Origin of the sequence: Streptomyces sp. NPDC023838, assembly GCF_040639555.1 — a bacterium.
Lineage (GTDB): Bacteria > Actinomycetota > Actinomycetes > Streptomycetales > Streptomycetaceae > Streptomyces.
The window spans coordinates 1-45,929 of record NZ_JBFAAD010000048.1 but is presented as its reverse complement, the minus strand read 5'-3'; the positions used below and the strand labels follow the sequence as shown (position 1 = coordinate 45,929).

43 protein-coding genes and 2 pseudogenes are annotated in these 45,929 nt (G+C 69.2%); 22 read left to right on the top strand and 23 right to left on the bottom strand.

Translation table 11 applies throughout. From position 1 onward, the window contains the following. Positions 1-89: 89 nt before the first annotated feature. The 4 genes and pseudogenes from AB0G17_RS34415 to AB0G17_RS34400 all read right to left on the bottom strand — a co-directional run bounded on the left by AB0G17_RS34415 (position 90) and on the right by AB0G17_RS34400 (position 4,572). Entirely contained in the window at positions 90-308 is a 219-nt protein-coding gene (locus AB0G17_RS34415) for a hypothetical protein (protein ID WP_361391176.1), read from the bottom strand. A 101-nt stretch (positions 309-409) separates the two neighbouring features. After that, on the bottom strand, positions 410-1,261 hold the full coding sequence (locus AB0G17_RS34410) for a class I SAM-dependent methyltransferase (protein ID WP_361391173.1): 852 nt from the start codon (positions 1,259-1,261) through the stop codon (positions 410-412). Positions 1,262-1,527: 266 nt separating this feature from the next. Continuing rightward, positions 1,528-2,402: pseudogene (locus AB0G17_RS34405) on the bottom strand (transposase); the annotation flags it as partial. Positions 2,403-2,904: 502 nt separating this feature from the next. Continuing rightward, on the bottom strand, positions 2,905-4,572 hold the full coding sequence (locus AB0G17_RS34400) for a serine/threonine-protein kinase (protein WP_361391170.1): 1,668 nt from the start codon (positions 4,570-4,572) through the stop codon (positions 2,905-2,907). A gap of 380 nt (positions 4,573-4,952) precedes the next feature. On the opposite strand from AB0G17_RS34400, the pseudogene AB0G17_RS34395 reads away from it, so the two are divergent. Further along, a pseudogene (locus AB0G17_RS34395) lies at positions 4,953-5,072 on the top strand (IS982 family transposase); the annotation flags it as partial. On the opposite strand, the gene AB0G17_RS34390 reads toward AB0G17_RS34395, so the two are convergent. Beyond that, a complete protein-coding gene (locus AB0G17_RS34390; RefSeq protein ID WP_361391167.1) occupies positions 5,069-5,560 on the bottom strand; it encodes a helix-turn-helix domain-containing protein in 492 nt (163 codons plus the stop codon). The pseudogene AB0G17_RS34395 and the gene AB0G17_RS34390 sit on opposite strands and share 4 nt — an antisense overlap. An 87-nt stretch (positions 5,561-5,647) precedes the next feature. Between AB0G17_RS34390 and AB0G17_RS34385 the strand changes: the two genes are divergently transcribed. Together AB0G17_RS34385 and AB0G17_RS34380 are read left to right on the top strand one after the other, a co-directional pair. Beyond that, entirely contained in the window at positions 5,648-6,349 is a 702-nt protein-coding gene (locus AB0G17_RS34385) for an SDR family oxidoreductase (RefSeq protein WP_361391164.1), read from the top strand. Between the two features lie 51 nt (positions 6,350-6,400). Next, positions 6,401-6,826, top strand: a complete 426-nt coding sequence (locus AB0G17_RS34380; RefSeq protein ID WP_361391161.1) for a tautomerase family protein — start codon at positions 6,401-6,403, stop codon at positions 6,824-6,826. An 85-nt stretch (positions 6,827-6,911) separates the two neighbouring features. Here the strand turns inward: AB0G17_RS34380 and AB0G17_RS34375 are convergent, their stop codons facing one another. Continuing rightward, positions 6,912-8,384 (bottom strand): PLP-dependent aminotransferase family protein, encoded by a 1,473-nt coding sequence (locus AB0G17_RS34375; RefSeq protein ID WP_361391158.1) that lies wholly within the window; start codon positions 8,382-8,384, stop codon positions 6,912-6,914. A 47-nt stretch (positions 8,385-8,431) separates the two neighbouring features. On the opposite strand from AB0G17_RS34375, the gene AB0G17_RS34370 reads away from it, so the two are divergent. Together AB0G17_RS34370 and AB0G17_RS34365 are read left to right on the top strand one after the other, a co-directional pair. Then, positions 8,432-8,884 carry a carboxymuconolactone decarboxylase family protein gene (locus AB0G17_RS34370; RefSeq protein ID WP_361391155.1) on the top strand — a complete coding sequence of 151 codons (453 nt, stop codon included), beginning with the start codon at positions 8,432-8,434 and terminating at the stop codon, positions 8,882-8,884. A 179-nt stretch (positions 8,885-9,063) separates the two neighbouring features. Next, the gene (locus AB0G17_RS34365; RefSeq protein WP_361391152.1) at positions 9,064-10,287 is read left to right on the top strand and encodes an MFS transporter; all 1,224 of its coding nucleotides are present in this window, start codon (positions 9,064-9,066) and stop codon (positions 10,285-10,287) included. Between the two features lie 137 nt (positions 10,288-10,424). On the opposite strand, the gene thpD is transcribed toward AB0G17_RS34365, so the two are convergent. From thpD to AB0G17_RS34350, 3 genes are read right to left on the bottom strand one after another with little or no spacing between them, the layout of a single operon-like run. Next, positions 10,425-11,357, bottom strand: coding sequence for an ectoine hydroxylase (gene thpD, locus AB0G17_RS34360; protein ID WP_361391149.1), 933 nt, complete (start codon positions 11,355-11,357; stop codon positions 10,425-10,427). Then, positions 11,354-11,905, bottom strand: coding sequence for a GNAT family N-acetyltransferase (locus AB0G17_RS34355; RefSeq protein ID WP_361391146.1), 552 nt, complete (start codon positions 11,903-11,905; stop codon positions 11,354-11,356). The genes thpD and AB0G17_RS34355 overlap by 4 nt, the downstream gene beginning before the upstream one ends. After that, on the bottom strand, positions 11,902-13,215 hold the full coding sequence (locus AB0G17_RS34350; RefSeq protein WP_361391143.1) for a M20 family metallopeptidase: 1,314 nt from the start codon (positions 13,213-13,215) through the stop codon (positions 11,902-11,904). Before AB0G17_RS34350 ends, AB0G17_RS34355 begins: the two co-directional genes overlap by 4 nt. A gap of 257 nt (positions 13,216-13,472) precedes the next feature. Between AB0G17_RS34350 and AB0G17_RS34345 the strand changes: the two genes are divergently transcribed. Genes AB0G17_RS34345 through AB0G17_RS34320 form a run of 6 tightly spaced genes read left to right on the top strand, consistent with a single transcriptional unit; the run spans position 13,473 to position 18,735 of the window. Next, entirely contained in the window at positions 13,473-14,399 is a 927-nt protein-coding gene (locus tag AB0G17_RS34345; protein WP_361391182.1) for a polysaccharide deacetylase, read from the top strand. Continuing rightward, the gene (locus AB0G17_RS34340; RefSeq protein ID WP_361391140.1) at positions 14,396-15,412 is read left to right on the top strand and encodes a pyridoxal-phosphate dependent enzyme; all 1,017 of its coding nucleotides are present in this window, start codon (positions 14,396-14,398) and stop codon (positions 15,410-15,412) included. Before AB0G17_RS34345 ends, AB0G17_RS34340 begins: the two co-directional genes overlap by 4 nt. Then, complete coding sequence (locus AB0G17_RS34335) at positions 15,409-16,356, top strand: diiron oxygenase (protein WP_361391137.1); 948 nt, start codon at positions 15,409-15,411, stop codon at positions 16,354-16,356. Before AB0G17_RS34340 ends, AB0G17_RS34335 begins: the two co-directional genes overlap by 4 nt. Further along, positions 16,353-16,616: a hypothetical protein gene (locus tag AB0G17_RS34330; RefSeq protein ID WP_361391134.1), complete on the top strand. Its 264-nt coding sequence runs from the start codon at positions 16,353-16,355 to the stop codon at positions 16,614-16,616. Before AB0G17_RS34335 ends, AB0G17_RS34330 begins: the two co-directional genes overlap by 4 nt. A 52-nt stretch (positions 16,617-16,668) precedes the next feature. Continuing rightward, positions 16,669-17,586, top strand: a complete 918-nt coding sequence (locus AB0G17_RS34325) for a methyltransferase domain-containing protein (RefSeq protein WP_361391131.1) — start codon at positions 16,669-16,671, stop codon at positions 17,584-17,586. Positions 17,587-17,610: 24 nt separating this feature from the next. Continuing rightward, entirely contained in the window at positions 17,611-18,735 is a 1,125-nt protein-coding gene (locus AB0G17_RS34320) for a hypothetical protein (protein ID WP_361391128.1), read from the top strand. A gap of 134 nt (positions 18,736-18,869) precedes the next feature. Here AB0G17_RS34320 and AB0G17_RS34315 read toward each other — a convergent pair whose 3' ends face one another. Further along, positions 18,870-19,898 (bottom strand): HAD-IIA family hydrolase, encoded by a 1,029-nt coding sequence (locus AB0G17_RS34315; RefSeq protein WP_361391125.1) that lies wholly within the window; start codon positions 19,896-19,898, stop codon positions 18,870-18,872. 253 nt (positions 19,899-20,151) lie between these two features. Continuing rightward, the gene (locus AB0G17_RS34310) at positions 20,152-20,802 is read right to left on the bottom strand and encodes a hypothetical protein (RefSeq protein ID WP_361391122.1); all 651 of its coding nucleotides are present in this window, start codon (positions 20,800-20,802) and stop codon (positions 20,152-20,154) included. A 320-nt stretch (positions 20,803-21,122) separates the two neighbouring features. On the opposite strand from AB0G17_RS34310, the gene AB0G17_RS34305 reads away from it, so the two are divergent. Then, the gene (locus AB0G17_RS34305) at positions 21,123-21,824 is read left to right on the top strand and encodes a hypothetical protein (RefSeq protein ID WP_361391119.1); all 702 of its coding nucleotides are present in this window, start codon (positions 21,123-21,125) and stop codon (positions 21,822-21,824) included. A gap of 292 nt (positions 21,825-22,116) precedes the next feature. Here AB0G17_RS34305 and AB0G17_RS34300 read toward each other — a convergent pair whose 3' ends face one another. From AB0G17_RS34300 to AB0G17_RS34270, 7 genes are all read right to left on the bottom strand, one after another. Then, on the bottom strand, positions 22,117-22,737 hold the full coding sequence (locus AB0G17_RS34300; RefSeq protein WP_361391116.1) for a DUF2510 domain-containing protein: 621 nt from the start codon (positions 22,735-22,737) through the stop codon (positions 22,117-22,119). Positions 22,738-23,174: 437 nt separating this feature from the next. After that, positions 23,175-23,708 carry a DUF4282 domain-containing protein gene (locus AB0G17_RS34295; protein ID WP_361391113.1) on the bottom strand — a complete coding sequence of 178 codons (534 nt, stop codon included), beginning with the start codon at positions 23,706-23,708 and terminating at the stop codon, positions 23,175-23,177. Positions 23,709-23,892: 184 nt separating this feature from the next. Beyond that, positions 23,893-24,390: a hypothetical protein gene (locus AB0G17_RS34290; RefSeq protein WP_361391109.1), complete on the bottom strand. Its 498-nt coding sequence runs from the start codon at positions 24,388-24,390 to the stop codon at positions 23,893-23,895. A 754-nt stretch (positions 24,391-25,144) separates the two neighbouring features. After that, entirely contained in the window at positions 25,145-26,134 is a 990-nt protein-coding gene (locus AB0G17_RS34285) for a hypothetical protein (RefSeq protein WP_361391106.1), read from the bottom strand. Next, positions 26,131-26,382 (bottom strand): hypothetical protein, encoded by a 252-nt coding sequence (locus tag AB0G17_RS34280; RefSeq protein WP_361391103.1) that lies wholly within the window; start codon positions 26,380-26,382, stop codon positions 26,131-26,133. The genes AB0G17_RS34285 and AB0G17_RS34280 overlap by 4 nt, the downstream gene beginning before the upstream one ends. Before the next feature lie 501 nt (positions 26,383-26,883). Then, on the bottom strand, positions 26,884-27,498 hold the full coding sequence (locus AB0G17_RS34275; protein WP_361391179.1) for a response regulator transcription factor: 615 nt from the start codon (positions 27,496-27,498) through the stop codon (positions 26,884-26,886). Positions 27,499-27,584: 86 nt separating this feature from the next. Beyond that, positions 27,585-28,670, bottom strand: coding sequence for a histidine kinase (locus tag AB0G17_RS34270; RefSeq protein WP_361391100.1), 1,086 nt, complete (start codon positions 28,668-28,670; stop codon positions 27,585-27,587). A gap of 217 nt (positions 28,671-28,887) precedes the next feature. Between AB0G17_RS34270 and AB0G17_RS34265 the strand changes: the two genes are divergently transcribed. The 4 genes from AB0G17_RS34265 (at position 28,888) to AB0G17_RS34250 (ending at position 33,234) form a co-directional block, all read left to right on the top strand. Then, on the top strand, positions 28,888-30,180 hold the full coding sequence (locus tag AB0G17_RS34265; protein WP_361391097.1) for a tannase/feruloyl esterase family alpha/beta hydrolase: 1,293 nt from the start codon (positions 28,888-28,890) through the stop codon (positions 30,178-30,180). Between the two features lie 99 nt (positions 30,181-30,279). After that, positions 30,280-30,600 (top strand): hypothetical protein, encoded by a 321-nt coding sequence (locus AB0G17_RS34260; protein WP_361391094.1) that lies wholly within the window; start codon positions 30,280-30,282, stop codon positions 30,598-30,600. A gap of 88 nt (positions 30,601-30,688) precedes the next feature. Continuing rightward, positions 30,689-32,725, top strand: a complete 2,037-nt coding sequence (locus AB0G17_RS34255) for an APC family permease (RefSeq protein ID WP_361391091.1) — start codon at positions 30,689-30,691, stop codon at positions 32,723-32,725. Positions 32,726-32,829: 104 nt separating this feature from the next. Further along, entirely contained in the window at positions 32,830-33,234 is a 405-nt protein-coding gene (locus AB0G17_RS34250; RefSeq protein ID WP_361391088.1) for a hypothetical protein, read from the top strand. 469 nt (positions 33,235-33,703) lie between these two features. On the opposite strand, the gene AB0G17_RS34245 is transcribed toward AB0G17_RS34250, so the two are convergent. After that, positions 33,704-34,762, bottom strand: coding sequence for a sulfotransferase (locus AB0G17_RS34245; protein WP_361391085.1), 1,059 nt, complete (start codon positions 34,760-34,762; stop codon positions 33,704-33,706). 655 nt (positions 34,763-35,417) lie between these two features. Here AB0G17_RS34245 and AB0G17_RS34240 point away from each other — a divergent pair. Together AB0G17_RS34240 and AB0G17_RS34235 are read left to right on the top strand one after the other, a co-directional pair. Further along, entirely contained in the window at positions 35,418-35,771 is a 354-nt protein-coding gene (locus tag AB0G17_RS34240) for a hypothetical protein (RefSeq protein WP_361391082.1), read from the top strand. Between the two features lie 43 nt (positions 35,772-35,814). After that, positions 35,815-36,156 carry a hypothetical protein gene (locus tag AB0G17_RS34235; protein ID WP_361391079.1) on the top strand — a complete coding sequence of 114 codons (342 nt, stop codon included), beginning with the start codon at positions 35,815-35,817 and terminating at the stop codon, positions 36,154-36,156. A gap of 171 nt (positions 36,157-36,327) precedes the next feature. Here the strand turns inward: AB0G17_RS34235 and AB0G17_RS34230 are convergent, their stop codons facing one another. Further along, entirely contained in the window at positions 36,328-36,741 is a 414-nt protein-coding gene (locus AB0G17_RS34230) for a VOC family protein (protein ID WP_361391076.1), read from the bottom strand. Between the two features lie 413 nt (positions 36,742-37,154). Here AB0G17_RS34230 and AB0G17_RS34225 point away from each other — a divergent pair, with 413 nt between their 5' ends. Further along, complete coding sequence (locus tag AB0G17_RS34225; protein WP_361391073.1) at positions 37,155-37,979, top strand: GNAT family N-acetyltransferase; 825 nt, start codon at positions 37,155-37,157, stop codon at positions 37,977-37,979. Positions 37,980-38,314: 335 nt separating this feature from the next. On the opposite strand, the gene AB0G17_RS34220 is transcribed toward AB0G17_RS34225, so the two are convergent. Both AB0G17_RS34220 and AB0G17_RS34215 read right to left on the bottom strand, forming a co-directional pair. Then, positions 38,315-40,039 carry a caspase family protein gene (locus AB0G17_RS34220; protein WP_361391070.1) on the bottom strand — a complete coding sequence of 575 codons (1,725 nt, stop codon included), beginning with the start codon at positions 40,037-40,039 and terminating at the stop codon, positions 38,315-38,317. Positions 40,040-40,064: 25 nt separating this feature from the next. Then, entirely contained in the window at positions 40,065-40,508 is a 444-nt protein-coding gene (locus AB0G17_RS34215) for a hypothetical protein (protein WP_361391067.1), read from the bottom strand. Between the two features lie 575 nt (positions 40,509-41,083). On the opposite strand from AB0G17_RS34215, the gene AB0G17_RS34210 reads away from it, so the two are divergent. Continuing rightward, positions 41,084-41,740 carry a lipoprotein gene (locus tag AB0G17_RS34210; protein WP_361391064.1) on the top strand — a complete coding sequence of 219 codons (657 nt, stop codon included), beginning with the start codon at positions 41,084-41,086 and terminating at the stop codon, positions 41,738-41,740. Between the two features lie 154 nt (positions 41,741-41,894). Here the strand turns inward: AB0G17_RS34210 and AB0G17_RS34205 are convergent, their stop codons facing one another. Further along, the gene (locus AB0G17_RS34205; RefSeq protein ID WP_361391061.1) at positions 41,895-42,470 is read right to left on the bottom strand and encodes an RICIN domain-containing protein; all 576 of its coding nucleotides are present in this window, start codon (positions 42,468-42,470) and stop codon (positions 41,895-41,897) included. 1,276 nt (positions 42,471-43,746) lie between these two features. Here AB0G17_RS34205 and AB0G17_RS34200 point away from each other — a divergent pair. Together AB0G17_RS34200 and AB0G17_RS34195 are read left to right on the top strand one after the other, a co-directional pair. Then, positions 43,747-44,664 carry a tyrosine-protein phosphatase gene (locus AB0G17_RS34200; RefSeq protein WP_361391058.1) on the top strand — a complete coding sequence of 306 codons (918 nt, stop codon included), beginning with the start codon at positions 43,747-43,749 and terminating at the stop codon, positions 44,662-44,664. Positions 44,665-44,927: 263 nt separating this feature from the next. Continuing rightward, positions 44,928-45,152, top strand: a complete 225-nt coding sequence (locus tag AB0G17_RS34195) for a hypothetical protein (RefSeq protein ID WP_361391055.1) — start codon at positions 44,928-44,930, stop codon at positions 45,150-45,152. Positions 45,153-45,929 lie beyond the last annotated feature (777 nt).

Below are 45,929 nucleotides of genomic sequence, written 5' to 3'. Positions count from 1 at the left end.
TACGAGGGCTCTCGCCCGGCGCGCCGAGAGCACGCACCAGACGCCGCCGGACCGCCCTTCGGGCGACGACGGGAATTTGACGACAGGCCCTAGCGGCGGTCGGCACCTTCCGCGGTAGCTGATCCTCGGGCTCCGGTCACAGCGGTTCCGTGACCGGGGCCCGAGGATGGCTCGCACGGCCGCAGCGGCCACCGCTCCAGCTGCCGCCAGCAGTTCTGGTGCGCGCCGAACCGCAGCTCCAGGGACGGCAGTTGCCAGGAGATGTTCTTGCGCAGCACGTACAGGATGCCCTGCACTGTCGACCACACCACCCTCCAGCCAGGCGGTTTTCGGGCAGGCTGGCCGCGCATGAACCTGGCTCCACTCATCGGCCCCTGGAAATCGATCATCTAGCAAACCGGGAAGCGCTCTACCGGCGGACCGCCGAGATCAGTCCGCCGGGCTGCTCCTCGCGCTGCGGCGGGGTGCTGATCGGGCGGCCGTAGGCGGCAGCGCGCTCGCGCAGGGTGTGGCTGTCGGCCTCCCAGCCGTGCCCGGCAAGCCAGCCCACCGGATCGTCGGGCATCTCCGAGACCCACATGGACGCCGCTGATCCCGGCGCGGCGTCTGCGCCGAAGCGCTCGATCACGCCGCGCGAGCCCAATGTCAGCCCCAGCCGACTGCCTGCCGCCGACTGCGCGCTGATCCGGGCCAGCAGTAGTTCCACCGCGTCCTCGGGCAGATAGATCAGTAGTCCTTCGGCGATCCACGCGGTCGGGACGGCCGGGTCGTGCCCTGCGGCGGCCAGCGCGCTTGGCCAGTCCTCACGCAGATCCACCGCGACGGTGATCCGCTCGCAGCGTGCGACGGCCTGCTCCTGGCGCAGCACCGAAGCCTTGAAGTCCAGTGGCGCGGCGGTGTCGACCTCGAACAGCCGGGTGCCCTCGGGCCAGTCCATCCGGAAGGCCCGGCTGTCCATGCCGGCGCCGAGCAGCACGACCTGCCGGACCCCGGACGCGGAGGCCTGCTGCAACAGGTCGTCGAGGAACTTCGTCCTGATGACGATGGAGAACGACACGCCCAGCCGGCGGCGCCGCGCGGCCTCGTCATCGGGCAGCGGCGGCGAAGAGGGCCACAGGCCGCCGGCGGCGGCGAAGGCCTGTGCCAGTGGGTCGCGGAACAGCGCGTTCTCCCGCTCGGTCTCCAGCGCCCGCACCCTGGCCACCCCCACCGCCGTAGCCCACACTCCCGACGGCTGCACCCACTCCTGCTCATCAGTCACCGCGCCAGCCTAGATGACCGATTCCAACGCGGCCTGATGAGGGGAGTCAGGTTCTTGCGCGGCCGGCCAGTCATGCGCGCACTGACCGCCTACGACCGCTGAAACCACCATGAAACGAAGATCAACAGTCACCCTGTGTACGCGAGCCGCGAAGTGGGCCAGAGCGCCTCAACGAGAGTCGTTTTGCAGCGTGTTGGGGCGTCGCTAGGCGCGTTTCTGCGTGATCCATCGCGACGAGTTTTGATGTCGCTTTCCCTGCGCAGCGGTCCGTCGTGGTCGAGCCAGGCCGCCCGGCGGGTGAGCCGCGGGTGCAGGCGGTCCCACGCTTGCGCGGTCGCCTTCCCGTAGAACCGGGTGTCGGTGGTCGTCACAGCCTGTTCGGTGCTCCAGGTGCTGGGATCACCGAAGACGAACTCGCCGCCGTGCTTGGGCGGTCGGCCGCGGGCGGGGTTCCGGGGTGCCCGCTCCCTTTTGCCTGCGGGCCGGTGGTGGGCTGGTCGCGCAGTTCCCCGCGCCCCTTGGGATCGTAGACGCGCGGTGGTGTCGGCCGCCGCATCACCCGGTCCGAGCGCAGGCGGCCAAGGATCTCGACGGGCAGCCCGGCCAGCAGGTGCGCGATGCGCGGTGCGTCGTACCCGGCGTCACACACCACCAGGATTTCCGGGTCGCCCTCGTGCCACTGCCCGGCGGCGATAAGCCGCTCGACGACCTCGCGCACCTGGCCGGTGGTGACGGCGGCGATGTCGACGCCAGGCTGAAGGCGGATCGCATCCAACACCGCGGTCCAGGAAGTGCGCCCCGTCTCCAGTGCGGCCACGACCGAGTACGGCCAGCCCGGGATCATCTGGTGCTTGGCCTCGCCCCGGCCGTAGGTATGGCAGAAGGAGCGGTCCGGGCAGGTGGCTGCGTCCGGCCGCAGCCACGGCGAGACGTCGACTGCCAGGATCAGGCGGCCGTCCGTCGCCTTCGGCAGCGGAAGCCCGGCATTCGTCCGCCGCAACCGGTCAACGTCCAGGCGTCCCTTGTTCAATCCGCCGTAGAGGGCTCCGTGTCCGCGGCGGTGTTCAGGCGCGAGCGCGAGGTCGACCAGTGCCCTGACCGGCTCGTCCCTGCACAGCAGGGCGTCGGTGAGCTGAGCGACCCAGTGAGACAAGCTCAGGGGACAAGGAAGGTGCGGACAACCCTCGCAAGCCTGCGTGCCTCTTCCACCAGGTGCCCGTCCATGGCCACGTCGGCAGGCATCCGTGCGAACCTTTGCAGTCCTCCCCGGAGTGTGGCGGGAAGCTCCAGACCGTCGGCAAGGTGGAACAAGGCGTCGCGTTGGTCGCTGAGACCTCTGTCGCCGCCCGGGGACGTACCCGCGTAGGTCCCCTGGTAGGCGATCTGGAACAGCAACTGTCCAAGGGCGAACCATGTGAACTGACCCGCTGCGCAATGCTCTCGCACCAAAGTGTCAACGTTCCACATGGCCGAGTTGTACCTACTGAGGAGGGCTGCCGCGCCGCGAAGCGGTGTCACGTCCGCAACGGGGGACGGGGCGCCGAGGGGGGTCCGATGTGGCGGCGTGGTCTAGTAGCTGTTGACGGCTTCGTTCTGGGTGTCCAGGAAGACGAGCTCGCCAGGTCGTGGCTCGAACGGTGGAATCAGTGACCAGGCGTGGTGAATCCGGCCTTGAGAGTGTCGAAGACGGGGCGGTGCCTGTACCACTCCGTGTCCGGCGCCGAGAGGTAGAGGTCGTACTCCCGGCCGCCCGCGCGGCCGAAGCCGAGGTCGATGGCGCGGTACAGGCGTTCCCGCCCCTGGAAGGTGAACTCCCACACCGCGGCCGGCTGTTCCCGGAAGGTCGTCTGCTGCATGCGCAGCCTGCGGTACACGGAGTAGTTGAGCTTCGTGTTGGCTTCGATGTCCCTGAAGTGGGCCATGGGGCTCGAACCCGCGGGGTCCACCATCCCGATCGTGATGCCGACCAGTCCGGACTTGTCGACGTAGGTGACCGTGTCATCCGTCCGCTTGCTGACCTTCCAGCCGTCCGGCACGGGGAAGGAGATGCCGAGCTTCTCCTCGCTGACCTGGTGGAAGCCTTGGGGCGCGGGCGATGGTGGGGACGACGGCGGAGCGGAATGGTGGGCGTTGTCGGCGCCGGTGTCGGGGGTGTCCGTGCCGCGGTCCGATGTGGCGTAGATCGCGCCGGTGATGGCCGTGGCCGCTGCCGTCACGGCAACGGCGGTCGACACGAGGACGCGGCTCTTGCGGCTCCGGCGCCGTTCGCGGCCGCCGCCGGTCGGGGTGGGGCCCGGCGGAGTCGGCTCTCCGTCGGATGCCCGGGCCGGGGCGGCGAGGGAGGTCCGGGCCGTGGCCTCGCCGTCCTGGCCGGCGGACCGGGCCGCGGCGGGTGCTGGGGGCAGTATCGTCGTCGCCCCGGTCGTTCCAGGCGATCCAGTCGATCGACCGGACTGAGCAGTGTGCCCGGACTGAGGGGTGTGCCCGGCAGTGTGCCCCGACTGCGCAGCGCGCAGGAACTGCTCGGTCTGCTCCACCGACGGGCGGTCCTCCGGGTTCTTGGACAGGAGGGCTTCGATCAGCGGTGTCAGTGGCCCGGCCTGTTTCGTGGGCTCCAGTGGATCGACGGCGATGGCGTACGCGGCCTCCATCGCGGTAACCCGATGGAACGGGGGATGGCCCTCGACCGCTTGGTACAGCGTCGCGCCCAGTGACCACAGGTCCGAGGCCGGTCCGGGCTTCTGGCCGCGTATGCGTTCCGGTGCCATGTAGTGGATGGAGCCCACCATCTCGCCGGTCTTGGTGAGGGTCGAGGCGTCGGCGGTCATGGCGATGCCGAAGTCCGTCAGCACGACACGGCCCTCGGCGCCGATCATGACGTTGCCCGGCTTGACGTCGCGGTGCAGCACACCGGCGGTGTGTGCGGCCCGCAGTGCGGCGACCATGCCCAGGCCGATGCGGGCCGCCTCCTCGGGCGGGAGTGCCCCGCTCTCCTTGAGGATGTCACTGAGCGTGAGCGCCCGTACGTACTCCATGACGATGCAGGGCTGCCCACCGTCGTCCACGACATCGTGGACGACCACCACGTTGGGGTGCACGATGCGGGCGGCGCTGCGCGCCTCACGGCGCATGCGCTCGTAGAGCGTGGCGCGCTCGTCGTCGGACAGGTGCGGCTGCACATGCAGCCGCTTGAGAGCGACCTGGCGGCCCAGGATTTCGTCCTGTACACGCCATACCGCGCCCATGCCGCCACGGCCGATCTGCTCGGTGAGCCGGTATCGCCCGGCGATCAGCCGTCCTTCGTCCGACACTTCCTGCCTCCGCCAGCTCCGGCACTTTCGATTCCCCATGTCACCATAGCTGTCGTCTTCAGCGGGCAGGCGGGGCGAATGCGGCGACAGGTGCCCCGGGCACGCGCGTACGGCACGCTGAGGGGGACCGGGTGGGGTGTCCAGTCTGCCGCCGATCTCGTCCGCACCGGCGCGGAGCGCTGCTGCTGGAGTGGATCCGCTGATCGCGGCGTCGTCCGCGTCCCACAGATTGGGACCTTTCAGATAGCGGGCGCCATTGTTGATCAGCGCATCCACCCTGTCGGCGCGGGCGGTGTGTTTGACGTCTCCGTTCGTCGTGGCTGGACGGCCCGGGACGTGAGATGCCCGGTTCGGGGTTGTCCTGAGGAACGGGCCTGCCCGCCTGGCGCGACGATCTGCGACTGATCGACTCCACCCCGCTGCCGTGCGTGGCCTCCCGCGGGACGGTCAAACGCTCCGAACTGGCCGGACACTGCGGATACGGCTACGACTCAAGTCACTGGTCGCCCTGCCACGCGGGGTTCAGCCGGATCTCTATGGCGTCGGACGTCGCCTCCGGCGCCGACGCGGCGGTCACGCGGACTCTCATGGCGCGGCCGGTGTCGGCCTCGACGAACGAGAGGGGTGGGCGGCCCCCCTGGAGGTACTTGTCGCCCCACTGCATCAGTGACAGAAACACTGGCAGCAGGTCCTCGCCGGCCGCGGTCAGCCGGTACTCGTCGCGGGCCCGGCTGCCTGCCTCCTGATAGGGGACACGCGCGACGACCTGTGCGGATTCCAGCTGTTTGAGCGCCCGCGACACCGCGGGTGCGGAGGTTCCGATCCGCGTCACGAAGTCCTCGAACCTGGTCGTGCCGTAGAAGCATTCGCGGATGACCAGGAACACCGTCTTGGTGCTCAGCAGACCCAGCACCCGCTCCGCCGAGCATCCGTCGCCGATCGACCAGACGTCCCGGTCACGCAGTCGTTCCTCGAAATCCATCGCCATATCGGCATTGTAACTAACGCTTGCGTTACCCAGCGCGGTCGTGGTTCCGTCTAGCTAACGACAACGTTACTCAGATGGAGGAATGTGATGGTTGCGGTAGCAGGCAAGGTGGCTGTGGTGACCGGCGGCCGACGGGGACTCGGCGCGGCGCTCGTGGACGAACTGTTGGCGCGCGGCGCCCGAAAGGTGTACTCCACCGCTCGCTCCGCGTACATCGATGGCCGTCCCGAGGTGGTCACAACCCGGCTCGAGGTCCGCTCGGCCGAGTCGGTCGCCGCCTTCGCGCAGGTCGCCGCGGACGCCGAGATCGTGTTCAACAACGCTGGTGTCCTGCTCCCGGCCGCATTGCTGACAGGTGACCTGGAGGACGCCATCGAGACGTTTGACGTCAACGTTTTCGGACCGCTGCGGATCGCGCGGGCGTTCGCGCCGATCCTGGCCGCCACCGGTGGGGGCGCGTTCGTCAACATCCACTCCGTGCTGTCCTGGCTGGCCGGCAGCGGCGCCTATGGGGCGTCGAAAGCCGCGGCGTGGTCGGTCACGAACTCGCTCCGACTCGAACTGGCACCCCAGAACACGCAGGTCGTCGGTGTCCACGCGGGCTTCATCGACACCGACATGGTCGCCGCCATCGAACGGCCGAAGGCCAAACCCGCCGAGGTCGCCGCGCGGATCGTCGACGGCCTTGAGGCCGGGGAGACGGAAGTGCTCGCGGACGACGTCACCGTCAAGGTCAAAGCGGCACTTTCCGGCCCCGTGGAACACCTCACCTTCTCAGCCGCGGGCTGACTCCCCACACCGGCACCCCACCACCCACGACCCCAGGAGTACCGAACAGCCATGCCACTGTGGACGATTCACCACACCCCCGGAATCTTCACCGACCACGACAAGAGCCAGCTCGCTGCCCGCATCACCGACCACTACGAAAAGGTCGGGCTGCCCCGTTTCTACGTGGTGACCCTGTTCCAGGAGGTGCAAGCCGTGGACTTCTACGTCGGCGGGGAACCCACCCCGGCCGGTGTCCGCATCGCCATCGACCACATCGCCCGACGCAACCCCGACCAGGAGACCCGCCGCCGAACGGCCCAGTGGATCCGGGGCATTCTCCAGCCCCACCTCGCCCAACACGCGGGGCTGCACTGGGAGTTCCACGTCGACGAGACCAGCAGGGACCTCTGGATGATCAACGGGATGGTGCCGCCCCCGGAAGGCTCGGCCGCCGAGAAGAGCTGGGCGCAGCAGAACGCGGCGTCCCCCTACTGACCGGTCCACGGCCCAGCGGCGGTCGGGCGCCCTATGGACATCGCGCGGCGGCGGCCCCGGCCCGGGGTCGCCGCCGCGCAACGCCTCACACAGGGTCCGGCAGGGCCAGACACAGGGCTCGCAAGGCACTCTCGAAGGCGTGGTCGGGCGGAGTTCCGTACCCGATGACGAGGCCGTCGCGAGGCGGCATGTCACTGTCGGGGTGGCGGTAGGCGGCCAGGCCGTCAAGGGCGAGTCCCTGGCGGGATGCCGCGCGTACGGCGGCCGACTCCGTGCCCGGCGGGAGGTCGAGGACGGCGTGGAGCCCGGCGGCGATACCACCGATCCCGATGTGGGGCGCCTTCGCCCGCAGGGCGGCGACGAGTTGGTCGCGTCGGCGCCGGTAGTTCAGCCGCATGCGGCGCAGGTGCCGGTCGTACGCGCCGCAGGCGATGAAGTCGGCGAGGGCGAGCTGTTCCAAGGCCCCGGTCCACAGTTCGCGGGGCCCCTTGGCCGCGAGAAGGTCGCCCACGAGGTGGTCCGGCACCGCCATCCAGCCGATGCGGAGCGCGGGCGACAGACTCTTGCTGACCGACCCGATGTAGACGACGCGGTCGGGGTCCAGACCCTGTACGGCGCCGACCGGCTGGCGGTCGTAGCGGAACTCGCCGTCGTAGTCGTCCTCGATCACCAGGCCCCCGTTCGCCCGGGCCCAGTCGACCACAGCGGCCCTGCGTTCCGGGTGCAGTGGTCCCCCGGTGGGGAACTGGTGGGCGGGAGTGAGGAGTACCGCTCCCGCAGGCGTCGTCGACAGTTCATCGATCACGGCTCCCCGCGCGTCCACGGAGAGCGGGATGGTGCGGCGCCCGGCCGCGGCCAGCAGTGAGCGGTGGAAGTCCAGTCCGTACGACTCGACTGCCACCTCGCCCTTCAGAACCTGACCGAGCATGCTCAGCGCATGAGCGAACCCGGCACAGATGACGATCCGGTGGGGTGAGGTGTGCACACCCCGGGCCCGGGCCAGGTATTCCGTGAGCGCGGTACGCAGTTCGACGCGGCCCCGCGGATCGCCCACGCCGAACGCGTCGTTGGGCGCCGCGTTCAGCGCCCGCCGCGACGAGGTCTGCCAGGCCGACCTGGGGAACGCGGCGGCATCCGGTGAGGTCGGCATCAGGTCGAAGGCGGGGTGACGGACCGGCGGGGCCGATCGGCGCGAGCGGTCCGGCGGCAGCGGTGTGCTGCGCTGGGCGACCCGGGTGCCCGACCCCTGGCGGGCCGTGAGCCAGCCCTCCGCGACCAGTTCGCCGTACGCCTCGCCGACGGTATTGAGGGCGATGCCGAGATCCCTGGCCAGACTCCGGTACGGAGGCAAGCGGGTGCCGGGCGGCAGGCGGCCGGAGCCGATGGCGTGGCGAAGCGCCCGCATCACCTGCTCACGCAGGGTGCCTTCGCCGGTGAGCTCCAGGTGAAAGTCGGCCCCCGCAACCACTTCAGGCTCCCCTCCCGAGGGCGTTCCAGCGCCCGCGCCTGGAGCCAGGGGGTCACGCTCGTCAGCAGAATTGCCCCAACGATTCGACATGAGAATGCACCATACCGGTGGGCTAATCCGCTCCTAGGGTTCAAGGCATGACAACAGTTCAGATTCCGCAGCGCATGAACTTCGGCTCCGTCGCTCCCAAGGTCTTCAAAGCCGTCCTCGCCCTGGACACCGCCGCCCGCCAGGGCCTCGACCCGGTGCTGCTCGAACTCGTACAGATCCGCGCGTCACAGATCAACCGGTGTGCGTACTGCATCGACTACCACACGGGTGACGCCCGAAAGGCGGGGGAGAGCGAGGATCGCGTCTACCAGCTCAGCGGCTGGGAGGAGTCCAGCCTCTACACCGCCAAGGAGCGCGCTGCGCTCGCCCTGACGGAGGCGGTCACCCGGCTGCCCGACGGTGTCCCGGACGCCGTGTACGACGAGGCCGCTCAGCACTTCGCGGAGCGGGAGCTGGCCCAGCTCATCGCGCTCATCTTCACGGTCAACGCCTGGAACCGTATGAACGTCACCACGCGCAAGACCCCGGGGACCGAGTAGTCCCCTTCCGCCGGACCCCGTTCCGTACGTGCGAGACGTACGAGTGCCACAACTTCCTTCCTGACCACGGGCGGTGGCCGCCGCGAGGCCTGCCACCGCCCGTGGCATGTCCGCCGCCGGCTCGCTCCCGGACTCCTGCCTCACCCGCGCCCGCGCCCGAAAGGACGGCCGACACCGTCATGACCTCCATCGTCGACAATCCACCTTCCGCGGAACGGCGTTCACCTGTGAAGGGCTGGCTCGCCGTCCTCGCCGTGACGCTGGGCATCTTCTCGCTGATGACCTCCGAGTTGCTTCCTGTGGGCCTGCTCACCCCGGTCGGCAGCGACCTGGACGTGTCCGCGGGCACGGCCGGGCTCATGGTGACCGTCCCAGGGCTGGTCGCCGCGGTCTCGGCGCCGTTGGTCACCGTGGCCACCGGCCGCTTCGACCGCCGCATGGTGCTGGTCCTCCTCGTCGGACTCGTCGGGGCGGCAAACCTCGCGTCCGCGTTCGCCACCGACTTCACCCTGGTCCTCGCGGCCCGCTTCCTGATCGGCATCAGCGTGGGCGGCTTCTGGTCGATCGCCGGGGGCATCGCCCTGCGGCTCGTTCCGGAGAACCAGGTTCCGCGGGCAACCGCCCTGATCTTCGGGGGTGTTGAGACCGCCTCTGTTCTCGGTGTGCCCACCGGCACGTTCATCGGTGACCTCACGGGCTGGCGCACCGCGTTTGCGGCCGTCGGCGCACTGGGGCTGCTGGCCCTCATCTGTATGGTCCTCCTGCTGCCGGATCTGCCTGCGCAGCGCACCCTCAGGCTCGGGGACCTGCCGACGGTATTCAGGGCCAACTCCGATGTGCGGCTGGGCATCGCCCTGACATTCCTGATCATCACGGGCCACTTCATCGCGTACACGTTCATCCGCCCACTCCTGCACGAGCGTGGCGTCGGTGACAGCAGCACCAGCCTGCTCCTGCTGGTCTTCGGTCTGGCCGGGATCGTCGGGAACTTCGCCGCGGGTGCCCTGGTCGCCAGGCGACTGCGGCAGACCATCGGCACTGTGGCCATGGTCCTTACTGCGGCCATGGTGCTGCTCGCCCTGACGTCCGCCGGTGGCGTGGTCTCCGTGGGAGCGCTCGTGTTGTGGGGCCTCGGCTATGGCGCGGTCCCGGTCACGCTCCAAACCTGGATTCTCGATGTGGAACCCCGAGCGACGGAGGCCGCCTCCTCGCTCTACGTCTCGATGTTCAACCTCTCCATCGCCCTGGGCGCCCTGCTCGGCGGGCTGGTGGTCGAGTCGCTGACGACCACGAGCGTGCTGTGGATCGGCTGCGGGCTCGCACTCCTCGCCCTGGTCACGGGGCCGTGGCCGAGGGACCTGCTCGCCCGGCGAGTGGCTTCGAAGCGCCGGGTCGGGCGTTAGAACCAGAGCGTGCTGGCGGCTCGGGGTGTCGGGTGATACAGGACGCCCTCCGCTTCGGCAGAGGCGAGGCGGTGCGCGGGCGGTGGGGGGCGCCCGCACCCCGGGGTCAGCCGTCGGGCCGGGGGAGCGGCGTGCAGTCAGGCGGCCGGACGGGGTGGTACCGGTACCGGGGTGAAAGTGCGGCTCGCCAGATAGGTCGGGCGTGCGCGCGGTGCCGCGTACGGCGTGCCGATCGCATTGACGACGCTGTTGTAGACGACGAAGAGGTTGGTGCGCGGGAAGGGCGAAACGTTGGGGGCGGACGCGTGCAGGCTGTTGGAGTCGAAGGCGACCGCCGAGCCCGCCGGGCCGGTGAACTGGCGGATGCCGAGTTCGCGGGCCAGAGCCGCGACCGCGGCGCGATTCGCCGGGCCGGCTGGGAGGTTCTTTCCCTGAAGGGATGTGTGGTGGTATCCCGGAGGCGTCTGGCCGGTGGACGGGACGAAGGTGCGGTGTGCCCCGGGGATGATCATGAGCGGGCCGTTGTACGGGGCGTTCTCGGTCAGGGCGATGGACAGGCTGAGTGCGCGCGGCGCGGGCATGCCGTCCTCGGAGTGCCAGGTCTCGAAGTCCGAGTGCCAGCCGAAGCCCGAGCCGGTGAACGCCGACTTCAGATTCACCCTGGTCTGATGGACGTACACGTCCGAGCCCAGGATCTGGCGTGCGATCCCGGCGAGCATGGCGGACTGGACGACCCGGCGGAACGTATCGCTCAGCGCATGCACCTCGAACACCGAGCGGATCCCGTCGCCGTCGGGTTCCGGCACCACCCGTCCCGACATGCGCAGGGAGCGGTCGGCCCTCAGGCGTTCGGTCTCTTCCAGGCAGGCGGTCGTCTCCTCCTCGGACAGCAGCGAATCGAAGTGCAGGCAGCCGTCGCGGTCGTAGGCGTCGAGCCGGGCGGAGGACACGGGGCCGTCCGCGTTCACGTTCCAGACGACCGGGTGCCGGCGCGGGAACGGGGCTGTGGCGTCCGGGGTGCGGGTCGGGTACAAGTCCCCGGCGTCGGCGGGGCGCACGGTGGTCGTCATCGTCGGCTCTCCATTGCCTCAGGGGACTTGACCGGGCGCAGGGTCGTCTCGGGGGAAGCGGCTCTTTGGAAGAGGGCCCCGGAGTTGCGGTGCGGCAGGTTCACGATCCGCAGGAGTTCGAAACCCTGGTCCAGGTAGTAGCGGTGGAGCAGGTGGTTCGTCTTCCACGCTTCCAGCCGTAGCCGGCGTTTGCCCCGTTGGTACGCCAACGTGCCTGCCCAGTCCAGCAGTTGTGCGCCCAGTGCCTGGCCGGCGGCCGCCCGGCTCACTGCGAGGTCATGTACGTAGAGGGCCGATGCGGGGTCGTCCTCGCTCCACCATTCAGGGTCGGCACGCTCGTGGACGGTGATGGTGGCGACGGCGCTGCCGTCGCGGAAGGCGAGGTAGCAGTCGCCCGCCTCGATCGCTTCCTCCATGCGCCATCGGCGCGGCGGGTACTGCCACTGGTCGAGGCCGCGCCCGGCCAGCCAGCGGCTCGCCTCCAGCCACAGGCCCTCGACCTGGTCGAGGTCGCCGGGGAGAGCGGCGCGTACCTCGGTGGCCGTCATGGCGAGGGCTCCGGTCCGCCTCCCGCGAGGACGGGCTCCGGTCCGCCTCCCGCGAGGAACGCGAGCGCCACGGCCGCATGGCAGGCGATGCCCGAGGCGATCACGTTCTCGTCCACGTCCGCGCGGGGCGAGTGCAGTGACGGGGCCTCGTGCGGTTCCAGGCCGGGCGGGCACACGCCGAGGAAGGCCAGGGCGCCGGGGACGGCCCGCAGGACGTAGGCGAAATCCTCCGCTGTCATCTGCGTGGCCGTCAGGACGTCCACCGCCTCCGTCCCCAGCGCGCCCGCTGCCGTACGAAGGACGAAGTCGGTGAAGCCGGGGTCGTTGACCGTGACCGGGTAGCCCGGCTCGACGGTCGCCTCGGCCCGCGCTCCGTGAGCCGCGGCCACCCCCTGGGCGACCCTGATGATCCTCTCGTGCAACTTCTTCCGGATCGGCTCGGACAGGGTGCGCAGAGTGCCGCCCAGCTCCGCGGTGTCCGGGATGATGCCGGCGGCCGTACCAGCGGCCAGGCGGGTCACGCTGAGCACGGCCTTGTCATCCGCGGACAAACTGCGAGTGACCATCGTCTGCAGCGCCAGCACGATCTCGCATGCCACCGGTACCGGGTCGCACGTCGTGTGCGGCGCGGAGGCGTGGCCGCCGCGGCCACGGACGAGGACCCGGAACCGGTCGGAGGCGGCCAGCTGCGGGCCGGGGCGCAACCGCAGTGCGCCCGCGGGCAGATTGGGGTGGACATGGAGGGCGAAGGCGGCGTCGGCTCTGCGTCCGGACACCTCCAGGACACCCTCCTCGATCATGTGGCGGGCTCCGTGATGTCCCTCCTCACCGGGCTGGAACATGAACACCACGCGTCCGGCGATCTGTTCGCGCCGCTCGGCGAGCAGCCGTGCGGCGCCCACGAGCATCGCCATGTGAGCGTCATGGCCGCACGCGTGCATCAGCCCGGGGGTCCGTGAGGCGAACGGCAGGCCGGTCTCCTCGGTGACCGGCAACGCGTCCATGTCGGCGCGCAGCAGGATCGTCGGGCCGTCGGCCGCCCCGGAGAGGACCGCCGTGACGGACGTGAGCGTGCGGCCGCTGCGGATCTCCAGGCCGAGTCCGTCGAGGGCGCCCAGCAGCAGGCCCTGCGTGTCCGGCAGGTCGAGGCCCTCCTCCGGACCCTGGTGCAGCGCGCGGCGCAGGGCGACGGCTTCGGGGGCCAGCCGACGGGCCTCGTCGAGCAGAGACGGGTCTGCGGGGGACCCGAGGGGCTGCCGTGACAGAACGGCGTCCCGTGCACGGTGCGGAGCCCGAGGCGGAGGTGTCATGCAGCCGTTCTCCTTCCCGGGCCCGGCCCATGGCGGCGCGGCCCGCGGCGGCGTCACGGGAGGAGGCCGTACTCCCTCACCGTAGAGACCACGGGGCGGCACTGGACAGACCCCGTCCGCCTCGGCCGACGGAATCAGGACACACCGCCTGCTGGACAGGATGGCGGATTCCGTCTGCTGACCGGGGGCCGACGCGCTGACATGCTCGACCGAGACAGCCCGCGAACCCGAGCGATGGTGAGGACCGATCCATGGCGATGTCTGCGTCCGCGGGAGCGACACCTGGACGCCCGTGGGAATGGGGCGAGGCCGAATGGCGGCCCCACGTCGACCGGGTGCGTGCCGGGCGCAGCCTCAAACCCGCGTCCTGGCCCGAATGCGCCCGCTGCGCGGTGGCGCTCTCCTTCGACTCCGACCACGAGACCATCCCGCTCCGGGAGGGCGAGGTCACACCCGGCAAGCTGTCGCAGGGCGAGTACGGCGCCCGCGTCGGCGTACCCCGCATCCTGCGCCTGCTGGCGCGACACGCCGTGCCGGCCACGTTCTTCATGCCAGCGGTGTGCGCCCTGCTGCGTCCGGACGAGGCCCGCGGCTACGTCGAGGCCGGTCACGAGGTCGCCGTCCACGGCTGGATCCATGAGCGCAACATGGAGCTGGAGTACAAGCACGAGCGGGACCTGGCCTTCCGGTGTGCGGACACCCTGGAACGCGTCACCGGCCGGCGGCCCGTGGGCATCCGCACACCCTCCTGGGACTTCAGTGAGCGCACCCTGGACATCACCCGCGAGCTGGGACTCCTCTACGACTCCTCCCTCATGGCGGACGACGATCCGTACGAGCTGCTGGCGTACGGCGAAGCCACGGGCGTGGTGGAGATCCCCCCGGAGTGGATCCGTGACGACGCCGCGTACCTGAACATGGACCGCTACACGGCCGTACGTCCCTACACCCCGCCCCGGCAGCTGATCCCCCTGTGGCGGGACGAGTTCGACGCGGCCCACGCGGACGGCGGCCTCTTCCAGCTCACCATGCACCCGCACGTCATCGGGCACCGCTCCCGGATGGTGGTCCTGGAGGAACTGCTGGACCACATCGCCGCCCGTGGCGACGTCTGGTACGCGACACACGCCCAGGTTGCCGCGTACGTGTGGCAGGAGGCGACCGGCATCGGCACGGCCTTATGACCTGGTCACCGGGGGACGGTCTCGCTCCGACGCCGGTGGTGCGGCTGGGCGTCGAGGTGGCCGGCACACCGCGACGGCTGTGGCTGAAGCTGGAGGGCCGCAACCCGTACGGATCCATCAAAGGACGCACGGCACTGGCGCTGTGGCGGGACGTCGCCGACCGGGTGGATCCGAGTGTGGGGTTCGTGGAATCCACGTCCGGGAACCTCGGCCTGGCCCTGGCCGCACTGGCCGCCGCCCACCGTGTCCCGTTCACCGCGGTGGTGGACCCGCGCGCCAGTGTGGCGCTGCTGTACGACATCCGCGCTCTGGGGGCCCGCGTCGTCGCTGTGGACACCCCGGACGGGGCCGGCGGCTATCTCCTCAACCGTCTCGCTCGTGTGCAGAGCATGCTCGACGCCCAGCCGGGGCTGGTATGGCCCAACCAGTACGCCAACCCGGCCAATCCGGCCGCCCATGAGGCCGGCACGGCGCCCGAGCTGCACTGGCAGACACACGGGGAGCGGATGAGCGTACTGGTCGCGGTGTCCACCGGCGGCACCCTCGCCGGCTTCCGACGGTACGCGGCCACCTCGGGCGCCGACTGGGAGCTGATCGGGGTGGACGCGGCCGGGTCGGCGGCCCTGGGCGGCTCGGTCGGCCCCCGTCTGCTGTCCGGCATCGGCTCCAGCCGCGCCTCGGTCTTTCTCCCCGACGGCCACCGGCCCACGGTGTACGTCGACCCGGCGGAGGCGGTCAGGGTCTGTCTGTGGCTGCGCGACACCACCGGGATCGGCGTCGGCGCCAGTGCGGGTGCCCTCGTGGCGGCGGCGCTGCGCCTGTTCCGGGCCGACGCCCGGCGCACCAGCGCCGCGTGCCTGTGCCCCGACGGCGCGGATCGGTACCTCGACACGGTCTACTCCGCCGCATGGCGCAGGGCGCACGGCATCACCGGGCACGCTGTGGTGCCGGGCGTCAGGGTCCTCCCCGTCGGCGAGTCGGCCGACCCGGTGACCGAGGAGGCAGGCTCGTGAACACGGACAGCGGCGAGCGGGACTGGTACGCGAAGGCGGGCGTGCGCAGGGACCCGCGTCGGCTGCTGCGCGACGAACTGCGCACCGGACGGCTGTACTTTCCTCCGGCCCTCATCCCTTACGGCGCTCACCCGCTGGTGCGTGCGCTGCCCGCGGAGGCGCAGGAGGCGCTGGCCGCCCGGCACCTTTTCCAGTATCTGGGCTTCACGACGCATTTCGAGACCCAGGTGGTCAACCGTGCCACCCACCTCATCGCCACGGGCGGCTGCGGCGTCGACAGCACCGCGGACACCAGGCTCGACGCCTTCCGGATCTACTGCGACGAGGGCTATCACGCGCTGTACAGCTTCGACGTCGTCCGGCAGATCGCGGACGCCTCCGGCATCGAACCTGTGCCGTACGAATTCACGCCCTTCCGGGAACGGCTCGACACGATAGGCATGGAGGCCCTGCCGGGTCAGCCCGTGCTCGCGCAGCTGCTGCAGGTCGTCGTGTTCGAAACGCTCGTCACCGCCATCCTCAACGAGGTGCCCAAGGACGAGCGGGTGCTCGGCGTGGTCCGGCAGACCGTACGGGACCACGCCCGGGACGAGGGCTGGCACCACGCCTTCTTCTCCAGGTTCTTCAGGGAGTTGTGGGCACAGCAGTCGCGCTCGCAGCGGGTGCGCATCGCCCGCTGTCTGCCGGGACTGATCCGCTCCAGCCTGCTGCCCGACCTGCGCCCGGTGCGAGCCACGCTGACCGTCGCGGGGCTCGGTGCCGCGCAGGTGGAGGACGTGCTCCGGGACTCCTATCCGCAGGCCGAGAGCGAGCGGGGGATGCGCACGGCGGCGCGGCACGCCCTGCGGCTCTTCGAGGAGACAGGAGTGCTCGCGGTCGACGGCGCCCAGAGTGCCTTCCACGCGGCGGGCCTGCTGGACGAAGGAAATGGGGACGGCTCGTGACCGAGGAACTGCACCTCCTGGACCGTACGGCCGTACGGGGGTGCGCGGCCGAGGCCGACGTGTGCCGGGTCGTGACCGACGCGCCGCAGCGCAGGTATCCGGACGCCGTCTTCCCGCACGACCTGCCCGCCCACCGCGGCGAGGAGGTCGCCGGAAAGGTGTTGGAGGGCCCCCGATCCCTGGCCTGGACACGAGCGGCGATGAGACTGCCCAGCGCCATGGCCGTTCCGGAGCACACCGTCGGGCTGTGGCCCCGCTGACGCGACCACCCGGGCTCCCAACTTCCAACTCCCACAAGGAGCGAAGCACGCCATGCCGCACATCTCAAGGGTCACCGCCTACACCCACCTGACGCCGCACGATCTGAAGCCGCCCGGGGAACCGGAGGTCTTCTTCGAACCGGTCGACACCGAGATCGGCGTGTGGGTCGCCGCCGATCTGCTGCCGCCCGGCGGCGGAGGCACCGTGCTGGACCTCGGCTCGGGCAGCGGAGCCGCCGCGGCCGCCATGGCCCGGGCGGGTGCGGCCCGCGTCCACGGCATCGACTCGGGCGAGCAGACCCTGCGCTACGCCCGGACTCACTACGCCTCCCCTCCCAGTGACGGCAGGGTCACCTTCGCTCTGGGCGACTTCGCGCTCATGAGCGCCCAGCAGCTTCTCGCCACAGCCTCCGGTCCGCTTCCGCAGCCCCTCGTCGTCACCAGCAATCCCGCCTATGTGCCGCTTCCCCCGGAAGTGGACGAGGCTCGCCCCTCGATCAGCGGTGGGGCCGACGGCCTGAAGTGGGCCGGAGCGGTCACCGGGCACGCCCAGGCCCTCGGCGCCGATCTCGGCCTCACCATCGGCAGTTACTCGACGCCCCGGCACGCGGTCGCCGTAATCACCGAGGCGGGTTACCGCATCGCCGCCGTCACACTCTGCCCGCTTCCGTTCGGCGACTTCACCCGGCGTCATCCCGAGCGCGTCCTGGCCCTGGAAGAAGAGGGGGAGGCCGTCCTGTGGCGTGCCGGCCCCGACCCGCTCGCCTACTTCGTCGTCGGTCTGGCCTGCCGCCGGGAGGACAGCGACGTCCGGCCGGTCGGCGCCAAGGAGCTCATGGACCTCCTGCACAGCGCGGCCCGGTCCACGACCACCCGGCTGGAGAACCTCGACGCACCGGGCGAGATGCCGTACCCCTGGCCCGTACGCGTCCTGGACCTGCCCCCCGCAACCGCACGTCACCACTGGTAACCCCCCGCCCAGGGAGCCCGCCTCATGCCTTTGTCCGATCCTCCGGCACCGGAGCCCGCCGAGCCCGTCTCTCCCGTCAGCGTCACCGTGGGCGCCGTCGAACACAGCGTCGACTTCATCAGGCCCCACCTGCGCGCTCGTGCGGCCGCGCGGGTGGCTGTGTACGCGGGAGTGCAGATCAACGGAGCGCCGCATCTCGGTACCGGCGTCATGCAGACGGCGGCTTTCCTGCTGGCCGAGGCGGCCCGTGACCGGCTCGGCGTCCACGCCGAACTCCGCTTCGGCGCACTCGACAACGCCCCCTACGAGATCCGCGTCTGCCCGCGCACCGGCACCCTGTACACACGCTCGTACCATCACGCGGTCGGTCCGGCCACGATCGAGGAGCTGGTGAAACGGTTCTACGGCGGTCTGTTCGACGCGCTCACCGCCATGACCGGAGTGCCGTACACCGTCGAGACGTACACGCAACAACAGCAGGTGCCCGCCTTCCGTGAGGAGTTCCTTGCCTCACTCGCCCAATGGGACCGGCTGCGCTGGTCACTCGCCCCGTCCAGCGGGCGCGTGCCCATCAGCTTCCCGTGCCCGCGGTGCGGCTGGCTGCAGAAGCACGGCGAGGACACCGAACTGCTGGCCGTCGACGGCAGCCGGGCGCGGTTCACCGCCGTCTGCCTCGACCACCAACGCTACGAGGTCGAGGTACGGCCGGACGGGGACGCGTACGTCGGGCTCACCACGCTGCACCGTAATGTCGTCAAGGAGCGGCTGGCTGACCGGGACGCCGCCCTGCCGGTCATCGTCAAAGGCGCGGACTGGGCGGCGGGTTGCCGCCTGCTGGACGAGGCATTCCTCTGTTTCCCGGGCAGCGTTCTTCCGCCGGCCCGCGTCTTCACGCCCGTCATCCTGTCCGCGTCCGGCGCCAAGCTGTCCAAGTCCCTGATGCAGGAGGGAAAGGCGGATCTGTCCCCGGACACGCCGCCATGGATGCTGGATGCGACGTGCTGGGAGGGCACGACGGAGGAGTACGCCTCGACGCTGCACCGACTGGTGTCACTGATGCTGTCCGGTCCGCGGCACTTCGAGCGGGGCTACACCACATCGGAAGTGGTGCGGCTGCTCGGCCGGCCCGGTTCCCAACTGTTCGTCTGAGCGGGGCTGGTGGAGCCGGCAACGGTTCGGCGGCGCCCCAAAGAGGCGCGGGGAACGGCGCGACCAGCCACGAAGGTGCCGCAGACGATCGACGGTGGATCGCGGCACTTCCCGCGGAGCGCTCAGCGGTCGGCTCAGGCATCGAGCATCGCCAGGGCCCGGAACGGGTCCGGCAGCGAGGGCGCCGCCGACCAGGCGGCCGCGCAGGCCGCCCGCAGTCCGGCACAGGTGTCGCCGCTTCCCTCCAACAGCAAGACACCGTCCTCGACGCGGGCGTACCAGCCCTGGCACCACCAGCCCTCCGCCCGCCGGTCGGTGACCAGCGGCGGCGCGCACAGCGCTCGCAGGTCCCGTCCGAGATGGGTGGGCCTGAGGTGGGGTGGTGCGGCGAACAGGTCGGCCGGCCGCGTCCGGCCGGTAAGGACAAGGAGACTGTCGTATCCGGCACGGTGGGCGCCCTGGACGTCGGTGTCCAGGCTGTCGCCGACCATCAGCGGCCGGTGGGCGCCGGCACGCCGCGCGGCTTCGCGGAGCAACGGGGGTGAGGGCTTGCCCGCTACGATTGGTTCCGCTCCTGTGGCGGCCTGCACCACGGCGACCAAGGCACCGTTGCCGGGCACGGTTCCCCGGGGGGTGGGCGCGGTCAGGTCGGTGTTGGTGACGATCCAGGGCACGCCCCGCGCCACCGCGTGCCCCGCCTCGGCCAGCTCCTGCCAGGAGACCGTCGGTGCGAACCCCTGGACCACGGCGGCGGGGCCGTCCCGCTCGAACGCCACGGGCCGGAGCCCGTGTGCGGCGACCGCCGTCCGCAGCGCCTGCGAGCCGATGACGAGGACAGGCGCGAGGTGGCGGCACCGGTCGGCCGCGAGGCGCGCGGCAGCCTCTGCCGATGTCACCACCTCCTCCTCGGCCACAGCCAGGCCCCAACGCCGCAGGTCCGCTGCCACATCGGCGGGGGGACGGTTGGCGTTGTTGGTCACGTAGGCGGTGCGTCGTCCGGCGTCCCGCAGCCCGCGCAGCACGGGCACGGCATGCGGCACGGGACGGGAGCCCACGCGGACCACGCCGTCGAGATCCAGCAGTACGGCGTCGTACAGCCGCAGCAACGGCAGGCCGGCTGCCGAGCGGGGCGCTGCCCTGTCCGCTTGTTCCGATCCGTTCACGTCCACCCCTCCCAGCCGTGCATTGTGCTGATGTGTCCCGGCTGGGCGAAAGAGAGGGATCCGGACACCAGGTCGGTGCAGGAGGTGACGAGCCGGTGGGGCCTGGCCGACGAGCATTCGCCTCAGTGCCGTGCAGCTTGTTGTTCCGGAGCTCCTCGAGGGTCGCGTTCGTCGATGACGGGCACGATGCGACTGGTGTGGGGATTGAGGTGCAGCTGATCGACGGTGGTCCATTCCACCGCGACGGGGTGGATCAGGCCACCGGCGACGAGGTCGCGGTGCGGGACGTGGCTGGTTTGCAGGTGCTCGTGCAAGGCGAGGGTGCAGGCGGCGGGGTCGGCGACCTGCGCGGCCACGCGGACGAGGAGTTCGTCCTTGGCGTGGTGGTGGCGCAGATGACGGTGGGTGCCTGCTCCCGCAGGATCCGGGCGATGCTGTCCAGGTCGGTGTGGCTGGCGATGGGCAGCTCGACGAGGGGGGTCGGGCACTCGCGCAATGAGTAGGTGACGTGGAGGAAGCTCAGGTACATGCCGCCGACGGACAGCAGGTTCGCCACCCGGTCACCGGGCCGGAGCCCGGCGCGGGTCATGCTCGCGGCGGTGCAGGCAATGGTTGCGCGGAGCTCCTCGCGCGTGTGGGGAGTGGTCTTCGGCAGAACGGTCGTACCGCCCGAGCGGAAGACCATGCCGTCGCGGTGCGGGCCGGTCAGGAGCTCGCTGTTCCCGCGCCGGTGCGCTGCCCAGAAGTCGTCCGGGTCGACCATCGGCAGGTCGTGCAGATACGCGGGGCGCTCGGGTGCCTGTTCGTACAGGCGGCGGTAGTACGGCGAGTGCCGACGGGCGAAGTCCACCAGCTCGGCCCAGCCGGAGCCCGGGGTGGCGTGTGAGTCACTTGGGTACGTCATGACATGCCCTTCGGCCTTCGCGTGTTCGCAGAGCAGAGCAACGGCACGTCAAGGGGAAAGGTCACGCAGGCCGATGAGATCACCCGTCAGGGGTGTCACTGGCATGCGCAGGTACGCGGGCTGCTGGCCGGGTGTGCTGTTCCCGGCCGTCCCGGTCTGCGGCTGCGAACGCTGCAGGACGTGTTCGCCTGCGGCCAGAGAGAATTCGATCAGGCGACTTCGAGCACGGGCGACTAGCGTGGAAATGAAGAAGTGCCTGCTGTCCCGAAGATGCACGCCTGTGTCAACTGTTGAGCCGTCAATGAGAAATGCCTCTCCGTGTGCGCCAGCACAACCATGAGGAGATGGTGAGGATGTCGCACAAACTTCCAGAAGCAGAAAGTGGATCCTCCGCGCGCAACCTTGAGGGCGCAGAGCCCGAAAAGCTACCCGCGGGGCTGGCCGCCGAGTTGTCAGGCCGCCCGGCGCCCAGCGGGCGCAAGCGCGAGTTGTACCCGGACGTTCCTGTTGTTCTCGATGGGGAATTCGTCGAGGATCTTGAGCGTATGAACGCAGAGGTGGCGCGGCCCTTGTTCATGACGCGTCTGGTCTACGATTCATCCTTGGCTCTGGGGGCCTTCACCAATCGTGAAGCGATGCTTGCGGAGGCGCGCCGTACGCATGCCGATGCCGAGGAAGCCTCACTTGCGGCATCGCTGGAGGCGATCTGTACACAGCCACCCGACTCCTTGCCCACCCAGGTATGTTTCTTCGAAGACATCAACGAGGGGGGCGATGTGAAGTGTGTGGATGCGGGGCTGGGTTACCCAGACTTGAGTAAGGTGCACAGAGGATTTCTGGGCACGCAGGATTGGATTTTCGTCATCTCCTCCCTCAGTCAATGCCGGTTCGATGTGTCACTCTTTGATCTCCTCGAATGGCACGGAGACGAGTTCTTCCAGCCCAAGGGATGCAACACGCCGGATCTGGGGCGCTTCCGCTGGAACGACCTGGCGGTTTCGATCGCAAACTGGGGAACGTAGTGACCCGCGAGTAAGCGAGGTCGCCGTAGTATCCGGCGCCGTTGGCGATGGTCCGGGCGAAGCCGGGCCGGGCTGACCAGGCCCTTCAACTCGTACTACGAGGCCGTGGACAACTGGGGCCGTGGACAACTGGGTCAGCCTGCCGGCCGGGCGAGGACGCCCGGAGAGACGTACTCAGCAGCGCTTCGTCCAGGACCGCCGGTTTCCTGGGTGCGGGCCAGCGGGCGGTTCGAGTTCACCCAGCTCAGAAGCGGTCGGGACGACCATGGCGGGTGCAACAGGTGGGTGCACGCTATCCGTCGAACCTGTCGGTCCAGGCAGCACCGTCCCAGTACCGGAGGCGCGGTGACCCGGGCTGGTGTGCCGGGTTGGCATACCAGCCTGCGGGCACGGCTGAATTCGACGGTTCGGCGAGGGCCGGGGCAACCCCGGCGACGAGAGCGTCGATGTCCCCTGGGAACGCCCATTCGAGATCATCTGGCCTGTCTGGTGGCGGGGCGTCATGGCCGCCGTGCTGATACCGCCGAAGGGTTTCCTCCTCCTCGGGTGACCGGGGCCCCGGCAGTGACGTCCGGTGCCAGGCGACGACGCCCGCCAGCCAGTGAGCGAAGCGCTCGTCGGCGAACCCTGGCGACGACAACTCGATCGTTCGAACCCCCATGGAGGTTGCGACCTTGAGGTCGAGGTAGGTGGCGCCGCCGATAAGGCCCTTCACCTTGCGCAGCGTGATGCCGCTGAGCCACTCATGGCGTACCTGGCCGATCGCCACCTTGCCGGCCCTTCGCTGAGCTGCTCGATGCTTGCTGACGATGTTGGCGGTCACGGCCACGGTCAGTCCCACGACGCCGAAGCCGGCCCAGCCGCCTCCCTCGTCGAACTCGGTGGTCAGGAATCCCGTGCGCCGATCGGTCACGACCAGGGCCGTCGGGCCTGGAAGCTGCCACGTCTGGGGACGGATCTCGGAGACCTGGCCCCAGCCGGTCCACAGAGCCGACTCGCCTGGCTCGAGCAAGAGGTGTCTTCCGTCCGTGGAGGCGGCGGTCCAGTACGGCCTGGCGGCGTCACCTAGGTCACGCACTGTCAGAACTTCTCCTGGGAGCATCGACGCCCCCTCTCAGGTGACGGCTCAGCAGGTGGCGCATCGGGTGGCGCATCGGAGGTGGACGCTCACGAGTCCGCCTCGGGAGGACGCGGGTATCGACGTTGCGAGCATTCCTGGTCGCAAATCCGGCTCCTCGTGAGGAGGGGGCCCCGCAGGACAATTCTCCGCCGTTCTCGCGGCAGGAGCCACCTGGCATGCGTAGATCTGATTCCGCTGGCGAAGTCTGAGTGAGTGTGGTTGTGGGCGCCCTAGTCGAGATCGCTTCGCTCCCTGATGGCGTGGACGTCGGAGCCTATACGGAAGATCACCATCACCAGCTCGAACGTGATCCGATACACGATGAGCCAGAGCAGCGCCACCAGGAGTCCGACGACCAGTGTCAGAATGCCCACGCCCGACGACTTGTGGAAACCTGAAACGATGAAGATGATCCAGGTGATTCCGATGAGGATCGTGATCACCACGTAAGCGAATTTGATGACCTTGGGTGTGACGAAGGTGCTGAAGCCGAAGTCGAACAGACCCGCAAAGAAGCCTTTCGCGGGTGTCGGCCGCGGGTCGAGATGCGGCGGCGCGGCGCCGAACGCCGGAGGCCGACCCGCGGGCGGGGGTGGCGGGGGCGGCGATCCGGGCCAGGGCGCGGCAGGGGCGGGTCCTGGACGGGTGGCGGTCGCGTCGCCGGGACCGGGCTCACCCACGCGGTGGCCGCATTCTGGGCAGAAGGCGTCGGCTGGCGATACGGACGCGCCGCAATTCGGGCAGTTCATTCCGTCTGGCATCATCCATCACGCTCCTCGCTCCTCGCTCCTCGCGTCACGCGCCGAGCGGCAGCGGCCAGTTGCACCAGCCGTAAGTCGTCGGCGGCTCGGCCGAGTGCGTACGCGCTCGGCGGGGTGCTGGCAAGGTCGCCCCTGGAAGAGGGGGTCACTCGGGACCGGGTATTGAGTAACTCGGTTCCTTTCATGGTCATTGCTGCTGGACGTCGGCTGCGACGATGACGCCGTCGTGGACGGTGTACGTGCCCGTGAAGTGGCGGTGTGTTCCGTCCGTCTGTAGTGCATCCAGCTCGATCTCCACTCGGTCGCCGGCAACAGAGATGACGGTGACAGCGTCGGAGGCGGTGCCTTCGAATCCCTTCACGAAGGACGAGTACGGACCTCGGGTGAGGTTGTTGCCTCCGAGCTCCCAAGCATGCTTGTAGTCACCGGCGTTGATGGCGGCGAAGTACGCCTCAACGGTGTCCGCGGGACCGGCCTTGGCTGATGGCGATCGCGCGGTGGGGCTGGCGGGTTGTGTCGGGGGCAAGCCGGTTGACTGCTCGGTCGGCTGCGGTGGGAGAGTCGCGTCGGTGGTCGGTGAGGGGGACGTCGTTGGCACGGTGCTCGCAGGCTTCTCGGAGTCCGAGCTGGTCAGTTGGGTGACACCGAAATACGCCCCGGCAACGATGAGGAGGGCGACGATCACCGCCCCGACGATGACGAGCGGTGATGGGCCACGCCCGTGCTTGTCTGGGCCGCTCGGTGGCTGCGGCGTTTCGGCTGGACCCCTGCCTGGGGGCTCCGGCACCGCCATGGCGGTGCGGCCCCCGAGGCCGCCACCTGCGGGCGGGCTGCCAACCGCCGGAGCCGTGACCGTGACCGTGGTGTCGTCTGCGGGAGGTGGCAACCCGGTGGGAGGCAATGGCACACCGCACACACTGCAGTAGGGCGCGGGCTTGACCTCGTGACCGTGCGAACAAGTGACGACCATCGGTGCGCCACAAGCCGTGCAGAACTTGGACGCCGACGCCGCCTTCCCCGACGGAGCAGCATGCCCGTTCGTGCAGTGGAGTCCCGGCTGGTCTGTCATCGGTGGGCCCGAGGTGATCGAGGATCTTCCTAGTTCCTATGCTGCGCCTCCGACGTGGCAGTCGCATCTGCTTCGCGGCTGCCCATGTGGCGGCGCCTCCCTGCGGATCGACACTGACCTGGTGGGCGAGGTACTGCATCCGTTTGAGACGGGGTGCGGGCCAGGTTGGCCAGGTCGTCGATGCTGCAGGGGACGAGATTGCCATCTCATTGGCCTGATCTATGCGATGGAGCGCATGGGACACCACATGGCCGCCGAGGCCGTGCACTTAAAGGCGTCCTTTCAAAGGGGCCGACCTGAACCCCCTGAGCACCACCTGGTAGCCGACCTGAACCCCTGAGCACCACCTGGTAGATGCCCCTACCCGAACTCAGCTGCGGTGGTCGCCGCCAGCGGTCGCGGCTGTCGTGATCAGGTAGTCGGCGAAGTGCTCGGTCAGCGGCTCACCGGTGAGCGGTTCGAGGAAGAGGAACTGCCCTTGGGGGTTCACCTCCAGCCATACGGGTTCACCTTCCGGTGTGAGCTTGATGTCGATCACGCCCATGGGCAGCCCCAGCCGATCTAGCACCGTACGGACCAGCCGGGCCAGGTCCTCAGGGACCGGCCACCGTGTGATCGGGACGTTGAGATCAGGGCGCCAGTCCAGTTCCTCCGTCTCGATGAGCGCCGCGAACATGCGCTCGCCGAAGCAGTTGAGCCGGATGTGGTGTCGGCCCGGAATGTATTCCTGGTACGTCGCCGGGCACATTGCGAAGGACTCCGCAGGCAACGTCTGCGGATCCTCGATCCACCGCGTGTACAGGGACGGGCCCGGCGCGCCTACGACGGGCTTGACGATGACCCGCCCGACCTCATTGATGAAGTCCACAACCTCACCACGTGATTGTGTGATCAGCGTCCGCGGCACCCGGAAACCGGCCTGTCGGGCCACCCACAACTGGTAAACCTTGTCCGATGCCCGGTCGGTTGCCTCCGGCGGTGAGATCCACTCACCATGGAACGAGGCGGCGAGGATGCCTCTCAGCGCTCCATTGCAGTCGTTGTTGACCAGGCTGATCTGCTGCGCACTGATAGCCGCGCCTTCCGACTCGGCGGCGGCCATGGTGAGTTGCTGTGGCGCACGCGCCCGGCGCCACCACAGCAGTTTCGCCTGCGCTGGGGGCACCGTTCGGCCCTCCGACGTCGGCAACGCCGCCGGGATGCCGGAGCCGTCCGGCGTCCCGGACAGGTGCCAGGTGAGGCCGGGTCTTCCGCTCACCCCGTCGCACTCGAGAATGTGGAACGGCTCACCGCGGGCGCGCACCGCTTGCTGCACGCCCACGGCATGAAGATCGTCGTGGAAGGACAGGGCCAGGATCATGCCGCGTCACACTGGTCGGAGCAGCAGTGGACCCCACACCCGGTCTCACACGCGTGCCCAGCCAGGGCCTCGGCGGAGACCTCCAGACCGGTCGTGGTCCGAAGGGCCACCTCCCAGGCCCGCAGTTCCTCAGGTGTCTCCAGTTCTACGTATCCGGTCGCCTGGGTGCCGAACACCACCGGTGGCGCGGTGCTGGTGAAGCGTTCCTGCTTCTGATCCAAGGGCTCGCCAAGCTTGAAGCCGTTCATGGTCACGGCCTCCCTCGTTTGTTTCTCGCGGCCCCGAGTGTCGATTTGTTGATTCCTCCCTCCTTCTACTGAACCACGACTGCCCAAGGGGCCGCATCCGGACGATGCCGCCTGCTGACGCCAGCCTCTCGACGAGGCGGACCAACCTGAAGTCGTGACAGCTGGCGCACTGTTCGGGGTGTCCAAGCCGACCGCTGACCGCATCATCGAGCGACATCCACGACGCCTTCCTCCAGCTCGCTCACTGCATGACCCTTGCCCGCAAGCACCCAGCATTTTGAAAGGACGCCTTACGGGCCGCCGGCAGCCGCGCCCCGACGGACGTCGCCGTACTGATCCACAATCTCCACGTGTCGAGCAGCTTCCACGAGTCCTCGCGCGCACTGGTCGCAGCCTTGGCCGAAGCCTCCGCGGCAGGAGCCAGAGCCCTGGTCATCGAAGTGAACCAGGGGGATGCCGGAGCCGACGCCGTACTCAAAGGCGCGGCCCGCGTCCCGCCCCTCACACCAACCCGTTCTCCCGCGCATACAGCGCGGCCTGCGTCCGATCCCGCAGCCCCAGCCGGCTCAGCACACGCGAGATGTGGTTCTTGACGGTGCCCTCGCTCAGATAGAGCCGCGCGGCGATCTCCTTGTTCGTGGCGCCCGCGGAGATGAGCCGGAGAACCTCCGTCTCCCGGGGCGTCAGGAGGTCGGGCGCGGGGATGCCCGCCGCCAGCGAGGTGAGGACCGTCTGGTCGAACTGAGCGACACCCGCGTGCGCGAGGCGGACCGCCTGGGCGAGTTCCGCCGCGGGCAGGTTCTTCAGCAGATAGCCGACTGCCCCGGCTTTGAGCGCCCGCCCTACGTACTCGTCGTCGTCGAACGTCGTCAGCATCACGATCCGGCACCGGGGCAGCCGGCGCAGGAGCAGAGCCGTGGCCGCCACCCCGTCCATGCCGGGCATCCGGATGTCCATCAGCACCACGTCGGGTTCGCACTTCTGGGCCAGCTCCACGGCCTCGCCGCCGTCCCGCGCGCTGCCCACCACCGCGATGCCAGGCTGGATGCCGAGCAGCGCGGCGATGCCCTCGCGCACGAGCTCCTGGTCGTCGACGACGAGGACACGTACGTCCAGCGCCTGCGGCGCCCCGGGTCCGGCCGCCACGTCATTGCGTACGTCCGGAGTTCCCGCCACCCCCGGCCCGACGACTGCGGGACCGGTCACCACGGCACCCCCACCGCCAGCACCGTCCCCCGCTCGGAACTACTCACGTCCACCGTCCCCTCAGCCAGCCGCACCCGCTCGCGCAGCCCCGTCAGTCCGAAGCCCTCCGCGGCTCCGCCCAGCCCGCCCCCGTTGTCCATGACACACAGACGCGCGCCCGTCTCGTCGTAGCGGACCGTCACACCGATCTCGCTCGCGCCGGAGTGCCGGCACGCGTTGGTGAGGCCCTCCTGGGCTGCCCGGTACAGCACCAGCAGCGGCCGCCGCTCGGTGCCCGACACGTCCAGGGAGATCCGGCGGGCGCCGCCGTCCAGGTGGTGGACGAGGTCGGCCAGCGCCCGCGACAGAGCGACGGGCTCGGATTCCGCCTCGGGGCCCAGGGTGCGTACGGAGGTCCGTACCTCGTCCAGGGCCCGGTTTGCCGACCAGCGGGCGTGCGAGACGGCCTGCGCGGAGGAGGTCGGATCGAGCGCGGCGAACGCCTCCGCCTTCTCCAACTGGATCCCGATCGCGGTCAGATGGTGCCCGAGACTGTCATGGATCTCGCGAGCCAGCCGGTTGCGCTCACGGGCCGCCGACAACTGCGCAACCTCCGCGAGGGTGCCCTCCAGTTGGCCGCGGGCCCGCTGTTCCCGTACGGCAACGGACGCCATGGCCAGTGCCAGTACGACTCCCAGGGTGAACATCAACAGATCCGAGATGTACTCGGCCCGCAGCGCCCACCCCGGCACCCACAAGGTGAACGTACCCGCCAGCAGAACCACACACCCCGCACCCAGCGCGACCCCGACACCCGGCCCGAACGCGAAAAACCCCAGGAACGGGACCAGGACGAACAACACCCGCGACAGCCCGGAGACATCGAGAGCCGCCACCGCACACAACAGCGCGGCCCGCAGGGCGAACACGGCGCCCACCGGAACCCGCCACCCGCGCCCGTCGAGCGCCGCGAGCGCGCACAGCAGCACCGCGAACCCGGCGGTGCGCGCGTCAGGGCCCGGACCTATCACGGCGTAGTAGAGGCCCCCGGCGAGCACCGCCCCGTACAGAACGGTGGGTATCCAGGGCACAGGACGCGGCATCGAGCCTCCTCGGAAATCTCGTACGTACGGGTACGGCTCCCGCAGCGTACGCGGGGACGGCGCCCGTCCGCACCAGCCGACGGCTGCGCGGCGAAGCGTGGCCAAAGGTCATGTGCCCTCCGTCCCCCCCCGCACCCCTGACTTTTCGTACTTACCCCCGATGACCTGCGGTTCCTAGGTTTCTCGGCGTCACCACGGCACGAGATGAGGACACTCCATGCACCTACGTTCCCTGGCCGTCGCACCCCTGCTGCTGGCCACCGTCCTGGCCGTCCCGGCGGCCGCCCGCCCCGGCACCGCCGACAGAATCCGGGTCCCCGGCGTCGAACACACCGTGTCCGCCCGCCTTGCCGACCTCACGACCGCCGGCACCAAGCTCACCGGACACACCGACCCCGACGACTGGGCGGGCCTGGAGGCGCCCAACACCACCACCCCGTCCGGAGTCCCCGGCATCCAGATAGACGGTTACTTCCCCGACACCTCCACCACCAACACCGACCACGGTTGGAACCACGACAGTCAGTTCGTCATCCGGCTGCCCGACCACTGGAACGGCGGGCTCGTCGTCGCGGGCCCGCCGGGACTGCGCAAGCAGTACGCCAACGACCGCATCATCAGCGACCAGGTCCTGGCGAGGGGGTACGCGTATGCCGCCACCGACAAAGGCAACTCCGGCCCCGAGATCTACAAGGACGGCGACGGCCCCGGCGACGCCGTCATGGAATGGCACCGCAGGGTCACCGAACTTACGGTGACGGCAAAGAAAGTGACGGCACGTCACTACGGTCACACGCCACGCTTCACGTACGCCGCCGGGCTCTCCGCAGGTGGCTACCTCGTCCGCTGGCAGCTCGAACACCGCCCCGACCTCTACACCGGCGGTCTCGACTGGAACGCCCTCACCTTCACCGCCGACGGCGGCCTCCTCAAGTCCCTCCCGCCCGCCCTGCGCGCCTACCCCCGCTACGCCCCGGTGCCACACGCCGAGTCCGCGCACGCCGCGATGCTCGCCGCGGGCTATCCGGAGGGCTCCGAGCCCCAGTGGGAGTGGCACCACAAGAAGCAGTGGGACCTCCTCCAGCGAGTGATACGCGAGGAACTCGACCCCGACTACGACGGGCCCACCGAGGGCGGTGCCCCGCTCTGCCCCGAAGGTACCGGTCCCGGCTGCGACACCGACTACGACTTCGTGGCCCGCCCGCGAGCGGTGCACAAGGCGGTGGAACGGATCTCGCTCACCGGAAATATCCACCGTCCCCTCATCAGCATCCAGGGCACCCTCGACGCCCTCACCCCGCCGGCCGCCTTCGGCGACGTCTACCACCGGATGGTCGCCGCCACGGGCCACGCCGCCCTGCACCGCTACACCCAGGTCCCCGGCGGCGCCCACACCGACGGCCTGGTCGCCCTCGACAAGGACCACGTACGCCCGATGCTGGGCGACTTCATGGCGGCGCTGAGTGAGTTGGAGGCGTGGACACGACCCACTCCGTCCACCTCCTCCTGAGGCGGCGACATACGGTAGACCGCCGCTTCCGAAGGCGGCGGTCTACCTGGCACCGCAACGAGGCTATGGCGCCTGCGCGAGACAGCGGAGCTCCAAGCCGTGCCGCAGGTCGTCGCCGACCGCCGCGCCACGCACTCGAAGCCCGCCAGGAACACGCCCGCGCCTGGGGGAGGCGCGCCCTGGCGGACGTCTGGAGGACGTCTGACGCACCGGCGTCAGGATGCCGTACGGAACCGCACCGAGATCGACCCGAAAGTGCTCGTCGCCAATCCGCCGCTGTGGCGCGTCCTGGACGAGGACGCCCGTACGAACATGGCGCGCGGCACCCTCTGCTGCGGTGAGAGGGCACTGCGCCAGATGGCCGTACGCGTCGACGGTGAGACGGCCCGCCGAGTGTTCAAGATCTCCGGACTGGACTAGGCGTTTCATCCCGTTTTGCAGACACCCCTCAGGAACCTTGACGGCCTCTTAACGGGCATATGCCTCCTGCTGTTCATACGCTCGCGACGTGCTCAACCTGACCGGCGTCCTCAAGCGCCTCGTGATCGGCCGCGCCATGCGCAGCGAAGAACTGGGCGAGACCCTGCTGCCCAAGCGGCTCGCCCTGCCGATCTTCGCCTCCGACCCGCTCTCCTCCGTGGCGTACGCGACCCAGGAGATCCTGCTCGTCCTGACGCTGGGCGGACTCGCCTACCTCCATTTCACCCCGTGGATCGCCGCCGCCGTGGTCGCCCTGATGACGGTGGTGGTGCTGTCCTACCGGCAGGTCGTGCACGCGTACCCCAGCGGCGGCGGCTCCTACGAGGTCGTCTCGACCAACCTGGGCCCGTCGGCGGGGCTGGTCGTGGCCGCGTCCCTGCTGGTCGACTATGTGATGACGGTGGCTGTCTCGGTCGCCTCCGGTGTCGACAACATCATCTCGGCGCTGCCGTCGCTGGCCGACCACCGCGTACTGCTTGCGCTCGGCTTCGTGGCGATCCTCACCGCGATCAACCTGCGGGGCGTACGCGAGTCCGGGCGCACCTTCGCCGCCCCGACCTACCTCTTCATCGGCGGCGTCCTGATCATGGTCGGCACCGGCCTGATCCGCTACCTCCTCGGCGACGCGCCGGTGGCCGAATCGGCCGCGTACGGCATCACACCGGATCCCAGCGAGCAGAACCTGACGGGCCTGGCGCTGCTGATGCTGGTGCTGCGGGCCTTCTCCAGTGGCTGTACGGCCCTGACGGGTGTGGAGGCGATCTCCAACGGCGTACCCGCCTTCCGCAAGCCCAAGTCGAAGAACGCGGCGAGCACGATGGCCTCGATGGGCATCATCGCGGTGGTGATGTTCGTCGGTGTGACCACCTTGGCGATCGTCTCGAAGGTCCACATCACCGCGGACTCCTGCCGGCTGACCGGCCTCGGCGGCGACTGCGAGAACTTCACCCAGAAGACCGTCATCGCCCAGCTCGCCTCTTCGGTCTTCGGCGGCGACAACAGCATCGGCTTCTACTTCATCCAGGCGGCCACCGCGCTGGTGCTGATCCTGGCCGCGAACACCGCGTTCAACGGCTTCCCGCTGCTCTCCTCGATCCTCGCCCAGCACCGCTACCTGCCCCGCCAGCTGCACAACCGCGGCGACCGGCTCGCCTTCTCCAACGGCATCCTCGCCCTCGCGATCGTCGCCGGAGCACTGCTGTGGACGTACAAGGCGGACGTCACCAGCCTCATCCACCTCTACATCCTCGGAGTGTTCACCTCCTTCACGCTCTCCCAGCTCGGCATGGTCCGGCACTGGAACCGCGCCCTGCGCGCCGAGCCCGACCCGGCCACGCGCCGCCGCCACCAGTCGGCCCGCGTCGTCAACGCGCTCGGCGCGTGCGTCACCGGCCTGGTCCTCGTCATTGTCCTGATCACCAAGTTCACGGAGGGCGCCTGGCTCGCGGTGCTGGCCGCGATCGTCCTGTGGGTGATGATGCGCGGCATCCGCCGCCACTACGACCACACCTCCGCCGAACTCGCGGTCGAGGACCCACGAGCCGAACTCGTCCCACCCTCCCGGGTCCTGGCGGTGGTGCTCGTGTCGACCATCCACAAACCCACCCTGCGGGCACTGTCGTACGCGCGCGCCTTCAAACCGGACCAGCTCGAAGCCCTCACCGTCGCCGTCGACAAGGGCGAGACGCAGGACCTCGAGCGCCGCTGGCAGGACCTCGACGTCAACGTACCCCTGAAGGTCCTCGCCTCCCCCTACCGCGAGATCACCAAGCCGGTCGTCGAGTACGTGAAGGGGATGCGCCGCGAGAGCCCGCGCGACGTGGTCGCCGTCTTCATCCCCGAGTACGTGGTGGGCCACTGGTGGGAGAACCTCCTGCACAACCAGTCCGCCCTGTGGCTCAAGAGCCGCCTGCTGTTCACCCCGGGCGTCATGGTCACCAGCGTCCCCTGGCAACTCACCTCCGCCGCCCACGCCGACCACCCCGCCGCCCGCGCCCCCGGCTCGGTCCGGCGCGGAGAGCCGGCGGCCGGGCACGGCAGCGATACACCGGCCCGACGTGTCTGACACCTCCGACGGCCAGAGCCGGCGCGATGGAGGGGGGCGACCCGGTCCTCGCCATGGAGACCCATCATGAGGGCCGACAGTGACCTTCTGCCATTCTGTCTGCCATGTCCGCACGAAATCGAAGACTGCCCCGGCACCGTGCCTGGCCACTGACCACCACCGACATCAACGAGTGTCTCGGCCCCTACATGACCCGAGTCACGGACCTGCAGTTCCTCACCGGACATGGCAGCGGGACCATCGTCCTGGGAGCACGATGGATCGCTCCGAACCCCCGCAACTACGGCCGTGGCATCCACCCGGACATGGTCGGCTTCCGCATAGACGTTCACCCCGTCGATGCCACTGAGCGTGCTGCCATCCGCGCTGTTCTACGAGCGCATGCCCTGCCGCAACTCCACGAATGGATCACGCAGGCGATCGCCGCCGACGAGACCTGGCAACTGACACCTCATCAGCACTACTGGCGGCTCACCAACGGCCACCTCACCCACCGCGACGAAGCGTGAACCGAGTCGGGACGAGGCGCACACCCCGAGGGTCCACAGCCCCCAGCGGCCCTGTCAGCGAAGGGCTCCGTTTCCCTGCCCTGGGCGCTGGTGTTGGCCGGTTGTTGATCAGCTTGTACTGGGCCGAAGCCTTGGCCCATGCCTGCCGGCTGGCGTGATCCGCCAACAGCGCGGGGTTGGCGAGGTAGCGGTTGGCCATGGCGGTCGCGAGTTCTTCGATCCTCGGGTCGTCCGGTTCCCAGGTTTCGGCCTCCCAGCCGCGCTTGGTCATGTCGATGTACTCGGGGTCGTCCAGCCCGTGTTCGAGCTGGGTGAGGAACCGACCAACTCCTCGATCGCCTGCTACAGCTCCGGACGATCCTGCCCCTGGCCGGAAAGGTTGGTGGACATGCTGCTCTTCACATCGGTTGTGCCCCGGGTCAGCCTCTTGCCGGCTGCGACGAGCCTCCACCCCGCCCCAAGGTCAACCTCACCTGTGATCCACCCCACAGTCGCTTCCAGTTGGCGCGACTGCCAGGGCCCGTGTGCCCGGGACGCAGGATGCCTGGAGCGCCGCGCGTTGTGCTCCGGGCAGCTGTCGGGAGGCGCCTCGTCGGCTGCCGTCCAGGCGTGCGACGCCTGTGTCGAGCCATTGGGGGAGTGGTTCGACGCCGATGAAGTGGGCCAGGCGCGTCAGCTCGTTGCGGGGATCGTCAAGGAGGTCCTCGTAGGCAAGGGTGGTCCGTTGGAGTGCGGGCACAACGTCGAGGTCAGCCACGCCCTGGACGATGAGCTGTGACCACAGTGCGCCGAAACCGGTGAGCGGCAGATCAGGGTCGAGGACCAGGGCGGAATCGAAGTGTTCGGTCAGCAGCGGTGACAGTGTGGGTGGCAGATCACGGATCTGTTCCTCGGTCAGGTCCTCGATACGCTCGGCGCCACTGCGGGCGAGGATCTCCCGCAGCAGGAAGATCAGCCGGTAGCCCGTGTGCCGGCTCATGGACAGCGCGCAGTCGGGTCCGTCCCTGAACAGGTGCACGAAACGTGCGTGCGGGAAGACCTTGCGGAGCAACGGCACCCGGTGCAGGGAATAGCCCGATCGCTCGACCACCGCCGTACGCCCCGCCCGCCTGCCCAACAGGCTGAACAGGGCCGCGTAATGGTCGGCGGCGCTCCGTCGCGGCCAGCCGCATACCTGCCCTTCCAGCTCGTCGAACAGGCTGTCCGGCTGGTCGGTCAGGTGCGGAAGTACCATCAGGGACAGCGCGGGAATGCCCGTGGTCTCGGTCGCGAAGCGCCCGGGGCGACGCGTGTAGAGGAACTCCGGCATCGGTACCCCGTTGCGGATCATCTGCTCGAACTGCGGATTGGGATCGGCCAGAAGCCGCCAGAACTCCCTACCGTCCAAGGGCCCTTCGGGGAAGCCCCGGCTCTGCACGGACGACAGGAGCTCGTTGAGGCTGAGGACATCCGGATGCGCATGGACGATGGTCGACAGCGCGGTCGACCCACTGCGGCCCGTACCGACAACGAACGTCAAAGTGCGCACGGCAGCAGTCTCCTTCGAAGCCGACCCCAGCGATCGCGAGCAGACTTCCCCCGGAGGCCGCGCTCTATCCCTTGCCGGGTGCCCCGCCGGTGCGGCGACGTGCGTGTCACGGCAAGCGAGGTGGCGGCGCGGCCCTGCGTTTGAAAGAGACCGGTGCGCGCTGGTCGGCGAGCGCCTGCGAGTTGGAGGCCTCGGCCGGAGCGGTGTCCGTGGTCGCGCCGACCGGTCTGGCGGCCTCTCACCACCCGGAAGCCCGGTGGCCGGAGCGACGAGTGCCCCATCAGTGGCGCCAGGGTTCTCGGGTCTCTGAAAGTGATCCAGTCCACCTTTGAGGCGTTGCCGACACACGGCTCCTGTCCCGGTAGGTGACTCTTCGCAGTTGAACCATGGCAGTATGTTGCTCCCGCGCGGGAGGTTGGTCTGAACATGAGGGAGCGTTCGGAAACGAATCAGGCGCTTCACGCAGCGGCTCCCGGCTGGCCACGGAAAGGGCAGAGGACCTATGCTTTTCAGCGCTTCAGGCAGGACGGCGCTGGCTGCTGTCGCGGCGATGTCGGCCCTGCTGGTTGCGGGAGTCGGCTCCGCGTCCGCCGTGTCTCCTGCGTCTGCTTCCTCCGAAGCTGTCATTACAGCTACCTCTGAAGCCGTCGTTACAGTGGCGGCGGCCGACAGCTATGACGCCATCTGCAGGAGCCACAGCCGCGACTACATCCTGAAGAAGTACTACCGGGGGCCCGCGTTCTACACCCTGCGCTGCGGCACCAAGACGTGGGGCTGGAAGCACATCAAGGCGGGCCACGGCTGGGACAGCACGATGGACCGGAGGATCACCGCGGCCATCTGGTCCGGTGATCCCAATGGCCGGGGTGGGTACTCCACCTACACGCGGAATCAGTGCCCACGTCTGGAGAAGTTCCGCACCCTGTTCGGCACCCCGGCCGGGCGCAACGACCTTCTGACCGCGTATACGGTCGACCGGGCGGCCCTCGTCGGCGCGGCCACTTGCTAGACGCGGTGTCGGGACGCGGGGTGAGGTGAAAGGAGCCGTCCCGGTGGACGAGCAGACGCCGGCCGAGCAGGCCCTGAGCCGCCCCTACGTCGCAGCTGACGGACTGTGCTTCGACGTCATCACGCTGTCGGTGGAGCACCATCTGGATCGCAGCGCGACGTTGACGTACTTGCTCACTGTGCGCCGCCCGGGCCATCCGGACGAACGCTGGACCGTCACCCTGCCCTGGGAGGACAAGTCATGGGCGGACGTGCTCACCTCACCCGCGCCCGCTGCTGACCGGCTGGGGCAGCTCGTGCACCTCGTCCACGCCCATCTGGACGAGTGGTGGGCCACGAAAGGACACAGCCGGCGGTCGGCGAAGATGGGGCGGCGGCTTCTCTGACTTGGTAGTCATGGAGAAGCACTGCCGCGCCCCGCCCCTTGCGTTGGTTGCTTGCGCAGGGGTTTGCGCTGGACGTCACGGGCTCGGGTGAAGGTGACGTGCCACGCTGCGGCCGGACGAAGGCGAGCGTGGCCGGGACACGCCGCCGCTCAGCTCACTTCGAAACGCGGCCTACTGGTCGCGCTTGGGCCAGACGGGGCCCTGATCGGTCCAGATGACACCCTTGTTGCGGCAGAGGCAGAAGGGGTGGCCGATGGGATCGGTGTAGACGCGGAAGCCGAAGCCGTCGGGGCCGGTGCAGTCCCGCTGCAGGGTCGCGCCGAGGGCCAGGACGCGGCGCTGTTCGGCCTCGATGTCGTCGACTTCGAAGTCGAGGTGGAACTGCTTGGGGTGCTCGCTGTCGGGCCACTTCGGGGCGCGGTAGTCCTCCACCTGGATGAAGGCCAGTTCGATCTCGCCGAACTGGATACCGGCCCAGTTCTCGTTACTGCCCTCCTTGACCGGGAGCGCCGTCACCTCGGAGTAGAAGGCTGCCAGCTTCATCGTATCCGGGCAATCGATAATGAAATCGGTAAGTCGCAGCATCCCGCGATCTTGCCACAAGATCAAATGAGCCGGACCTTGAGAGAGGCCCTGGGCGTCGGGGTCCTGGAGGAAGGCGGTCCGGACGAGCAGGAGGTGGGTGCCGGCGCCGGCTACTACAAGCTCCCGTGCAAGCCGGGCGAGTTGCGCGAAAGACGCGTTCCTGTGCGCGGCCACGACCGACTGGAGCGGGCCTGCTCCACGTGCGCGGGGTGCTCTTGTTATTGCGCAGGTAGACGGTGCCTGAGGCGAAGACCTCGTCGAGGTGGCTGATGGTGCCCCCCAGGGAAGTCGACCGCCAGGCGGCCCTTGTCGGCGGCCATGTCGAGTTGCCGGTCACCGTGAGGGGAAAAGAGGGCCCGTACGGCCGGGGAAAAGGGGATGCGCCGGGGCCCGGCGTCGTACAACGATCGAGCATGACCTGGTATCTCACGGACGACGTCGAAGCCTTCCGAGCGGCCGCGCACTCCTTCCTCGCCGCTGACCCGGCACGCAACACGGTGCTGCTCACCCTCTCCGAGGGTGCGCGTGATGGGCACTGGCCGGGTGCCCGGTTCGGCTGGTGGACCGGGCCGGGGGGCCCGGCGGTGGGTGGCGCGTACGTCCAGACGCCGGGAATGCCTCCGGTGCTGGGCACGATGCCGGACGGCGCGGCCCGGGAGCTCGCCGGGGCGCTGCGCGGCGAGATGCCCGTCGGGGTGAACGGCGCCACCGCCACGGCCCTGGCCTTCGGTGAGGCGTGGGGCCGGTATCGGGTGGACCGGGAGGAGCGGCTGTTCCGGCTCGCCGAACTCGCCGAACCTGCACCGACCTTGGGCCGCGCCCGTTTGGCGACCGAGGCGGATCTGCCGCTGGTCACCGCGTGGATGACCGCGTTCCTCGACGAGTTGGCGCTACCGCCCGGCCTGGGCGCGGCGGCGGCCGCGGCGAGGCGCACGGCGGCCGGGCAACTGGTGCTGTGGGAGACGGAGGAGGGCCCGGTGTCGCTGGCCGCCGCCTCCGGGGTGCTGGCGGGCCAGTCACGTATCGGCCCCGTCTACACCCCGCCCGCGCTGCGCGGCCGCGGCTTCGCGGCCGTCGCCACGGCGGCCGCGACCCGGCTGGCCCTGGGGTGGGGCGCGGAACAGGTGGTGCTGTTCACGGACCTGGCCAACCCGACGAGCAACGCGCTGTACCAGCGGCTGGGGTACCGGCGGGTCCAGGACCTCCTGGTGCTGGACTTCACGGGCGGAGGCGACTGACACGGTACTCCCACGTGGTGCCCCGGTTGCGCGAAGCCCAGTTGGCCGTGCCCGAGCCGTTGACCGGGGCGGCGCGCAGCACACCCCTGGGTGTACTTCTGCCAGCCGCCGCCGATCTTGCGCCGCGACCGGGCCACCGCCTGCACCCCGGCGGTCAGGGAAGCCGCTCCGCACGCCGGCGCTGAGGGGCTTCTCGTACTCCTCTGGTGGTTCAGAGAAAACAGCGGCCCACCGACGCTGTTTGGCAAGAGGTGGAGGGAACGGGCCGCTTCGGTATCGCCGCTTCGGATGAGCCGCCCTTCGTTGGTGAGCCGCCACCGTCCCGCCGCGTTCGTCTACTCCTGGCGCGGGGGCTCCTCGGAAGTGGCCTGTCGACGGGTCGCCCGGTCGATCTCCGAGCTGTAGCAGTGTTTGACCCGCCCAGTCGGCCAGAGGGTGCCCTGCGGGGTGCGGACGAGTACCCATTCACCCGGGTGGGGCACGCCCATGACCTCTACTGGCAGCGGGGCACCCGGTGCGAGGGGCCAAGGACGTTTGGGGGTCGCGCTGAAGAAACCCGACGGCAGCGCCAACCGGTAGTCGTCAGACCACAAGTACGTACGTTCTTGCGGCGGAACCGTCACGGGCGGCCCGACATCGGGGACGAAGGTGTACGCAGGTTTGACATGTGTGTTCAGCAGCATGCGGCGGACCGGGAGCTCGGGGAGCTTGACGAGCCGCTGGAGTTGGAAGCTGACCCGGACGAGGGAGGTGTAGGCACTCACGAAGAACCCGCTCAGGAGGGCAAGGAAGAACGGGTAGGCGGGTATGTCGTCGGGGACGTGAGGAGTCATCACCCGCACGGTCATCACCACGGATGCGGCGAAGGCGACCAGCGATCCTGCCAGCATCCAGGGCGCGCGCGTGAGCCTGCGGTACTCCCGGTCGTGCGCCTTGAGGACGGTGTGGGTGGCATCGGTCTGGGTCGGCCGCAGAGTGGTCGGCCAGTTGCTGGTCGTGCGTGCCTCTTCGTAAGCGTTGAGTTGCTCCGCCGACCAGGTGACCGTACCGGCGCCGTCCGGCAGAGTGAACCGCACGCCACCGCCCAGGGGCGCCGTACCGGTCAGCCGTGCCCGCTTGCGGCGGAGCCCGAGCGGCTGGGCGGCGAACCACCACCCCAGGACCTCGCCGCCGCTCTCCGCCGCGAGAAGTGCGTCCCGGTAGACGCTCAACGTTCCCCGCGAGCCGGGCAGCAGTACGTGCATGGCTCCGGTGAAGTGGCATTCCATGGCCGGCCGTTGGCTCGGCCCACGGGCGGGCGCGAACACGGGATGGGTGTCCAGGGAGGCTTCGGGCGGAGATTGCCCAGCCGCCTCGACCGCCCACTCGGCCGGCGCTGGTCGCCGCGCCAGTGGTACGTCGCCGGTCTCTCCCTCGGTCTTGCAGCACGGACGCTGCCCGCTACCGCGCAACTGGTCGTCCACGTAACGCAAGACCTGGTGGGCTGTGACATAACCGTCGCGCCCCACCGCTCCGTGCCGCAGCGCCGCGACGAGGTGGCCGGTGAACAGACTGGGCTCGCCGTCCCCGGGCGCGTCCTTGGCGGTGCCGCGTCGTTCGCAGCTGCTCATGACGAACCGTCCGCGGCCCGCGAAGGGGGCTGCCATGTCGAGCCCCTTCGCGTCGGCCGCCCTGCCGCTGTAGCAGCAGTCCAGGACGACGATGATCGCGCGTGCGGGGCAGTGGTCCATCAGATCGGTGACGTAAGAATGGCGCACCGCACGCAGCCCCCTCCTCGCGAGCGTCGTGTCCTGAGTGCACAGGAAGAGCCGATCGCGCCTGTCGAGCAGGCCGTGGCCGCTGTAGTAGAGGAGCAACTGTTCCTCGCGCGCCGCCCCTTCGAAGAAGTCGTACATCGCCTCCTCGACCTCCTGGCTGGTGCGGTCTCGTAGCTCCGTCACCTGCCAGGGCAGTCCCACCTCGGGATCGGCCAGGGCGGCGCTCAGCTCTCTGAGATCGTTCGCTGGGCCGCGCAGCGGGTCCAGCTCCGGTTCGTCGGGGAAGTCGGCGTTGCCGATCAACAGGGCCCGGTACGGCGATGGCGCCTCATCCAACAGAATCGCCGTCCGCCGACGGGTCGCCCTGCGTCGGCGCAGGTCCTTCCTCCCGTTCGACACCACGGAATCTGGAGCACAGCCAGTGCTCCACGGATGCCTGCAGGGCGGCGTTGTCACTGTTCTTGGTGGTGACCGTCAACTCGCCCTTCTCGCCCCCCTCTTCCCATCGGAGATGGACACTGCGGTCGCGGCTGTTCTTGAGCCAGTCCCTGATGACCGCCACGACCCCGCCGACGGCCGCCGGCACGATCACCAGGACCACCCCCGGCAGCCCACCGCTCTTCGTACCTGGCTCACCGGCCGTGTGCCGCGTCTCCAGGGGGACTTCCCTGCCCAGCTCGTCCAGGAGAAGACGCACTTGGGAGAGCCATCTGTCGTCATCGGCATCGAAGCGGTCACTGGTCGCCGTGATACGTACGTGCAGCTTCTGCACGTGCACCACCCCCGACGGAGAGGGTACTGACGGCAGTGCGACCGCGGGGCTGTTTCCCGGTGTTGCACCACGGTGCGTGCCTCCCACCGCCCAAAGCTACGAAGCGGGCATTCCGGACCCGGCGGGCCCGGTGCGCGGCCGAGCGCGGCGCTCACGAACCGACGAGCTGGGTGGGGCAGGGTGAGGCCGTTCGGGCAGAGATGACCGGATTAAGGGGCCTTCGGGGCCGCCCACATCATGATTCTGGCCCCCGCGCCCCTTGCCTCACCGCCTTCCGACCCGCCCCGGTGGAGGGGAAGGGCAGCGAGTACGGGTTCACCTGGGGTTCACCTGGGACGAGGAGGCGGCCAGAGCGGACGTGTCCTGCTGATCATGACGGCGATATACCTGCTGGGCGGGATCCAGATCCCCGCGCGTCCAGGTCCGGCAGGACGGGTTTGCCGTTGGCGAGCGCGTGGATCCCACGGCGTAACTCACTTCAGTGCCTCCCAAGGTCCGTCACTGTCCGGGGTCGGCTACCCTCCCGTGGGCGGCCAGTCGACCGTTTCGAAAAATACGGGGGCAAAGGACCTCTGGTGCGGATATTGGTACGGGGTGCGGTCGCGTCCGCGTTGGCGGCAGTGGTGCTGACGGGGTGCGGTGGGGGGAAGGAGTCCTCGGGCAAGCCCGCGGCGTCCCCCACGCGGGCATCCTCGAAAGCGCCCGGCACGGCGTCCGGCGCTCCGGCGGCCGAGGGCGGCGACACGGTCGGGGCCGCCGGATCGGCGTGCCCGCTGCCCGTGGCCTTCACCACCGCCGACAAGTGGAGGGCGAAGCCGGTCAAGCTCGACGGCACGGCACTGGACGCCCTCGCCAAGCAGGGCCCGTTCACGATGGCCTGCGAGATCGACGCCAAGCCTGCCGGGAACATCGGCTATCTGCGTGCCTGGACCAGCACCGCTGCCAAGGGCGGCACCCCGCGCGCGGCCCTGGAGGCGTTCGTCACCGCTGACAAGAACGCGAGCAAAGCGGCGTACACGGAGATCAAGGCGGGCTCGCTGCCCGCCACCGAGGTCGTGTACGAGACGTACAGCAAGCTCCTCGACGAGTCGAAGCAGGAGCACGCCCTGGCCGTCATCACCCCCAGCGGCGCGGTGGTCCTGCACCTGGGTGGCATGGACACCGAGGAGCACAAGGAAATGCTTCCGGCCTACGAACTGGCCAAGAAGAGCCTGCGGCTCAACTCCCAGTAGGGATCGCTCGGTGTCCGGCCGTACCCCCGTCGACCAGGAGAGTTGCGCTGGGCTTCCAGCCGTCCCGGCTCGGTTGGCTAGACCGCCGCACTGCCTGGTCGGCTTCGCGGGCGATGTGGCGACCAACCACAGCGAGTGGTACGCCGGCAGCGTTTCAGTCGTCGATGGGCGCGGCTATGCGCCGTAGGATCCAGCGGCGTGAGGGGTCCGTGTCGCAGGTGAATTGCACGAGCCGGACGTTGTTGTCGGTGGAGACGCCACCGGCGACGGTCATGCACTTGCGGGTCTGCGCGTTCACGAACTGGTATGAGCTGCCGTTCCAATTGGTGACGAACCAGCGGCGTGAGGGATGCGTGTCGCAGTTGAATTGGACGAGTTCGACGTTGTTTTGGGTGGAGACTCCGCCCGCAACTGTCGCGCACTTGCGGGTCTGCCCACTGACGAACTGCCTGCCATTGCCGTTGTTGGTGCTGATGAACCAGCGGCGTGAGGGATGCGTGTCGCAGTTGAACTGGACGAGCCTGACGTTGTTTTCGGTGGAGACACCGCCCGCAACCGTCGCGCACTTGCCGGTCTCCACGTTGACGAGCTGGTAACTTCCCGATATCCCTGCCGGGGTATCGGGAGAGGCTGGGTGCCCAACCGCAGCTTCGGGCCAGAGCATGATGCCCCCGACCACAAGGACTGTCGAGGCCGTCAAAAGACGGCGAGTCCGGTTGTACTTGCGCATAGTGGTGCTCCTCTCGTGATCTCGTGACTCTGCGAGGGAGGTGAGAAAGGCGACGGCTCGTCGAGCAGGCCCGTTCCAGGGCTCTGTGAACGTGGCTGACGGACTCCAGCCTGACAGGGGCCCGCCGACAGCGGTTCGACAATCCCTTCTAGGGAAGCACGGCTAGCACAGATCAGCATCTGGTGCCGGACGGTGATCGCGCCGATACCCTGCGCCTTTCCTGCCCCAATGATCCCAGTCGGACTTCTCGCAGGACTCCGTTAGGTCTCCCTGTTCTCGGCTGCCCGACGGGGACGGGCAGAACGAATGGAGTGACGTTTGCTGCGATGGCAGGCGGCGAGGCTGAGGCGATCACTCCCGTCTGCCGCGTCACCTCCCGGCGGCCCGGGCAGGGGGTCGGCGAGGCGGTCGACCAGTGCCCCAGGGCAGCCGGAACCGGTGTGCCCGACTCGGCGACCTTGGCGTGCACCTCGGTCCGTGCATGGGCAGCGGTGGCATGGTCGCGGGCATCACGTGCGGACTCGGCGACGGTGGTCTTGGCGACTTGCCCGAGCGAGCTGTCGAGTGCTTCGTCATTACGCAGGCTAGCTATATGGGCGTAGCCGCCGTGGTGTTGCAACATGTGCAGCCGTAATCTGGCCAGCACTGCCGGCGGTCGGGAAAGCGCTGCCGTCGCCGATCTGATGAGGATGCGGGCTCGGGTCCTGACGCCGACGCCGGGCATGAACGCCAGGACCTTCGAAAGAGGGTGGGTCTCCGGGAGTTCCCCGATCCGGGACGCAAGGAGTTTGCGCTGGTCGAGCGCGGCTTTGCGCGAGCCGGCCAGGCTCGGGGCGATCAGACCGGCCGATGTGCTCCGTCCTCGGCGTGTGGCACGCCGACAGGTCGTGGGTGAGCTGCTGCGCCGCGTCTGGGCGGAGGTGCTTGCCAGTGTGGCCGTCGGGCCCCCTGCCCGCTCGGTGACGCGGCGGCCGGCGCCCGTGACGTCCGTGCCGGGAGAGGCCCGGAGTCGGTGGGGCTGATCCGGCAGATCGACGTGGCGCTGTGCTGCGCGGACGCTGGTGCGGGCACTCGCCGAGCTGGTTGATGTCCGCCGGTCGAGCGTTTTCAGGTCCTCAGTCGGTATCTGGCGCCGCTGCCTCCATAGCCAGAACTGCGCGTTGCAGGACTGACGGTTGGTCACGGTACATGGCGGGTCTGATGTTTCATGCGTACGCCTTCCAGGCACAAGATCCACGCGCTACGTTCCCGGCTCCCCTATGGAAGGAGCCCCCTCGTGGCACCGACAAGACGCGCCGTCAGCACGTCTGTGCTCGCCGTGGCCCTGGTGATGCCCCTGGCGTCCGGTACGGCGCAGGCATCCCCGGCCGCGAACCACCCCCGACTCGCCCACAGCACGCTCATGACCTCGCGGGTGCTGCCACTACCCGGTACGGTCAATGCCCGGGATATCGGCGGCTACCGCACGTACGACGGTAAGACCACCCGCTGGGGTGTGCTGTACCGCTCGGAGACCCTGTCGAAGCTGCCGCCCGAGGGCGTGCACGCTCTCGCTGACCTCGGGCTGCGCAGCGTTATCGACCTGCGTACCGGGCCCGAGATGCAGGCTGACGGAGCCGATCGGCTTCCGGCCGGCGTGACCTTGATCGCCCAGCCGGTCGACGACACGTCGTTGTTCGCGTTCATCGGCATGGTGGTGCGCAGCAAGGACCCCGTGTACCAACAGCAGCAGCTCGGCGGAGAAAAGGCCGCAGTGAGGATGGAAGCGCTCTACCGTGCTTTCGTCACCAACCCGGCGAACCGGGCCGCGCTCGGGGCAGCGGTCCGCACCGTGGCGAACTCGCACGAGCCCTCGATGTTCCACTGCTCGTCCGGCAAGGACCGTACGGGAATCCTCGCGGACACGATCCTGCGCGCGGTCGGCGTCCCGGCCTCCACTTCCGAGGGTGACTACCTGCTCAGCAACGAACTCCGCGCGGCATCGGACGCTGCGCTGAAGAGTCAGCTCAAGGCCGCGGGATTCATGCAAGACCCGACCCTGCTCGACCCTTTGCTTCAGGTGCGCAGCAGCTACCTGGGGGCGTTCAGGGCACAGGCGGTGGCCGACTACGGAAGCTTCGGCGCCTTCCTCACCGAAGGACTCGGGCTCGACACGCTCACCTTGTTCAAGCTGCGGTTACGCATCGTTGGCTGACCCCCGAAAGGGAGTGTCCAATCAACTGCCCTGGCGCGCATTCGGTGGTGACGCAGCATGTTGCTATCCGAGGAGGATGCGGTGGCGAAGCAGGGTGAAGCCTGTACGTCGGTGTATCTGGCGTGCGATCCGTTTCGTACGCGGCGTAAGCATTGGCCGGTCGGCCGCCGCCACCGGCAAAGTGAAGGCGCTGGTGCGTGGGCGCGGGCAGGGTGGGGGAGACGGCGGGCGGTGGCGGGCTCAGCAGTCGAGCGGAGTACGGCGTGGGCGGACAGGATCCACAAGCCGTCATCGCCATGGCCGACTTCCGAGCCGGCTGGAAGGCCGAGGGCCTGACGGTCACGTACATAGCGCCGTGGGACGACCGGTCTTCCGGGCCGGGCTTGTCCGGGGTCCGCGCGACTCACCACGGCTTCGAACTCTCCCTCCAGCAGCCCTGGTACGCCGACCACTTGACGGTGTATGAGAGCGGGGAGTGCCTGCGCTAGCACGGGCAGGGGTGTGTGGGGGGTCGGGCTGTCGAAGGATGCGGCGCGCCGCCGGTCGGCCTCGCAGTTCTTTCCCCGTCTCGCCGACGAATGACCTCTGCATCGAGGCGGACGAGGTCTGTGCGTACCTCGGCGAGTGCGTGCTGCTCGCCTCCCATTTTGAGCTTCTGGTGGGCCGGTTCCGTCAGAGGGGTCAGCAGAGTTGGTCTGGGGAGGGGAGTTGGGTGAGCTGCTCTTCGCCCCAGGCGTAGACCTCCAGGTTGGACAGGTAGCCCTAAGGACGTGCCGTTCAGGCCGGTGGCGGAGCCGCGATCTGGTAGAGCGCGGCGAATTCCGGGCATGAGGCGGGGCCGGGCGAGAGCGGTCTTGCCCGGCCCCGGGCGTGGGGAGGCCCGTGCACCGATCTGGTGGAGGGGCCTTCGCGGTGTTTGGTTAAGGCCGGGTCCAGGGAATTTGGGTCAGGTTCTGAGTGTCGTTGCAGTCGGCGTAGGGGCCGGCGGTCTCGGCGCCGTTGGCGCCTGCGCGGTCGCCCAGGCACAGGCCGCCTTCGGCCAGATCGACGTTCCTGGAGTCGAGGGCTTGGCAGAGGGTGAGGTCTGCGTGCGGGCTTTTGGGGAGAGCCGCTGTCCGGTGAGGAGGGCGTGGGCGGCATTTACGAGGGTGACGTGGTGGTGCCAGTCCGGCTAGGGCCTGTCGTCAAATTCCCGTCTGTCCTGCGACGCCTGGCACGCACTCTCGCCGCACCGGGCGAAAGCCCACGTACGTCCAGTACGAGGG

Bases quoted from the DNA above. Each gene is read 5' to 3' on its own strand.
- AB0G17_RS34390 (WP_361391167.1), bottom strand. From the start codon at position 5,560: ATGGCGATGGATTTCGAGGAACGACTGCGTGACCGGGACGTCTGGTCG.
- AB0G17_RS34385 (WP_361391164.1), top strand. From the start codon at position 5,648: ATGGTTGCGGTAGCAGGCAAGGTGGCTGTGGTGACCGGCGGCCGACGG.
- AB0G17_RS34380 (WP_361391161.1), top strand. From the start codon at position 6,401: ATGCCACTGTGGACGATTCACCACACCCCCGGAATCTTCACCGACCAC.
- AB0G17_RS34375 (WP_361391158.1), bottom strand. From the start codon at position 8,384: ATGTCGAATCGTTGGGGCAATTCTGCTGACGAGCGTGACCCCCTGGCT.
- AB0G17_RS34370 (WP_361391155.1), top strand. From the start codon at position 8,432: ATGACAACAGTTCAGATTCCGCAGCGCATGAACTTCGGCTCCGTCGCT.
- AB0G17_RS34365 (WP_361391152.1), top strand. From the start codon at position 9,064: ATGACCTCCATCGTCGACAATCCACCTTCCGCGGAACGGCGTTCACCT.
- thpD (WP_361391149.1), bottom strand. From the start codon at position 11,357: ATGACGACCACCGTGCGCCCCGCCGACGCCGGGGACTTGTACCCGACC.
- AB0G17_RS34355 (WP_361391146.1), bottom strand. From the start codon at position 11,905: ATGACGGCCACCGAGGTACGCGCCGCTCTCCCCGGCGACCTCGACCAG.
- AB0G17_RS34350 (WP_361391143.1), bottom strand. From the start codon at position 13,215: ATGACACCTCCGCCTCGGGCTCCGCACCGTGCACGGGACGCCGTTCTG.
- AB0G17_RS34345 (WP_361391182.1), top strand. From the start codon at position 13,473: ATGTCTGCGTCCGCGGGAGCGACACCTGGACGCCCGTGGGAATGGGGC.
- AB0G17_RS34340 (WP_361391140.1), top strand. From the start codon at position 14,396: ATGACCTGGTCACCGGGGGACGGTCTCGCTCCGACGCCGGTGGTGCGG.
- AB0G17_RS34325 (WP_361391131.1), top strand. From the start codon at position 16,669: ATGCCGCACATCTCAAGGGTCACCGCCTACACCCACCTGACGCCGCAC.
- AB0G17_RS34320 (WP_361391128.1), top strand. From the start codon at position 17,611: ATGCCTTTGTCCGATCCTCCGGCACCGGAGCCCGCCGAGCCCGTCTCT.
- AB0G17_RS34310 (WP_361391122.1), bottom strand. From the start codon at position 20,802: ATGACGTACCCAAGTGACTCACACGCCACCCCGGGCTCCGGCTGGGCC.
- AB0G17_RS34295 (WP_361391113.1), bottom strand. From the start codon at position 23,708: ATGATGCCAGACGGAATGAACTGCCCGAATTGCGGCGCGTCCGTATCG.
- AB0G17_RS34285 (WP_361391106.1), bottom strand. From the start codon at position 26,134: ATGATCCTGGCCCTGTCCTTCCACGACGATCTTCATGCCGTGGGCGTG.
- AB0G17_RS34280 (WP_361391103.1), bottom strand. From the start codon at position 26,382: ATGAACGGCTTCAAGCTTGGCGAGCCCTTGGATCAGAAGCAGGAACGC.
- AB0G17_RS34270 (WP_361391100.1), bottom strand. From the start codon at position 28,670: ATGCCGCGTCCTGTGCCCTGGATACCCACCGTTCTGTACGGGGCGGTG.
- AB0G17_RS34265 (WP_361391097.1), top strand. From the start codon at position 28,888: ATGCACCTACGTTCCCTGGCCGTCGCACCCCTGCTGCTGGCCACCGTC.
- AB0G17_RS34250 (WP_361391088.1), top strand. From the start codon at position 32,830: ATGTCCGCACGAAATCGAAGACTGCCCCGGCACCGTGCCTGGCCACTG.
- AB0G17_RS34230 (WP_361391076.1), bottom strand. From the start codon at position 36,741: ATGCTGCGACTTACCGATTTCATTATCGATTGCCCGGATACGATGAAG.
- AB0G17_RS34225 (WP_361391073.1), top strand. From the start codon at position 37,155: ATGACCTGGTATCTCACGGACGACGTCGAAGCCTTCCGAGCGGCCGCG.
- AB0G17_RS34205 (WP_361391061.1), bottom strand. From the start codon at position 42,470: ATGCGCAAGTACAACCGGACTCGCCGTCTTTTGACGGCCTCGACAGTC.